Source organism: Streptosporangium sp. H13245 (assembly GCF_055690525.1).
In genome coordinates this window covers 57,317-114,987 of sequence record NZ_JBSZKT010000013.1, presented here as the reverse complement: position 1 = coordinate 114,987, position 57,671 = coordinate 57,317, and the positions used below count along the sequence as shown (strand labels likewise).

General features: G+C 71.1%; 38 protein-coding genes and 1 pseudogene (2 of these 39 running past the window's edge). 19 read left to right on the top strand and 20 right to left on the bottom strand.

Translation table 11 applies throughout. The features are described from left to right. From ACW9TB_RS21020 to ACW9TB_RS21010, 3 genes are all read left to right on the top strand, one after another. A protein-coding gene (locus tag ACW9TB_RS21020) for a VOC family protein (RefSeq protein WP_472749727.1) crosses the window boundary here: on the top strand, positions 1 to 142 show its 3' portion. 302 nt of this gene lie to the left of the window's left edge; 142 of the gene's 444 nt are visible here — the last part of the coding sequence; its start codon lies beyond the left edge, outside the window; its stop codon occupies positions 140 to 142. 6 nt (positions 143 to 148) lie between these two features. Then, the gene (locus ACW9TB_RS21015; RefSeq protein WP_472749726.1) at positions 149 to 1,102 is read left to right on the top strand and encodes a pyridoxamine 5'-phosphate oxidase family protein; all 954 of its coding nucleotides are present in this window, start codon (positions 149 to 151) and stop codon (positions 1,100 to 1,102) included. A gap of 185 nt (positions 1,103 to 1,287) precedes the next feature. Further along, positions 1,288 to 2,424: an SRPBCC family protein gene (locus ACW9TB_RS21010; RefSeq protein WP_472749725.1), complete on the top strand. Its 1,137-nt coding sequence runs from the start codon at positions 1,288 to 1,290 to the stop codon at positions 2,422 to 2,424. Between the two features lie 163 nt (positions 2,425 to 2,587). On the opposite strand, the gene ACW9TB_RS21005 is transcribed toward ACW9TB_RS21010, so the two are convergent. Continuing rightward, a complete protein-coding gene (locus tag ACW9TB_RS21005) occupies positions 2,588 to 2,881 on the bottom strand; it encodes a DUF4287 domain-containing protein (protein ID WP_472749724.1) in 294 nt (97 codons plus the stop codon). 45 nt (positions 2,882 to 2,926) lie between these two features. After that, positions 2,927 to 3,472 carry a dihydrofolate reductase family protein gene (locus ACW9TB_RS21000; protein ID WP_472749723.1) on the bottom strand — a complete coding sequence of 182 codons (546 nt, stop codon included), beginning with the start codon at positions 3,470 to 3,472 and terminating at the stop codon, positions 2,927 to 2,929. 154 nt (positions 3,473 to 3,626) lie between these two features. Between ACW9TB_RS21000 and ACW9TB_RS20995 the strand changes: the two genes are divergently transcribed. Together ACW9TB_RS20995 and ACW9TB_RS20990 are read left to right on the top strand one after the other, a co-directional pair. Then, positions 3,627 to 4,541, top strand: coding sequence for a LysR family transcriptional regulator (locus ACW9TB_RS20995; protein WP_472749722.1), 915 nt, complete (start codon positions 3,627 to 3,629; stop codon positions 4,539 to 4,541). Positions 4,542 to 4,838: 297 nt separating this feature from the next. Continuing rightward, a pseudogene (locus tag ACW9TB_RS20990) lies at positions 4,839 to 5,030 on the top strand (transposase); the annotation flags it as partial. A gap of 97 nt (positions 5,031 to 5,127) precedes the next feature. On the opposite strand, the gene ACW9TB_RS20985 reads toward ACW9TB_RS20990, so the two are convergent. Continuing rightward, positions 5,128 to 6,282: a serine hydrolase domain-containing protein gene (locus ACW9TB_RS20985; protein WP_472749721.1), complete on the bottom strand. Its 1,155-nt coding sequence runs from the start codon at positions 6,280 to 6,282 to the stop codon at positions 5,128 to 5,130. Positions 6,283 to 6,831: 549 nt separating this feature from the next. Continuing rightward, positions 6,832 to 7,302 carry a hypothetical protein gene (locus ACW9TB_RS20980; protein ID WP_472749720.1) on the bottom strand — a complete coding sequence of 157 codons (471 nt, stop codon included), beginning with the start codon at positions 7,300 to 7,302 and terminating at the stop codon, positions 6,832 to 6,834. A gap of 221 nt (positions 7,303 to 7,523) precedes the next feature. On the opposite strand from ACW9TB_RS20980, the gene ACW9TB_RS20975 reads away from it, so the two are divergent. Further along, positions 7,524 to 10,328 (top strand): bifunctional glycosyltransferase/CDP-glycerol:glycerophosphate glycerophosphotransferase, encoded by a 2,805-nt coding sequence (locus ACW9TB_RS20975; protein ID WP_472749719.1) that lies wholly within the window; start codon positions 7,524 to 7,526, stop codon positions 10,326 to 10,328. 35 nt (positions 10,329 to 10,363) lie between these two features. Continuing rightward, positions 10,364 to 11,482 carry a glycosyltransferase gene (locus ACW9TB_RS20970; protein ID WP_472749718.1) on the top strand — a complete coding sequence of 373 codons (1,119 nt, stop codon included), beginning with the start codon at positions 10,364 to 10,366 and terminating at the stop codon, positions 11,480 to 11,482. 96 nt (positions 11,483 to 11,578) lie between these two features. Here the strand turns inward: ACW9TB_RS20970 and ACW9TB_RS20965 are convergent, their stop codons facing one another. From ACW9TB_RS20965 to ACW9TB_RS20950, 4 genes are all read right to left on the bottom strand, one after another. Beyond that, positions 11,579 to 12,622, bottom strand: coding sequence for a sulfotransferase family protein (locus tag ACW9TB_RS20965; RefSeq protein WP_472749717.1), 1,044 nt, complete (start codon positions 12,620 to 12,622; stop codon positions 11,579 to 11,581). 1 nt (position 12,623) lies between these two features. Continuing rightward, positions 12,624 to 13,634, bottom strand: a complete 1,011-nt coding sequence (locus tag ACW9TB_RS20960) for a sulfotransferase family protein (RefSeq protein ID WP_472749716.1) — start codon at positions 13,632 to 13,634, stop codon at positions 12,624 to 12,626. Between the two features lie 25 nt (positions 13,635 to 13,659). After that, the gene (locus ACW9TB_RS20955) at positions 13,660 to 14,664 is read right to left on the bottom strand and encodes a CDP-alcohol phosphatidyltransferase family protein (protein WP_472749715.1); all 1,005 of its coding nucleotides are present in this window, start codon (positions 14,662 to 14,664) and stop codon (positions 13,660 to 13,662) included. 263 nt (positions 14,665 to 14,927) lie between these two features. Further along, the gene (locus tag ACW9TB_RS20950) at positions 14,928 to 18,368 is read right to left on the bottom strand and encodes a bifunctional glycosyltransferase/CDP-glycerol:glycerophosphate glycerophosphotransferase (protein WP_472749714.1); all 3,441 of its coding nucleotides are present in this window, start codon (positions 18,366 to 18,368) and stop codon (positions 14,928 to 14,930) included. Positions 18,369 to 18,869: 501 nt separating this feature from the next. Here ACW9TB_RS20950 and ACW9TB_RS20945 point away from each other — a divergent pair. The 3 genes from ACW9TB_RS20945 (at position 18,870) to ACW9TB_RS20935 (ending at position 24,584) form a co-directional block, all read left to right on the top strand. Beyond that, the gene (locus tag ACW9TB_RS20945) at positions 18,870 to 20,417 is read left to right on the top strand and encodes an NAD(P)/FAD-dependent oxidoreductase (RefSeq protein ID WP_472749713.1); all 1,548 of its coding nucleotides are present in this window, start codon (positions 18,870 to 18,872) and stop codon (positions 20,415 to 20,417) included. 160 nt (positions 20,418 to 20,577) lie between these two features. Beyond that, entirely contained in the window at positions 20,578 to 23,460 is a 2,883-nt protein-coding gene (locus ACW9TB_RS20940; RefSeq protein WP_472749712.1) for a CDP-glycerol glycerophosphotransferase family protein, read from the top strand. Further along, positions 23,457 to 24,584, top strand: coding sequence for a glycosyltransferase (locus ACW9TB_RS20935; RefSeq protein WP_472749711.1), 1,128 nt, complete (start codon positions 23,457 to 23,459; stop codon positions 24,582 to 24,584). Before ACW9TB_RS20940 ends, ACW9TB_RS20935 begins: the two co-directional genes overlap by 4 nt. Positions 24,585 to 24,754: 170 nt before the next feature. Here the strand turns inward: ACW9TB_RS20935 and ACW9TB_RS20930 are convergent, their stop codons facing one another. Continuing rightward, complete coding sequence (locus tag ACW9TB_RS20930) at positions 24,755 to 26,311, bottom strand: hypothetical protein (protein WP_472749710.1); 1,557 nt, start codon at positions 26,309 to 26,311, stop codon at positions 24,755 to 24,757. A gap of 247 nt (positions 26,312 to 26,558) precedes the next feature. On the opposite strand from ACW9TB_RS20930, the gene ACW9TB_RS20925 reads away from it, so the two are divergent. Then, positions 26,559 to 27,413, top strand: coding sequence for a polysaccharide deacetylase family protein (locus ACW9TB_RS20925; RefSeq protein WP_472749709.1), 855 nt, complete (start codon positions 26,559 to 26,561; stop codon positions 27,411 to 27,413). An 8-nt stretch (positions 27,414 to 27,421) separates the two neighbouring features. Here ACW9TB_RS20925 and ACW9TB_RS20920 read toward each other — a convergent pair whose 3' ends face one another. The 3 genes from ACW9TB_RS20920 to ACW9TB_RS20910 all read right to left on the bottom strand — a co-directional run bounded on the left by ACW9TB_RS20920 (position 27,422) and on the right by ACW9TB_RS20910 (position 31,268). Further along, entirely contained in the window at positions 27,422 to 28,636 is a 1,215-nt protein-coding gene (locus tag ACW9TB_RS20920; protein WP_472749708.1) for an acyltransferase family protein, read from the bottom strand. A gap of 90 nt (positions 28,637 to 28,726) precedes the next feature. After that, on the bottom strand, positions 28,727 to 30,298 hold the full coding sequence (gene guaA, locus ACW9TB_RS20915) for a glutamine-hydrolyzing GMP synthase (protein ID WP_472749784.1): 1,572 nt from the start codon (positions 30,296 to 30,298) through the stop codon (positions 28,727 to 28,729). Positions 30,299 to 30,326: 28 nt separating this feature from the next. Beyond that, positions 30,327 to 31,268, bottom strand: coding sequence for an SDR family NAD(P)-dependent oxidoreductase (locus tag ACW9TB_RS20910; protein WP_472749707.1), 942 nt, complete (start codon positions 31,266 to 31,268; stop codon positions 30,327 to 30,329). A gap of 147 nt (positions 31,269 to 31,415) precedes the next feature. On the opposite strand from ACW9TB_RS20910, the gene ACW9TB_RS20905 reads away from it, so the two are divergent. Then, complete coding sequence (locus tag ACW9TB_RS20905) at positions 31,416 to 32,162, top strand: SDR family NAD(P)-dependent oxidoreductase (protein WP_472749706.1); 747 nt, start codon at positions 31,416 to 31,418, stop codon at positions 32,160 to 32,162. A 16-nt stretch (positions 32,163 to 32,178) separates the two neighbouring features. On the opposite strand, the gene ACW9TB_RS20900 is transcribed toward ACW9TB_RS20905, so the two are convergent. Next, positions 32,179 to 33,702 carry a DUF885 family protein gene (locus ACW9TB_RS20900; protein WP_472749705.1) on the bottom strand — a complete coding sequence of 508 codons (1,524 nt, stop codon included), beginning with the start codon at positions 33,700 to 33,702 and terminating at the stop codon, positions 32,179 to 32,181. 666 nt (positions 33,703 to 34,368) lie between these two features. On the opposite strand from ACW9TB_RS20900, the gene lanL reads away from it, so the two are divergent. After that, positions 34,369 to 37,458, top strand: coding sequence for a class IV lanthionine synthetase LanL (lanL, locus tag ACW9TB_RS20895; RefSeq protein WP_472749704.1), 3,090 nt, complete (start codon positions 34,369 to 34,371; stop codon positions 37,456 to 37,458). A gap of 481 nt (positions 37,459 to 37,939) precedes the next feature. Here lanL and ACW9TB_RS20890 read toward each other — a convergent pair whose 3' ends face one another. Beyond that, the gene (locus tag ACW9TB_RS20890) at positions 37,940 to 38,773 is read right to left on the bottom strand and encodes an NAD(P)H-binding protein (protein ID WP_472749703.1); all 834 of its coding nucleotides are present in this window, start codon (positions 38,771 to 38,773) and stop codon (positions 37,940 to 37,942) included. Positions 38,774 to 38,856: 83 nt separating this feature from the next. Between ACW9TB_RS20890 and ACW9TB_RS20885 the strand changes: the two genes are divergently transcribed. Further along, a complete protein-coding gene (locus ACW9TB_RS20885) occupies positions 38,857 to 39,264 on the top strand; it encodes a winged helix-turn-helix transcriptional regulator (protein ID WP_472749702.1) in 408 nt (135 codons plus the stop codon). Between the two features lie 4 nt (positions 39,265 to 39,268). Here ACW9TB_RS20885 and ACW9TB_RS20880 read toward each other — a convergent pair whose 3' ends face one another. From ACW9TB_RS20880 to ACW9TB_RS20870, 3 genes are read right to left on the bottom strand one after another with little or no spacing between them, the layout of a single operon-like run. Then, a complete protein-coding gene (locus ACW9TB_RS20880) occupies positions 39,269 to 40,660 on the bottom strand; it encodes a pyridoxal phosphate-dependent decarboxylase family protein (protein WP_472749701.1) in 1,392 nt (463 codons plus the stop codon). 45 nt (positions 40,661 to 40,705) lie between these two features. After that, positions 40,706 to 42,412, bottom strand: coding sequence for a GMC family oxidoreductase N-terminal domain-containing protein (locus ACW9TB_RS20875; protein WP_472749700.1), 1,707 nt, complete (start codon positions 42,410 to 42,412; stop codon positions 40,706 to 40,708). Between the two features lie 44 nt (positions 42,413 to 42,456). Beyond that, entirely contained in the window at positions 42,457 to 44,037 is a 1,581-nt protein-coding gene (locus ACW9TB_RS20870) for a succinic semialdehyde dehydrogenase (protein WP_472749699.1), read from the bottom strand. Positions 44,038 to 44,126: 89 nt separating this feature from the next. Here ACW9TB_RS20870 and ACW9TB_RS20865 point away from each other — a divergent pair, with 89 nt between their 5' ends. From ACW9TB_RS20865 to ACW9TB_RS20855, 3 genes are all read left to right on the top strand, one after another. Beyond that, entirely contained in the window at positions 44,127 to 46,424 is a 2,298-nt protein-coding gene (locus tag ACW9TB_RS20865) for a beta-propeller domain-containing protein (protein ID WP_472749698.1), read from the top strand. A gap of 413 nt (positions 46,425 to 46,837) precedes the next feature. Further along, the gene (locus tag ACW9TB_RS20860) at positions 46,838 to 48,010 is read left to right on the top strand and encodes a methyltransferase domain-containing protein (protein WP_472749697.1); all 1,173 of its coding nucleotides are present in this window, start codon (positions 46,838 to 46,840) and stop codon (positions 48,008 to 48,010) included. Positions 48,011 to 48,525: 515 nt separating this feature from the next. After that, entirely contained in the window at positions 48,526 to 51,435 is a 2,910-nt protein-coding gene (locus ACW9TB_RS20855; protein WP_472749696.1) for a M36 family metallopeptidase, read from the top strand. Between the two features lie 330 nt (positions 51,436 to 51,765). On the opposite strand, the gene ACW9TB_RS20850 is transcribed toward ACW9TB_RS20855, so the two are convergent. Continuing rightward, a complete protein-coding gene (locus ACW9TB_RS20850; RefSeq protein ID WP_472749695.1) occupies positions 51,766 to 53,508 on the bottom strand; it encodes a glycerol-3-phosphate dehydrogenase/oxidase in 1,743 nt (580 codons plus the stop codon). Between the two features lie 343 nt (positions 53,509 to 53,851). Between ACW9TB_RS20850 and ACW9TB_RS20845 the strand changes: the two genes are divergently transcribed. Next, positions 53,852 to 54,481: a hypothetical protein gene (locus ACW9TB_RS20845; protein WP_472749694.1), complete on the top strand. Its 630-nt coding sequence runs from the start codon at positions 53,852 to 53,854 to the stop codon at positions 54,479 to 54,481. 149 nt (positions 54,482 to 54,630) lie between these two features. Beyond that, complete coding sequence (gene nagA, locus ACW9TB_RS20840; protein ID WP_472749693.1) at positions 54,631 to 55,767, top strand: N-acetylglucosamine-6-phosphate deacetylase; 1,137 nt, start codon at positions 54,631 to 54,633, stop codon at positions 55,765 to 55,767. A 141-nt stretch (positions 55,768 to 55,908) separates the two neighbouring features. Here nagA and ACW9TB_RS20835 read toward each other — a convergent pair whose 3' ends face one another. After that, entirely contained in the window at positions 55,909 to 56,841 is a 933-nt protein-coding gene (locus tag ACW9TB_RS20835; protein WP_472749692.1) for a hypothetical protein, read from the bottom strand. Positions 56,842 to 57,203: 362 nt separating this feature from the next. Beyond that, a protein-coding gene (locus ACW9TB_RS20830) for a GuaB3 family IMP dehydrogenase-related protein (RefSeq protein ID WP_472749691.1) crosses the window boundary here: on the bottom strand, positions 57,204 to 57,671 show its final stretch. The gene runs 651 nt beyond the window's last position; the window shows 468 of its 1,119 coding nt (coding positions 652-1,119); its start codon lies beyond the right edge, outside the window; it ends in the stop codon at positions 57,204 to 57,206.

Sequence of the window (57,671 nt, the reverse complement as noted above, 5' to 3'; positions counted from 1 at the left end):
GGTGGCGCACCGCGAGGGCGCGTCCTCGGGCGGCGTGTTCTTCGAGGACCCGGACGGGATCCGGCTGGAGATCTACGCGCCCACCGGCGCCGAAGGTTCTCCCGCGCCGGTGGCCGCCGCTCCCACCTGCGGCTTCTTCTAAACGATCGTGGAGCACGCGGGAGAGCTCGCGGTTCAGAAAAGGGCCGGGGTACGCGCGGTGGCGCTGGGTTCGGCCAGGACCAGGCCGGAGATCCCGGCGGTGGCAGCCGAGTTCCTGGGGCGACAGCGGATGCTGCTGATCGGGGCGGCGGGGCGGGACGGGCTCCTGTGGGCGTCCGCCCTCACCGGGCCCGAGGGGTTCGCCGAGGCGGTGGACGAGCGGACGGTCGTGATCGACGCGGTGCCGGGCGAGCACGACCCGCTGGCGGGGCTGGACGGCGGTCAGATCGGGATGCTCGCGATCGAGCCGCCGAGCAGGCGCAGGATGCGGGTCAACGGCACGGTCTCACGGGAGGGCGGGCGGCTGATCGTCCGTACCGAGCAGGCGTACGCCAACTGCCCCAAGTACATCCAGGCACGAGAGATCGTCGCGGAAACGGCCGAACCGGCGGAGCCCGCCACCCCCGTCCCCGGCTCTTCCGGACCCATCGAATCCCCCGGATCCGCCATAGCTCCCGGAGTTCCCGAAGCTTCCGGCTCCTCCTCCGCGACGACGTTCGACACCGGCGACCGGGCGTGGATCGAGGGCGCCGACACGTTCTTCGTCGCCACCTCCGCGCCCGGCCTCGGCGCCGACCTGTCACACCGGGGCGGCAACCCCGGGTTCGTCCGGGTGGTGGATGACCGGCGGCTGGTCTGGCCGGAGTACGTCGGCAACTCCATGTACATGACGCTGGGCAATCTGGAGCTGGACGACGGCTGCGGCCTGCTCTTCCTCGACTGGGAGCGCGGCGACGCCCTGCACCTGACCGGGCGCGCCCACGTCGACTGGGATCCGGGAGACGTCCCGGGCGCGCAACGGCTGGTCCGGTTCGAGCTGGACAAGATCGTCCGCGTACGGGGAGCCAGCCCGCTCCGCTGGAGGCTCGCGGAATACTCCCGCCACAACCCGCCGATCTGAGGGCGCCGCGCGGGTGGGCGCATCGTCCCCGCCAACGAGGGCAGTACCAAGGAACGAGCACGAATCTGGAGCGAGGACACGGGCCGCCATGGAAGGCCCGGCCGGGCTCCAGGGCGGCATACTGGCAGTACGCCCCCGTGTAGTCGTAATGTCGCAACAGCGGCCGACCGACAAGGAGCGGAGCGATGGCGATGCGATTCGAGCACGAGTTCACGGTCCCCGTGCCTGTCGAGCAGGCGTGGCCGGTGCTGCTCGACGTCGAGCGGATCGCGCCCTGCCTGCCAGGTGCCGCCGTGGACAAGATCGAGGGTGACTCCTTCACCGGCCGGATGAAGATGAGGATCGGGCCGGTCACGGTGACGTACCAGGGCAGGGTCGCCTTCGAGAAGGTGGACGAGGACACCCGTTCCATGACCATCAGGGCCTCCGGCAAGGAGGCCAGGGGTCCGGGCACGGCCGGTGCCACGGTCGTCGTGCGCCTGCACCCCCGGGGCCGCGACACCCGGGTCACCGTCGACACCTCCTTCAACGTGACCGGCCGTCCGGCCCAGGCCGGACGGGGCGTGATGACCGAGGTCGGCGGGAAGCTGGTCGACAGGTTCGCGGCCAACCTCTCCCGCCTGCTGGGCGAGGGCCCCGGCGTGGAGACGGCTACCGGGACGACCGGTGTGGGCGGCTGGAGCGCGCCCCCGAAGCCGGGATCGGCCGATGACGTTCCGGCGGTCTCGGAGACCTGGGGCCCCGGCCCGGCCCGCCCCGCCGATTCGGGCGCCCCCGCGACCGTGTCCGGTACGGGACCGGGCGGCACAGCGGATGATTCACAGCGTCTCGGCCCGGCGGACCGGGACATCACGGCGTCGGGTACGACCTCTCCCGGCCCCGCGGGTTCGACGACCGCCGACACCGAGGGCCCCGGCGCCACCGGCTCGGCGTTCCCCGGCCCCGCGGGCTCGACGGGTCACGGCGTGGGAACGGGACCGGGCCCGGCGGCGTCCAGCGGCACGGACCCGGGCGTGGCGGCGTCCGGACTGGGCGGTCCCGGCGGTCCGGAGGCACTGGACGGCCCCGGCCTCCCGGGTGCGCCGGGACGTCACCTCAGCGCGGTGCCGACGCCTCCCGGCCTCGCCGTCGGCGAGGAGGCGGAGTCCCGCCAGAGCCACCCGGCGGGCACCTCGCGTACCTCGCTCAGCCCCGACGAGGAGGCCCTGAACCTCCTGGAGGTGGCGGGCCTGCCGCTGCTCAAGCGCATCGCCCCCCTGGTCGCGGCCCTGGCGAGCCTCATCCTGGTCGCCTGGCTGATCCGCCGCGCCCTGCGCCGCTGATCGGCCAACCGGTCGTCAACCGCCCGCCGGTAGGCCGAGCTGGTCCGGATGCACGGCACCGGCGAGTACGGGAGGTCTTCCCCATCGGGCGACGGCGTACCGCGCGGCCAAGGCCGGTTGACACCTTGTGGGTCGTTGTCGAGGAGGCCAGGATGATGTCCGCCTACGCGGACGGCCGGTTCTGCTTTCCGTCGAGCCAGAGAATGTCGGACTCGTCGCGGTGTGAGCCGGTCGTCCCGACGTGTTTGGCGTCGATCTTGGGGCCGTTCTTGATGACGTGCACCAGGGCCATGCCGTGCCCGCGGCCCAGGCCGTAGTCGTCCTTGAGCCACTCAAGGATGGTTCCGGCCTTGGTGGACGGTGCGTCGAAGCCACGCTCGTGCGCGAGCGCGATGAACTCGCGGGGAGTCAGGCCGGTCTTGTCCTCGATGGTGTCCAGATACGCCTGAAAAGACATGTGCTTCTACTTTCTGGTTCGCGTGCTGTCGGGAGTGAGGCGGGATCAGGCCGGTTGGTAGGTCAAGTCCATCACCCCTGTGGTGAAGGTGGCGGATCGGGTGAGCGTGAGCGGGGTTTTCCCGGTGCCCTCGGGGAAGAGCCGCTGCCCGGTGCCGAGCACGATCGGGTGGACCAGCAGCCTCAGCTCGTCCAGCAGCCCGGCTTCCAGCAGTTCGCGGGTCAGGCTGATGCTGCCGGACAGGTTGATGTTCTTGCCTGGCTGCCGCTTGAGGTCCTTCACGGCGGCGGCGACATCGCTGTCGATCACCGTCGAGTTCTGCCAGGCGGGCTCCTTCAGCGTGGTGGAGACGACCAGCTTGCGGATGCCGTTGAGCGCGTCGGCCATCTCCCCGGTCCGCTGCGGCCAGGCCGCGGCGAAGGTCTCGTAGGTCACTCGTCCCATCAGCAAGATGTCGGCCTCGGCGTGCATCGAGCCGACCGCCGCGCCCATCTCCTCGTTCATGTACGGGAAATGCCACCTCTCGGGTGCCTCCACGACACCGTCCAGCGACATGAACAGCCCGGCTACGATCTTGCGTCCATCGGTCATGAGATCACTCCTCATCGGGGTTGCGGCGCCTCCGCCCCGGAGGTTTTCGCTGTTCACCGGGGCGAGGCATGATCAACGATCCCCCGCGAGGCCAGGTGGGATCAACGCGCGATCGCGCTACGATCGGTTAGCTGAACTCACCGATAGGGGCGCGATGCTGGAACGGCACGAGATCGAGGTGTTCCTCACCCTGGCCGAAGAGCTGCATTTCGGGCGCACCGCCGAACGGGTGGGAGTCACCTCCGGACGCGTCAGCCAGACGGTCAAGAAGCTGGAACGCATGATCGGCACCCCGCTGTTCGCCCGCAGCAGCCGCCGGGTCCACCTGACCCCGGTCGGACGGCAGCTCGCCGACGATCTCACCCCGCTGGTGACCGGCATGAACGACGCGGTACGGCGGGCCATCGACACCGGCCGCGGGATCACCGGCGACCTGCACGTCGGTTTCCTGAGCGCCATCGCCGGTCAGCTGCTGTTGAAGGCGATCGGGGTGTTCGCCACCCGCCATCCTGACTGCCAGGTGCACATCCGCGAGACCCAGGGCCACGACGCCGTCGCACGGCTGCACGGCGGCGACATCGACATCCTGATCACCGACCTCCTCATCGCCTCCCAGCCCGAAGTGACGGCCGGTCCCAGCCTGCTGTCCGAGTCGCGGATGCTGGCGGTGGCGGCCGAGCACCCGCTGGCCGGACGGGAGACGGTGTCGATGGAGGTGCTGGCCGACCACCCGGTGATCCAGGTGCCCACCGGCATGCCCGAGGCCTTCCGGCACGACCGCAACCCTTCGCACACGCCGTCGGGCGCACCGATCACGCACGGCCCCCGCGCCGACAGCTTCAGCGAAACCCTCACCCTGGTGGCGGCCGACCGCGGTGTCTTCCCCGTAGGCGAAAACGTCGCCCGCCTCTACCCCCGCCCTGGCATCACCTACCTCCCTATTGACGACGCCCCACCCATCCGCTGGGGACCCATGTGGCTGAAGACCAACACCACCCAACGCATCCGCGAGTTCGTCCACGCGGCTCAAGCCTCCGTCCAGGAAGCCCCCACCCTCCCGGTCCGCTGACCACGAGCACACACAACAGTCGACGGCCGCTCAGCCGTTCGCGGTGCCGCCGCCTCGTCCGGCCACCCGTTCCCGCCTCGTTCCGCATTGCCCCTGTGAGGGGTCGCAAGCGTGGGCGGCGATGACTCCGAGATCGCTGTTCGGTGCTCTCATCGTCTCTCTGGGTTGACAGCTTCACACAACCCCAAAAACAGTGTCGTCAGTGCACAGGTGGGACAACTGGCTACTTTTCTCGGAAATACCTTGGAGTGCCCTCCGCTCAGCGGGGAGAGGTGCTCCTCGCGCACCGCCCGGAGTCCGGCCGGCCCCTGGCAGCGCGGCGGCAACGAGAACACGAACGGCCTGCTGCGCCAGCACTTCCCCAAGGGAACCGACCTGTCGCTCCACAATCGAGAACAGCTCGACGCCGTCGCTGCCGAGCTGAACTCCGGACCGCGAAAGACGCTCGACTGGGATACCCCAGCCGAGCGCCTCGCCATGCTTCTCGCCACCAGAGTACGGCTTGACAAGGGACGCGCAGTCTCCCAGGCCGGCAATTCCAAGATCAGCCCACGGCCGCTTTCTCCGTATCCCGGCCGGTCCCGAGCTATGCGCCGGTGATCAGGCGTCGTTCCAGGTCGATGATCGGCTCGATGCTTTGCAGGTCGTAATTGCTCAGGATGACGGCCGTCCAGTCCATGTCGAGGTAGATGGACCAACTGGTCGATATGCCGCCCGCGCCACCTCCGTGGGTGACGATGCGCTGGTTGTTGTAGGTAGCGGCCACCGGCCCGTATGCCTGGAAGGTCTCCCCGCGAAGGGAGCTGCCGGAGGTGTTCTCCCTCAGCGGCTTGGCGGAGATCTTTCCGTTCACGTACAACTCCGTGTAGGGCCGGGCGGTGAGCTTGCCTCCTTGCAGCGCGACCGCGAAGCGCACGAGGTCCGGGGCGGTGGAGAAGCCGTTGCCACCGCCTGTCCCCATCCACCCCCGGGCGGAGTTGCTGCCCTGGCCGGCGTCGCCGTAGACGGAGCCCTTGTCGAGGTTACGGACGGCGTCGACCCGCGTACCGTCCTTTTGGTACATGTACGGATGGGCGATGCGCTTGTCGGCCAGCCACTGGCGGCGGTCGTAGTAGGCGGAGCCCTTCATGCCTGCCGGGATGAAGACGTTCTGGCGGACGTAGTCCTGGAACGACGTGCCGGAGACCTTCGCCACGAGTTCGCCGAGCAGGGTGTAGCCCATGCTGCTGTAAGCCTTCTTCGTCCCTGGGGCGAACTCCAGCTCGAAGGTCTTCAGATTCGCCCAGAAGTCCGCCATCTGCTCCTCGTAGCTGTTGTGGATCTTCTCCGGCGGCGGCTGCTCGCCGGCGCGCCGGGCGTCGCCCAGGCCACTGGTGTGCGTAAGGAGATGATGCACGGTGATGCGTTCGGCCATCCCCGCCGGTAGGCCGTCCAGATGCTTGCTCACCAGGTCGTAGAACTTGAGCTTGCCCTGCTGGACGAGCTGCACGACAGCGAGCCCGGTGAACGGCTTGGAGGTCGAAGCCAGAGCGTAGATGGTGTCGATCTTGTTCGGGACCTTGCCTTCCTTGTCCGCCCAGCCGTAGGCGCGGGCCAGGACCTGGCGGCCGCGGTGTGCGATCATCACGGTGCCGGAAAACTGATCCTTGTCCGCCAGTTCTCTGATGTGCTGGTCGAAGGCTCCTCCGGGGCGCAGGTCCTTGGGGATCCGGCCAGGGCCTGAAGAGAGGTCGGCGTTCACCTCCGCGGTTCCTCGCGTGGTCAGGAGACCACCGGCCGCCAGCGGGGCCACACCCAGGAACCCGAGGGCGGAACGGCGCGAAGGGTTGTGGTCATGCGAGCGACGCGACAACATCATGGAAATCCTTTCACGAGGGGCGACGTACGAGGGGATACCAGCACGCAGTGCGTTTCCCCGGCGTTTCCGTTGCCCCCGGCGAGACGACCTCGCCCTCGCCGTCCGATCCGGATCCGAGCGGCCCCTTCACCGCGGCTGATCACACGTGGGCAGCGGATCGAACCGCGTCGGGGGCTCCCACGCTTCTCGTCCAGCCCCAATCCACGATCGGGCTCCTACCTGGACATCTGGAGACGGTCCGCGCCTGGGCAGGCGCCCTCGGCTCGTCGGGACGCGGAGGAATGACGCTTCAGGAATCGACATGAAGTCGTCGAGGAGGCCGTGCGCCCGCCGGTGCCGTGAGCGTGGTGGCCCGGCAGGCGCATGCCCGTCAACGTCAAGCCGGCGGGGTTTACCTCGCGAACTCCCGAGCCGCGAGGTGTCGCCGGATTATTACCAGAGGTCGTGCCATCCCGTGCACTTCGTGGATCCGCCGACTATCTTTCCGCAGGCGCGGAAGACCCAGCCGGGGGCGCCGGGGTTGAGCATCTTGGCCGCGCTGGTGTTGGGCGAACCGGTGCTCTGGACGCTGAAGGGACCGCACTGGATGTGGCCGTTCCCTCCGGTGGTGCTCCAGTCCAGCCAGACCTGGTCTCCCGGCCTGGTGGAACCAGTGATCTTGGCGAACGCGTGCCGTCCGGGGGCGCTGCTGACGAGCGTGGTCAGCAGTCCCACCGACCTGCCGCTGCCCAGGTTGACGGAGGTCTGCTGGCCACCGGCCTTGTTGTAGGGGATGTTGACGAAATCGTACGTGGCGCAGTCCTGGATGGTCGCCTGGGCCGGTGCCGCGGTGGCCGTGGCCAGCGTCGCCGCGGTCACGAGGACGGCGGCACATCCCGCCAGGCTCTTCAGTGAGACGCTCATGCCCGTTTTCTCCCTAATCGTTCTCTGTGATCCTCCACACGAGGATCACAGGCGTCCGGGCGGGAGCCGTTTCATCTGAGCGCCAGCTCATTGACCATGCGTGCCAATCGGATACGGGGCCGGGCCGGTGTCGGCGCTCACAGCTTCACACAACCCCAAAAACAGTGTCATCAGTGCACAAGTGGGACAACTGGCTACTTTTCTCGGGAATACCTCGGATCGTGATCAATATCCCGGAGTGCAGCGTTGTGGTCATCACCTACAACGATGCCGCACGGCTGGCCAGGGCCGTGCGGTCCGTGCTTCGGCAGTCCCTGCGCGACATCGAGGTGATCATCGCGGACGACGCGAGCACCGACGACACCGGGAAGGTGGCCCGGGAGCTGCAGCGCGCGGACCCGAGGGTCCGGTACCTGCGCGGGGAGGTCAACAGCGGGGGCTGCGGGGTCCCGCGCAACAGGGGGGTGGCGGCGGCACGGGCGCCGTACGTGATGTTCCTGGACAGTGACGACGAGCTGACCAGGCACGCCTGCAAGAGCATGCTGCTGGAGATCGAGCGGACCGGCGCGGACTTCGTCACCGGGCAGATCGCGCGGCTGTACGAGCAGAGCGGCAAGACCGCGCGCTACTACCCCGCGCTGTTCACCAGGCGCAGGACGGTCGAGGGGATCGCCGGGGAGCCGGAGATGTTCCTCGACTCCTTCAGCACCAACAAGCTCTACCGGGCCGAGCTGCTGCGGCGGGTGCCGTTCCGCGAGGACATGCACTACGAGGACCACGTCTTCAGCACCGCCCTGTACTGCGCGGCGCGGCGGTTCGCCGTGGTCCCCTGGGTGGTCTACCTCTGGCACCGGGCCTCGGCGGAGAGCGAGGCGCGGCTGTCGATCTCGCTGTGCCTAACGGACATGGCCAACGTCCGCTCCAGGATCAGGGCCGCGAGGCTGAGCGACGACATCCTGCGCGAGAACGGCCTCGACGCCCTGGTGCACGAGCGGCAGCGCCGCTTCATCCGCCAGGACCTGCGCGTCTACCTCAACCCGCTGCCCTCGCGCGACCCGGCGTGGATCGAGGAGTTCGTCTCGGTGATCCATCCCTACCTGGCGGAGCTCGACCCGGTGGTGTTCGAGACGGTCGATCCGCTCCTGCGGGTCTGCTGCAGCTTCATCCTCGACGGCAGGCCCGACGAGCTGCTGGTGGCCGCCCGGTCGCTGAACGGGCCGAAGGCCCCGCCGCGCGCCGCCGTACGGGACGGGGGGCGCACCTACTGGGGGACGGTCGCCGACGAGAGGCGGGAGATCACCTCGCTGCGGATGGCCGAGCTTCCCTACAGCGCCTCCCGGCTGCGTCACGAGGCGGTCGTCACCGGCGAGGGCGCGCTGGTCAGGCTGGCGATCACGACGTACGACCCGTTCGGGGTGCTCGCCGCCACGCCCGGCTGGACCGCGTTCCTGCGGTTCAGGAACCACCGGGTACGGCTGGAGCCGCACGCGCCGGAACCGGGGGGCGACGGCGGTTACCTGAGCGAGGTGACGATCGACCTCTCCGCGATCCGCCACGGCCGCCTGGGCTTCGACGGCCGCTACGACCCGGTGATCGAGATCGTCAACCCCGACGGGCGGGTCACCTCCGACCGGTTGCTCGTCGACCCGTCCACCGCGCCGTCCGGCACGACCGTCCTGTGGCACCGGGTCATCGTCAAGGCGGAGGGGAACGCCGCGTTCCTGCGGGTGCTCTGGCGCCGTCAGGGGCTGCTGCGGCAGTTGCCCCGGCTCAAGCGGGCCGGTACGCGTCTGCTGCGGAAGGTGAGCGGGCCCGAGGTGAAGCTCCGCGCCTACAAGGGGCTGATCTCCGTGCTGCCGCCGCGCGGGAACCTGGCCCTGTTCGAGTCCGACGTCGGCACCGGCTACACCGGGAACCCGCGCTACATCTACGAGGAGCTCAGGCGGCGGAACACGCCGCTGAAGGTGGTGTGGTCGGCCGTCGAGACCCGGGGGAGCTTTCCCCCCGGCGTCAGGCTGGTGCGGCGGATGAGCTGGCGCCACATCTGGACCATGGCCAGGGCGGGCTACTGGGTCGACAGCCACGGCATGCCGCTGGCCTACCCGAAGCCGCCCGGCACCCGCTACCTGCAGACCTGGCACGGCCAGGGCATCAAGTCGGTCGGCTTCGACGCGCCCGACCTGCGCGCCGACTTCGACGGGCCGAGGGCGACCTGGCGGGCCGCGGTGGACCGCTGGGACGCGCTGGTCTCGCCCAGCGCCGAGTTCGAGCGGGTCTTCGTGCCCTCCAACGGCTACCGGGGACGGCTGCTGCGACACGGCTCGCCCCGCTGCGACGTGCTCGTGCACGGCGACCGGGAGGCGGCCAGGCGGGCGCGGGAGGAGCTGGAGATCCCGCACTGGTCCAGGGTGCTGCTGTACGCCCCCACCTACCGCGACCGGGCCAAGGGGTCCGGGCAGTCGGTCAGGGCCGACCTGGCCGCGATGGCCGAGGCCCTGTCGGGCGACTGGACGGTGGTCCTGCGGACCCACCCGGTCGAGCGGTTCGAGGTACCCGAGCACCTGCGCCACTTCGTCCGGCAGGCGGGCTCGTACCCCGAGGTCAACGACCTGATCCTGCTCTCGGACGCGCTGCTGACCGACTACTCGTCGCTGATGTGCGACTACGCGGTCACCGGGCGGCCGATGCTGTTCCTGATCGACGACTGGGACGAGTACCGCAGGGTGGAACGCGGGGTCTACCACGACCTGCCCGCGATCGCCCCCGGCCCCTGCCTGACCACGACCGAGGAGCTGATCGAGGTGCTGCGCGATCTCGACGGGTTGACGGCGTCGTTCGCCGCCAGGTACATCGCGTTCCGCAGGACGTGGTGCGCCGACGAGAAGGGGCACGCCTCGGCGAAGGTGGTGGACGCCTTCTTCGAGCCCCTCCACGCCCCGGCCCCCGACCCCGCAGAGGTGTGGGAACGCGCCCTGTCCGAGGCGCGGCACCCGAGCCGCCTGCCGCTGCCGGGACGGCCTCGGTGAACGGCGGGCGTACGGGGGCGGTGGTGTTCGCGTGCATGGACGCCGACACCCTGGGCGGCATCCAGCGGGTCACCCACACCATGGCGCAGGGCCTGGCCGAGCGGGGCCGCGAGGTGCACGTGATCGGGCTGCACCGGGCCGAGCGGCCGTTCCGGTACGTGGAACGGCCGCGCTACACCAGTCACGTGATCCACCGGACTCCCGTGGGAAGGCTCACGCGGCTGGGCAGGCGCCGCGAGCGGCGGGCGCTCGGCGACCTGCTGCGCGGGGTGGGGCCGGGGTTCGCGGTGCTCTCCTCGCCCAGCGTGGTCACCCGGATCGGGGACCTGCTGCCCGAGCGGCTGCTGCCGATCGGGCAGTACCACGGGTCGTACGAGCACGCGCGGGGGTCGTGGCACCTCGGCTCGGTCACCGGCCACTACGGCACCCTGGAGAAGGCGGTGTTCCTCAGCGAGGAGGACGCGTGGCTGTTCTCCGAGCACGCGCTGCTGCCCAACACCTGGTCCATCCCGAACCCGCTGCCCGCCTGGCCGTCGCGGACCGCTGAGCTGACCGCCCGCCGGGTGCTCGGGGTCGGCAGGCTGGAGGGCGTGAAGCGGTTCGACCGGCTGATCTCGGCCTTCGCGGAGGCGTGCGGACGACCGGGTTCCGGGGAGGCCGGTCACCGCGCGGACCTCGCGGAGGCCCGCCGCGAGGCGAGCGAGGGCTGGGAACTGCACCTGGTCGGCGAGGGGGCCGAGCGGGGGCGGCTCCAGTCGCACGCCGCGGAGTGCGAGGTGAGCGACCGGGTGGTGTTCCGCGGCGCGGTGCCCGCGGCCCTGATGGGGGACGAGTACGTGGGCGGGTCGGTGCTCGCGCTGTCCAGCGAGCACGAGGGGCTGCCGCTGGTGGTCGGCGAGGCGGCGTCCTACGGGGTGCCCTCGGTGGCGTTCGACGTGTCGAGCGGGCTCAGGTCGCTCGTACTGGACGGGCGGACCGGGGTGCTGGTGCCCCCGGCCGACGTGACCGCGCTCGCCACCGCGCTGGCCGGGCTGATGGCCTCGGCCGAGGAGCGGCGGCGGCTGGGAGCCGCCGCCCGCGCGCACGTCGAGGCGTTCCGCCCGGACCACGTCCTGGACCGATGGGAGGCCCTGTTCGACCAGGTCACCCGCTGAGCGTCACGGGCTCTCGCTCCCGGCGGACCCTGACGTCCTGCCCGAGCGGGTCACCCGCCGATTCTCATAGGCTCGTCTAGGCTCACCACGAGACGGTCATCCGCTCACCGCGACGGGTTCGTTGCGTGGCATCGGCACTCCCGCCAGCACGATCTGGGCGGAGGTGAGCCGTGCCCCCATCGGGTTCGGCTCGCGGAGCCGGATCAGCCGGTCGAACGCGACCCGCTTGACGCGGGCCAGCTTCCGCTTCGCCGCGGTCCGCTCGTAGGAGACCATCCGCGAGGTCTCGACCTTGGGCGCCCCGGTGAGCTCGTACCCGTACGTCTCCAGCCGGTCCCCGAGCACGCTCTCGCACAGCGAGATCTCGCCGGGGTCGAGCCGGTCGCGCCACGAACCGGTCCGCGCGGTGGTCACCTCGCCGAAGGTGCGCGCGTGCCAGGTCTTGCGGGCGGGTACGGCGATGTCGGCCACCGCGCCCGGGTCGCACATGGCGGGGTCGAAGTCCTCGCCGAGGAACTCGCACAGCCGCCGCAGGTGGGCCTCCGGCTCCGTGGTCAGGTCCTCGTAGCGCAGCTCGTGGTAGCTGCCCTCGGGAAGTTTCGGCGCGCCGTGCCGGGCGAAGTCGATCGCCTCGGCCCAGACGGAGACCGCGCTGTAGACGCTCCCGTTGTACCAGGGCATCTCCTTCAGCGACGCCACGCAGTCGCGGCCGTCCCTGATCAGGTGCACGAACTGGGCGTCGGGGAACAGGCGCAGCAGCACGTCGGTGTACTGGAAGTACGAGGGCCGCTTGTCGCCCCAGCGCGGCTTGCCGTGCCTGGCCGCGTACGCGCGCAGCACGATGCCCAGCGCGGAGCCGAGCGTCGGCGGGCCGCCGACGATCTGGTCCAGCACCTCGTCGCGGTTCAGGTCCAGCTCGTGGAAGCGCGACTGGCGCCGGTCGACCACCCACTCGCCCAGCTCGCGCCGGTGTTCGGCGTCGCCGAGGTCGCCGAACTGGAGCCGCCGCTGGTAGGTGGAGACCATGAACCGGGTCTCCGGGGGGATGGCGACGCGCGGGTGGGCGTGCAGCATCAGCTGCAGCATCGTGGTCCCCGAGCGGGGACAGCCCAGGATGAAGATCGGGCGATCGGGCTTCATGTCAGACCTTCGCAAGCTCGCCGAGTTGCCGGCTGGTGAGCCTCGCGGCCACCGGGCTCGGCTCGCGGAACCGGTTGAGGCGGTCGCGGATCTCCTTGCGCCTGCGCGCCCAGCGCCGCTTGGACGCCGCCTTCTCGCACGCCTCGACGTGGGCCTTGCTCGCCTTGGGGGCGCCGCTCAGCTCGTAGCCGTTGGCGGTGAGCCGGTCGGCGAGCACGGTCTCGCACACCGAGATCTCCCAGGGCTCCAGCCTGGCCTTCCACGACCCCGCCCGCGCGGTCGTGACGTCGCCGTGGGTGTTGCTGTGCCAGACCTTGTGCTGCGGGATCGCCACCCTGGCGACGTGGTACGGCTCGGTCATCGCCGGGTCGTACTTCTCGCCGAGGAAGTCGCAGAGCTTGCTCAGCTCGGTCTCCGGGTAGGCCGTCAGGTCCTCGTAGCGCAGCTCGTAGTAGCTGTCGGCGGGAAGCTTCTTGGCGTGGTGGCGGCCGTAGTCGATCGCCTCGCTCCAGTTGACCGCCGCGTGGAAGACGTCCTTGGTGTACCAGGGCATCTCCTTCAGCGACGCCACGCAGTCGCGGCCGTCCCTGATCAGGTGCACGAACTGGGCGTCGGGGAACAGCCGCGTCAGGAGGTCCACGTGGTGGTAGTAGCTGGGCCGCTTGTCACCCCAGCGGCTCTTGCCGTACTGCTCGGCGTACGAGCGGAAGGTGATGCCCATCGCCGACCCCAGCGTGGGCGGGCCCGCGACGATGTCGTCGATCAGCTTGTCCCCGTCGAGTTTGAGCTCCTTGAACTTGGTGTCCTTGTCGCTCACGATCCACCGGCCGACCCTCCGCCGGTTGCGCTCCTCGCGCAGGTCCCCGAAGGAGAACCTGCGGTAGTAGCCGGGCACCACGAACCGTGTCTCCGGAGGCACCGCGATGCGCGGGTGCGAGTGCAGCATCAGCTGCAACATCGTGGTGCCGGAACGCGGACAACCGATCACGAAGATCGGGCGGTCGGACTGCATGACAACGAACCCCCGTAAAGCTTGGTCAAACAGATACGCGTGGCGCCTTCTCCACGAGCGGCACGACGGGCACCACCCGGGCGAAGAGCCACATTCGGTAGATCAAAACGACCTCGTTCAGCAGAAGCAGCACCCCCGCCGCGACCGCGAGGGGCACCAGGGCGACCGTCCCGATCAGCGGGGCGACCACGAACACCGCGGCGTGGAACTCGATGCCGCTGATCAGGTGGGTCCGCACCCGGTGGCGGGCCAGGAGGCGGGTGAACCTGCGGGGCAGCTTCGGGCGCCTGCCCCCCCGGGGGCCCTGCCGTCCGGCCCGGCCCTCGCCCCGGTTCCCGCGGCCCTCGTCGCGGTTCTCGTCCGGGTCCTCGAACCCGGCGACCCGGATCGGCTCGCGGGGCGTGATGACCTCGACGGGCCTGACGCGCCCCGCGCGCCCCGCGCGCACGGTGTGCCCGGCGGTCATCTCCCCGGGCCTGGGGGGTCCCACGGTCACCACGGACTCGACGGATTCGACGGACTCGACCGGTGCCAGGCGTCCTGGCCGGTTCTCCCTGACCACCTCGCGCACGCGCTTCATCTGCGGCGCGTTCACGTAGCGGAACAGGTCGAGCACGGCGACCCCGGCGCCGAGCAGGATGTAGGAGACGTCCCCCGTCACCGCGTACTGCCCGGACGCCAGCCCCGCGGCGCAGCAGACCACCCTGATCCGGTCGCCCACGTAGTCGAGCCAGAGCCCGAACGCGGTCCCCGTCCCCTTGAGCCGGGCGATCTTCCCGTCCATGCAGTCGACCATGAAGCTCACGTAGAACAGCAGGGCCCCCGCGGCCAGCCGTCCGGACGCGAAGCAGATCGCCGAGCACATTCCGAGGATCAGGGAGAAACGGGTGAGCCCGTTGGGGGTGACGGACGTGTGGTTGGCGACGAGCAGGGTGAGCCTGCACGCCACCGGGTCGACCAGGAAAACGGTCCACCAGGAGTCTTTTCGTTTCCGGGTCGCGTGAACGTCGTCCAACGAATAGGCCCTCATGCGTTCCAGCATGGCCACGCGTCGTCCTCTCTCATCTACGCTCTGTAACTACTAGAAGATCTCCATGCCACTTCTTGACCGACCCGCGCCACAGGGATCGGGTGCTTTGGGGACACGAAAGGCCGAGGAGGGCTTCCTCGGCCTTTCACCGGGCCACCGGCCGCCTCACCGGTGCCGACCTGCGGCTTTTCCCACGTCTGCCCGCCGCTTCCCGTGGCTTCTTACGTCCGCCCGCCGCTTTCCCGCGCGGAGTGGGCGGGCGGCTAGCGGAAGACCCGGTCCACGGCCCTGGCCGCCGCGCCGCCGTCCTCCAGCGGGCAGAACCTGGCGGTGAAGGCGTCGTACAGCTTCCGGTACTTGGCGTGCACCTCGGCCGCGTCCCGTACGGCCTCCACGACCTCCTCGGTCGTCCGCAGCAGCGGCCCGGGGGCCTCGGCCTCGAAGTCGAAGTAGAAGCCGCGCACCTCGTCGCGGTAGCGCTCCAGGTCGTAGGTGAAGAAGAACATCGGCTTGCCGGTCACCGCGAAGTCGAACATCGCCGACGAGTAGTCCGTGATCAGCATGTCCGCGACCAAGTAAAGCTCCTGGATATCCGGATATGTCGAGACATCGAGGAGGAAGTCCGAGTCGAGCCTGGGCAGCCTGTCCGTGACGCTCGGATGCTTGCGGATCATAAGCACGTGGTCCCGGCCCAGCTCCTCGCTCATGTGCTGGAGGTCCAGGCGCAGGTCGAGCCGGTAGCGCCCCTTGCTGTAGAACTTGTCGTCGCGCCACGTCGGGGCGTACAGGACGACCTTCCTGCCCTCGGGCAGGCCGAGCCGCTCCCTGATCTCCCGGGTCCGCTCGGCGGCTCCGGCGCGGCGCAGCAGGTCGTCGCGGGGGGAGCCGATCTCCAGGACCTCCCCGTCGAAGCGCAGGGCGCCGTCCAGGACCGAGGTGCACCAGGGGCTCGGCGAGACCAGGTGGCTCCACCGGGCGACGGCCCTGGCCAGCCGCTCCTGGTGGTCGGACCTGGCGAACGGCACCTTCTCGACGTCGAAGCCGATGCGCTTCAGCGGGGTGCCGCGCCAGGTCTGCAGCACCGTCTGGCCCTCCCTGCGCTCGAACCAGGAGGGCAGGTGGCTGTTGGTGACGATGTACTGGCAGCGGGCCAGCGCGTCGAAGAACTCCCGCCCGTACCTCCGGATCGGCGTCACCCCCTCGGGCAGCTCCACCTGACCGTCCCTGACGATCCACATGAACTCCAGGTCGGCGCCCCGCCGCACGAGCTCCTCGTAGATCGCCCTCGGGCTGTCGGAGAACTGCCTGCCCCCGTAGCTGTCGAAGAGGACGGCGGGCCGCAGCGGCTCCTGGCACCTCGCGGGGTAGAAGTCCTCGCGCAGCAGCCGCTGCTGCTTCGGCCTGCCCGAGGCGCGCAGGTCGTCGCTCACGGTGAAGACGGCCTCGTCCATCAGGTCGGTGTCGAAGACGTACGTACGGGTGGCGGAGACGTGCTCCAGCGGCGCGGACAGCCGGAACTCCATGCGCATGTCACCGGTGCCGGTGCGGATCGCGAAGCCGTGCGCGCCCGCGGGCAGCGGCAGCCATCCGCCGAGCGTGTCGCTCCCCTCGGGCGTCACCGTGGCGCCGCCGCCGACGAGCGGGAAGAGCCGCTCGTTGAGCCGGTTGCGCGAGGTGACGACCAGCGACGCCGGGCCGTCGATCGGGCGCATCGGGGCCCCGGTCACCTTCAGGTGGCCCAGGTCGGTCCACTCCACCCGCTCCACGTAGAACGTCGGCCGCTGCTCGCGCAGCACGAGCCCGCCCGCCTGCGACCGGTCCAGCACCACGTCACGCCCGCGGAGCCGGTAGAGGCCGCGCTCCACGTCGCGCCCGACGAGCAGCGGCCGGGCGTGACCGTCCTCGGGGACGACCTCGAACTGCCATTCGGCCCCGGGGTTGAGCGCGCTCATCTCCAGGCTGGCCGGGTCGAGCCCCGGCCAGCGTTCGGACAGCACCTCGTCGAGGTCGACCACCGCCTCGAAGGCGCCGTCCGACACGGTCATCGGGTAGCGCCGGTCGCGGCCACCCTGCGGCCGGGTCAGCCGCAGCGCCGGAGCGGCGCCGAGGTCGCCGTCACACTTACCGCTGATCCTCAGCCTGCCCTCGGCCACCCGGTGACCGGTGACCCGGCCGCCGGGCCGTTCCACCCGGAGCCTGAACTCCTCGGCGGGCGTCCACTCCGCCCACGCCACGGTTCCCGACTCGCGCTCGGTGAACTCCAGCCGCCGCGCGGCCGGGCTCGGCTGGGCCAGACTGCCCCTCCGTACGAGGCCCCGGGACAGCACGCACAGGTCGATCCGCCAGGACGTCCCCGCGGGGAGCGCGGCCGGGTCGACGGCGACCCGGAACCCGCACCAGTCCTTGCGCCTGCGCGGGCCGGTGTCGACCAGCGACAGGCCCCGCCGGATCGTGACCGGAAGCCGGATCCTGCGGCTGTGTCTCCCGGGGCTCCCGGGGCCCTCGGGGACCAGCCAGGCGAGGACGTGCTGCTGCATCCGCCTGCGGGGACGCAGGTAGCGCAGCGAGACCCGGCCCTCGACGACCAGCCTGTCGTCCTTCCAGTCGAGGCTGTCCACCCGCTGCCGCAGGTCCAGCTCCTCGCGCATCCGGGTGGTCTGCCGCTCGACCTGCACCGGGACGTTGAGGTGGTACCCGCGCAGGCCGCCTCCGACGACGCGGGCGGTCGGCTTGACCGTCCTGTCCCACTCCAGCAGCTGGAGGAGGTCGTCCAGCCGTCGTTCCCGTACGAGAACCCACTTCGCCCGGCGCTGCGCGGGGATGAGCGAGAGGACCTTCGGCCCCGCGCGGTCCAGGTAGGCGTTGGCCAGGTCCAGGAAGCGGCTCCTGAACTCCTCCCCTGCCTGGTCCAGCACCTGGAGGAAGTTCGGCAGGTCGCTGTCGAGGACCATCCGGTCCCACGCCCTCAGGTGCTCGGCCCGCCCGGTGTCGGTGAGGAAGCTCCGCACGGAGTTGACGGCGGCGAACCGGTCCTCGATCCCCTTGACGTGCCCCCGGTTCTGGGTGATCGAGACGCTCTCCCCCTCCCGCTCCCGCCACAGGTAGACCGGGGTGGACAGCACGTCCACCGCCCCGGCCAGGAAGTGGGCGGGCAGGGAGACCGCGATGTCCTCCCACAGGACCCCCTCGGGGAAGCTCAGCCCCTGCTCGTCCCAGAAGGAGCGCCGCCAGAGCTTGTTCGTGACCAGCCGGTCCTTGAGCAGGATCTCGTCGCCGGTCACGTGGGTCCGCCGGGCGGAGTTGGCGAAGATCACCCTGTGCATCGCCGACTGGCGCACCCCCTGCCCGCTGAACCGGAGGACGTTGCCCGTGACGAGATCGGACCCGCTCTCCTCCAGGCTGCACACCATCGTCTCGACGGCCGTCAACGGAAGCATGTCGTCGCTGTCCAAGAAGGCCATGAAATCGCCGGTGGCGTGCCGTATACCGGTGTTGCGCGCGGTGCCCAGGCCCCCGTTCTCCTGCCGGATCAGCCGGAACCGGGCATCGCGCCCGGCGAAGGTCTCGGCGATCTCCGCGCTGGAGTCGGGAGAACCGTCGTCCACCATGACGACCTCGATGTCACTCCAGGTTTGCGCGACCAACGACTCCAGACACGCCTCAAGGTACGGTTCCACGTTGTAAATGGGCACGATGATGCTCACTGGGGCCACGATCGGTCCTCCGGTAGTCGAAAGCTCACAGTCCGGTCCATCGGCGTGAACGCCGGACACGGCACGCAGGTGGAGATCCACTCGTCGTGGACGACGTCACAGGCGCGCGGCGGAAGGTCCAGCGGTCGCCGGAAAGCGGCGGAAGGAGCCCGTGTGCCCGTCGACACAACCTGGCGGCCATGAACGCGACGTAGACGTCACGCCAGCAGCATGGCTCCGTGGCGGGCCTGGCGAGTCCAGAACATGACCGCGATGGAGTGAGCTGACCGAGACTTGACCATCTCCCGCGCATCTTCCACGCATCTTTCGCGGACCTCCGGTCCTGCCCCGGCCTCGCGGCGCGGCAACGCCTTCCCCAAGCCCAGGTCAAGGCTGGGAATGCACACGTCCTAGTAAGACGTAATGACCCTTCGGTCCCCCCTGGCCGTCCGACACGATCGTGTGACCGAGACGGGCGAGATCGCGGCAAACGGCATTCGCGGGGGGAAGCGCATGGAGTCAACAGTGGTCGTGGGAGCGGGGCCCGCCGGGCTCACCGCGGCCTACGAGCTGGCCAGGCGAGGACGCCCGTGCGAGGTCTTCGAAGCCGACCGCGTGGTCGGCGGGATCAGCCGGACCGAGGAACGCGACGGCTGGCGCTTCGACATCGGCGGGCACCGCTTCTTCACGAAGGTGTCGCGGGTGGAGGACTTCTGGAACGAGATCCTCGGCGAGGAGGACTTCCTGCTCCGCCCGAGGATGAGCCGCATCCACTACGGGGGCCGTTTCTTCGACTACCCGCTCAGGGCGTCCAACGCGCTGCTCAACCTCGGGATCCTCGAATCCCTGCGGTGCGTCGGCTCGTACGCCTGGGCCCGGATCAGGCCGCCCGCCGACCAGTCCACCTTCGAGGGCTGGGTCGCGGCCAGGTTCGGCCGGAGGCTCTACGGGATCTTCTTCAAGACCTACACCGAGAAGGTGTGGGGTGTTCCGGCCACGAGCATCCAGGCCGACTGGGCCGCGCAGCGGATCAGGAACCTCTCCCTGGGAAAGGCCATCGCCGACGCGCTCACCCCCGGGAGGAACCGGAAGGAGGTCACGAGCCTCATCGAGGAGTTCCGCTACCCCAAGCTGGGGCCGGGCATGATGTGGGAGGCCTGCGCCGACCGGGTCCGCGAGCGGGGTTCCACCGTGCACCTCGGCACCCGGGTCGAGCGCGTCCGCCGCCACCACGGCCGCCTGGCCGTCACCGTCCGCTCGGACGACGTCCTTCACCCTGACAACCGCGGCGGCGTTCGTTCAGACGGCACCGTGCGCTCAGACGGCGGCGGGTGTGTCACCCGCGAGGTGCACTGCGACAACCTCATCTCCTCGATGCCGCTCAACGCCCTGATCCGCGCGTTCGGGCCGGACGTGCCCGACGTCGTCGCGGAGGCCGCAGCGGGGCTGAAGTACCGCGACTTCCTCACCGTCGCGCTGGTCGTCCCCGAGCGGTTCTCCTTCCCCGACAACTGGATCTACATCCACTCCCCCGAGGTCCGGCTCGGCCGGGTGCAGAACTACGGCTCCTGGTCGCCGTACCTGGTGCAGGCCGGACGGACCTGTCTCGGCCTGGAGTACTTCGTCAACGAGGGCGACGACCTGTGGCGCACGCCGGACGACGAGCTCGTCGCGTTCGGCACCCGGGAGCTGGAGCACCTGGGCCTGGTGACCCCCGGCTCGGTCCGGCAGGGCTACGTGGTGCGGATGCCGAAGGCCTACCCCGTCTACGACGCCGGTTACGCCGGCAACGTCGAGGTGCTCAGGAAGTATCTCGACGTGGAGTGGCCGGAGATCCACCCGGTCGGCCGCAACGGCATGCACCGGTACAACAACCAGGACCACTCCATGCTCACCTCGATGCTGACCGTGGAGAACATCGTCGACGGGGCCCGGCACGACGTCTGGGCGGTCAACGTCGACGCGGAGTACCACGAGGAGCGCGCGGGCCGGAAGAGGACCGCGACGGGCACCGGCCGTGACGCTCCCGTCCTGCTCGCGGACACGCCCGCCTCGGCCTGAGCGGACACGCGAGGCCCCTGAGCCCTCCGAGCCCTCCCGCGAACACGTGAGGACCCCCCGACCAACACCAGCGATCCCATGACGCCTTGCCTGGCCTCCGCCCACCGGCGCGGGCCACCGCGGGTCAAGGCTCTCCTCCCAGCCGCCTTGGAGTTGCGCAATGACAGCACAGCGATACACGGTCCCCGACGTCAGCGTGATCGTCATCACCTACAACGACGCGGCCCGGTTACCCCGGGCCGTGCGCTCCGTTCTCGGCCAGACGCTCAAGAACCTCGAAGTCGTCATCGTGGACGACTGTTCCGGCGACGACACCCCCTCGGTGGCCAAGGCGCTCACCGAGGAGGACGGCCGGGTCCGCTACGTGCGGCTGCCCGCCAACAGCGGCGGCTGCGGCGCGCCGCGCAACGCGGGCATGGACGCCTCCCGCGCGCCCTTCCTGATGTTCCTCGACAGCGACGACGAGCTGCCCCGGCACGCCTGCAAGAGCCTCCTGCTGGAGGCGGAGACGACCGGCGCCGACTTCGTCATGGGCACCGTGGAACGCGTCGACGAGGCGACCGGCGCCGTCACCCTCTGGTACCCCCAGCTGTTCGCGGAACGGCGGGTCGTGGACGGCATCCGCGCGGAGCCCGAGCTTCTCTTCAACTGCCTGGCCACCAACAAGCTGTACCGGCGTACCTTCCTCGACGTCACCGGCATCCGTTTCCCCGAGGACATCCACCACGAGGACATCGTCTGGTCGACGGAGCTGTTCTGCCGCAGCAAGCTGTTCGCCATCGTGCCGTGGCCGGTCTACCGCTGGCTGCTCGCCGCCACGCCCGCCACCAGGTCGATCTCGTCCCGGCGGCACGAGCTGGAGAACGTGCGCCAGCGCGTCACCGCCGCCGTCCTGAGCGACCGCGTGCTGGCGGCCACCCACTCCCTCGACCTCAAGGAGGACAAGGACTTCCGCTTCCTCTCCCACGACCTCCGCCTCTACCTGGGCGACCTGCCCCAGCGCGACCCGGCGTGGATCTCCGAGTTCGCCGACATCGTCATCCCGTACGTGGACACGCTCGAACCCGCCGCGATCGGGCGGCTCACCCGGGCGGAGCGGGTGTGCCTGCAGCTCGTCCGCGAGCGGCGCGGGGCGGAGGCGACGCTCGCGGCCGTCGAGCTGGGCGGCAGGCACTCCGTCCCACCCCGGGCGGTCACGGCGGACGGCGGGCGGGTGTTCTGGGGGACGACGCTCCCGGGGGACGAGCGGGCCCGGAGCGAGCTGGACGTCACCGAACTGCACCTGGCGGAGCAACCGCTGTCCGGCGCGCTGCTCCGGCACGAGCTCGTCGACCTCCAGGCGTCGAGGGACCGGATCCAGCTGCGCCTGCGGACCTACGATCCGGGCCGGGTGCTCGACGGCCGCACGATGACCGCGTGGCTCCGCGTCGGCGGCAGGAAGAGGGCGATCACCTCGATCCCCGTCCTGATGACACCCGTCGTGGTCGACTCGCCGGAGGAGCGGGAGAAACAGGCCCCGAGGGGACTCGAAGGACAGTGGGAGCCGGAGGAGCCGGAGCGGACGAGAATCCCGCGGATGACGGGGGCTCCCCCGGAGGGGACGGGCATCCTGGAGGGGGAGGTGACGATCTCCCTTCCCGACCTGGAGTGGCCGGAGAACGCCGTCAGGCCGCAGGCGGTCATGATCTCGCTCCACGAGGGCGAACGCCGGAACATCAGGCCCCTCCTCGCGGTCCCGGGGCTGTCGTTCACCTCCGTGGGCACGGTCGGCTCGGGCCGCCTGGTCCTTGAGGCGTCCGCCGACATCCCGTTCCGCCTCATGGCGCGCAGGCTCGGTCCCGCGGCCAAACGGCGGCTCCCGAACGTGCCGGAACTCTGGCGGAACCTGCTGTCCGACCTCGCCACCCCCCGCAACCTGGGCCGCTTCTACCGGCTGGTCAGCGCGACGGTGCCGGTGAACCGCCGCCTGGTGCTGTTCGAGTCGGCCGAGGGCACCGGCTACACCGGCAACCCGCGCTACGTCCACGAGGAACTGCAGCGGCGCGCCACCGGCCTGCGGGCGGTCTGGTCCCACGCGGACGCCCCCGAGCGCTTCCCCGAGGACGTCGACCTCGTCCGGCGCGACACCTTCCGCTACGCCTGGACCCTGGCGCGCGCCGGGCACTGGGTGGACAGCCACAACCTCCCCTACTGCTACCGCAAGCGCGGGAGCACCCGCTACCTGCAGACCTGGCACGGTCAGGTGCTCAAGAAGATGGGGCTGGACGAGCCCCGGCACCGGGCGCAGCCGTCCCTGGCCAGGAAGTACGCCGAGGCGGTGGCGCGCTGGGACGCGCTGGTCACCCCGGGCCCCGACTTCCGCCGCGACTTCGCGGAGGCCAGCGGGTTCGGGGGCGAGCTGCTCCACGCCGGGTATCCGCGTACCGACGTGCTGGTGCGGCACATGGAACCGGCGCAGCGCGAGCGGGCGCGGCGGGTCAGGGAGCTCTTCGAGATCCCGGCGGGAAAGCGGGTGATCCTCTACGCGCCCACCTACCGCGACAGCAGGCGCTTCAGCGGCGACTCGATCCGGCTCGACCTGCCCGCCCTCGCCGGAGCGCTGCACCCGGACTGGGTGATCCTCGTCCGCGCCCACCCGTACGACCGTTTCGCGGTGCCCGACCCGCTCGGGTATCTCGTCCGGGACGCCTCGGCGTTTCCCGAGGTCAACGACCTGATGCTTGCCTCGGACGTCCTGGTGACGGACTACTCCTCGATCATGTTCGACTACGCCTGCCTCGGCAGGCCCATCCTCTACTACGTCGACGACTACGAGCGCTACGCCTCCGCCCAGCGGGGGGTCTGCTTCGACCTGGCCGAGGTCGCCCCCGGGCCGCTGCTGCGCGAGCCCGGCGAGCTGGTCGTGGCACTGGACCGGCTCGCCGAGATCACCGAGAGGTACGGGCGGCGCTACGCGGAGTTCCGCGACCGCTGGTGCGGCCTCAACGACGGGCAGGCGAGCGGCAGGGTCGTGGACGCGTTCTTCCCGGAGGTCATGCGATGAGATCGCGCAACGTCTTCTTCCTCAGCACCGACGGCGACTCGATGGGCGGGTCCCAGCGGGTCATCCACACCCTGGCCCAGGGCCTCGGCTCGCGCGGGCACCGGGTGACGCTGGTCAGCATCAACCCCTCCCGGCAGCCGCAGACCTACGTCGCCGACCCCGTCTACCGGCACGCCACGCTGTACGACACGCCCGCCCCCGAACCTGCCGCCCGCTCGCTCCCGTGGCGCAGGGCCAGGCAGAAAAGGACCCCGGAGGAGGTCGCCGCCGCCCGTCAGAGGCTGCTGCGGCTGACGGACCGGATCGGCGACGGCTACATGGTGATCGCCTCACCCTGGGCCGCCCACTGGATCGCCGACCTGCCCATGCCGCACATCGCCAAGATCGGCCAGTACCACCAGTCGTACACCGAGGCGGTGGACTCCCCGAACCTCAGACTGATCAAGAAGCACTACGCGCACCTCGACAAGGCGCTGTTCCTCTGCGACGACTACGCCGCGTCCTTCACGGAACACCGGCTCGCCAACTGCGGGACCATGCTGAACCCGGTCAGCGTCTTCCCCGAGGAGGCGGCCCCGCTGCGCAACCCGCGGATCGTCTCGGCGGGGCGGCTGGTCAGGGTGAAGCGGATCGACCTGCTGATCGACGCCTTCGCCGCCGCGGCCCCGGCCGTCGCCGAGCCGTGGGAGCTGCACATCATCGGCGACGGGCCGCTCCGGGCGGTGCTGGAGGCGCAGGCCGCGCAGACCGGGCTCGGCGACCGGATCGTCTTCCGCGGGCAGGTCGGCGACGTCGAGACCGAGTACCTGGACGCCTCCATCGTCACCCTGAGCAGCGACTTCGAGGGGTGGGGGCTGGTCCTCGCCGAGGGCGCGGCCTGCGGGCTGCCCGCCGTGGCCTGCGACGCGTCGGCGGGGGTGAGGACCCTGGTCGGGCACGGGGACAACGGCATGCTCGCCGAGCCGGGCAACATCGGGAGCTTCGCCGCCGCCCTGGAACGCCTCATGTCCGACGCCGAGCTGCGCGGGAGGATGGGGGCCAGGGGCAGGGAGCGGATGAGGGAGTACCGGCTGCCCCGCGTCCTGGAACGCTGGGAGGCGCTGTTCGACGAACTCGACCGCTGACGGCCGGGCACGCGCGCCAGAACCCGAAGGACCAACAGGACCCGGAGGACCGACAGGACCTCCGGGAACTCCGGGAACTCCGGGAACTGTTAAGCCGAAGGACCGGCGGGAGGTGCGGGAGGTGCGGGAAAAAACCTCGTCCCGCCGCCGGAGCGGCTCCGGGGCCCCGCTCATCGACGGGGCAGCAGTGCCCCCGCCTCCCGCAGGAGCAGCGGGACGAACAGGATCCCGATGAAGATCGGCGACACCATGAACCGGAAGTCCGGCGCGGTGTTGGTGAGGATCACACCGATCTGCTGCCCCGCGACCACCGCCGCCCCCGCGAGCGCCGCCCGGCTTCCCGTACGCCACCACACGAGCGCGGCCGTGGCGTAGACGAGGTAACACCAGAAGGGCGCCCGCCAGAGCAGCCATTCGAGCTGCCTGACCGTGCTCGCGTCCAGCGCGAACGTCCCGGCGGCCAACAGCCCGGCGGAGATCGGCCGCTGCCGCATCGCCGAGGCCGCCGGGGTGCCCTCCCAGCCCTCGGGGAGCCGGGGATCCCCGAGGGAGAAGCGGTAGAGCTCACCGCCGGGTTCGCCCGAGGTCGAGCCGAGTTGCCAGGCGAGCGCGGCGCGGCAGAGCCGGGCGCTCAGGATCGTGCCGGGCGCGCGGACCAGCAGGCCGCGCCAGAGCTCCAGGACCTCGGAGATCCGCTGCTCGGCCCGCGCGTGGCCGAACGCGGGGTCGAAGAAGACGCCCGCCATGGTCTGGCAGGTCGCCCCCCGGCGCCAGACGTCGAGCGGGGCGATCCCCGCCAGGAGTGCCCGCCGCTCGCGGTCGAAGAGCCGGGGCCGCTCCCCGTACGCCACGGCGAGATCGCCGAACACCGTCTGGTAGGCGAACGAGCGGGACGGCGACGCGATGCCCATCGCCGGGTAGCCGACACCCAGCAGGAGCGGGGGAGCCGTCACCGCTCCGGCCGCCAGCGCCGCGACCCACCGGCGAGCCCCCGGGCGTCCGGACAGGAGCGCGACCAGCGGGACGGCGGCGATCAGCGCCACGAGAAAGCCGTTGTTGCGGAAGAGTCCCAGCCCGAGCAGCTCGGCCCCGAGGGCGGCGAACCGCGGGTCCCAGGCCCACCCCCCACCCCCGCGCCCAGCCGCGTCCCGCGTTCCAGCCCGCACATCGGACCGCACATCGGACCGCACATCGGACCGGGCATCGGACCGCGCATCGGACCGGGCGCTGTAACGGGTCGCGAGCCGTACGGCGGTGCCCGCGGCCAGTACGGCGCACACGGTGAACGGCACGTCCTTCCACATCGACACCGTGAAGGCGCCGAGCGGCGGGGAGAGCTCCGCGCACCCCACCGCCACGAGCAGCGGGCGTCCCCGTACCCCCAGCGATCGGATCGCGCCCGCCAGGTGGGCCAGCGCGGCGGCCATCGCGGCCGTCTGCAGGAGGGTGACCGAGGACAGGTCGCCGGTCACCCTCAGGGAGAGCCCGAGCAGGGCGTCGTAGGCGACCGACTGCCCGGCCACCCAGGGGCCCGTCGTGACGTGCGTGACGTAGGTGACGGAGTCGGGGCTCATCAGACCGGGGTGGAAGCCGAGCCACCAGCCGAGCAGTACGAGCTGGGCGGTCGCGTAGCAGGTGAGCGTGAACCACCGGTCGCGGACCGCTGCCCCACCGGCCCTCCTCCGCCCCTTCTCGACCGGTTTCGGGCTCACCGTACTGATCGTCATGCTTTTCCCAGCGTGCTCCGGCAGGGGGCCGTTGCCCATCATCGGGCATGCCCGGGGCGCGTCCGGCCCGTTATACACACCCATGACCTGGGGAAACGTCAAGTTTGTGCTGAGCGAGGAGCCGCCGTCCGATCACCGGCGGAGCGCGCCTTTCACAGGACATCGTGACGCTTCAGCCCCAGAAGGCATCAGGCACCTCGATAGGATGCCCATTCGACCGACGTCGATTTGACCCGGAGCTCCCCTCATGAAGCCTCCTGTCCGAATGCTGCTGGCCACATCCTGTGCGCTGGCCATGATTTCCATCCCGACCACCGCGTGGAGCGCGGACCAGCCCAAAACGACGGCCACGACGGCGGGCAAGGCCAAGCCCGCTCCCAAGGCCACGCCCACCCCGAAGCCCGTGCCCGTGGACTGCGCGAAGGTGAAGTGCATTGCGCTGACCTTCGACGACGGCCCCGGGAAGTACGCGGACAAGCTGCTCGACACCTTCAAGAAGTACAAGTCCAAGGCGACGTTCTTCCTTGAGGGCCAGTACGTGAAGTCCCGCCCCGCGTTCGCCAAGCGGATGGTCACCGAAGGCCATGACATCGGTAACCACAGCTACAGCCACCCGCACCTGCGGGAGCTGTCGGAAGAGAAGATCCGCGAAGAGCTGACCAAGACCCAGGACATCGTCAAGAAGTCCACCGGGAAGTACCCGACGACGATCCGCCCGCCCTACGGCGAGTTCGACGAGCGGGTCACGGCGATCGCCACCGAGATGGGCATGCCGATCGTCCTGTGGAACGGCGGTTCACGGGACTGGGCGACCAAGAACGAGAAGGCCATCTACGACGAGGTGCTCAAGAACGCCAAGCGTGACGGGGTCATCCTCATGCACGACTGGGTGGCGCAGACCGTCACGGTGATGCCGAAGCTGCTGGCCGCGCTGCAGAAGCAGGGCTACCACATGGTGACGGTCTCCTCGATGCGCGGCGCCAAGGACACCAGGGCCGGGGACGTCTACCCCGTCGGCTCCGAGAAGGACAAGGACCTGCCCTCCGAGTCGCCCACCGGCGACCCGGAGGACTACGGCCAGTCCCCCGAGGACGGTTCCTGAGCCGCGCCTCACCGTGAGGATGCGACCTCACTGGCGCTGCTGGAGGACGGCCTCCGGGCCAGCCGCCCGCCCAGCCGCTGCATGGGAAGCTCCACGTAGCGGTGGGTGAGCAGGCTCAGGCCGAGCACCACCAGCACGAACGCTGCCGACAGTGACAGCTGCACCACCAGCCCCGCGTCCCGTACGTCGCCGACAACGGCGTGCATGAGCCGCAGCAGCGGGTGGTGCAGCAGGTAGACCGAGTAACTGACCAGGCCCAGCCAGACGAGGAACCGGGGCAACCGGCGCTCGCGCAGGGCCATCGCCCCCGCGAACGTCACCCCGGCCAGCGCCATGGTCGCGAACCACGGCCCCGGCCGCACCCACCACCAGCCCGCCTGCTCCGCCCAGACCGGCGCCAGCGCCACGAGCACGGTCGCCGCCGCCACGGGCCAGAGCCCGCCCGTGCCCTGCTCCCAGCGGCGGATCGCGGTCCCGGCGAACATCACCGAGAGGATCGCCGCCCCCAGCCACGGCACGAAACCCGAGAAGATCAGCAGCACCAGCGCCATCGCGCCGAGGACGTACGCGGCGGGCTTCCTGAACCGGCCGCCGATCAGGCACGCCAGGCCCGCGAAGAACACCACCCCGGACACGTACGCGGGCCAGGGCCCCGTCAGCAGCGGAGCCGTCAGCAGCAGCCCCGCCACGACCGCGACGACGCCGAAGCCCACCGCGAAGGTCCCGCTCGCGCGGTGCAGCCCGCCGACGAACAGCGCGGTGACGATCAGGTAGAAGACCATCTCGTAGGAGAGCGTCCACATGGTGTCGGCCAGGCCGCCCAGGTGCACCACGTCGAGCAGCATCGTGGCGTGCGCGGACACCGACGACAGGTCCCTGGGCACCTGCTCGCGGACGGGCATCCAGATCGCCATGACCAGGACGGCCGCCGCGACCAGCAGGTAGATCGGGTAGAGGCGGAACACCCGGCTGATCCAGAACGCCCTGACGTCGCCGCGCCTCTCCAGCGAGACCGGGATGATATAGCCGCTGACCAGGAAGAACACCAGGACGCCGTACATCCCGAGATTGAACCAGTACGGTCTCAGGGCGGGCATGAACCATGGCAGCAGGTGCTCCAGCAACACGGCGACCGCGCCGATGCCACGCAACGCGTCGAGCCACGCCAGGCGGGCGACGGGAGCCTTGGGGGAGTCTGCGCCGATGGGGGTGGTGGAGGACACCCGCCCCAACTTACCTCCCGGCACCTCGCGAAACGGCGCCAACCGCCGGGAAGGAGGAGCCCCGCCCCCCGGCCCGGACCTCCGGGGCGGCTACTCCCACTCGATGGTGCCCGGGGGCTTGCTGGTCACGTCGAGCACCACCCGGTTGACCTCGCGGACCTCGTTGGTGATGCGGGTGGAGATGCGGGCGAGCACGTCGTACGGGACGCGCGACCAGTCGGCGGTCATGGCGTCCTCGCTGGAGACCGGGCGCAGGACGACCGGGTGGCCGTAGGTGCGGCCGTCACCCTGGACGCCCACCGAGCGGACGTCGGCGAGCAGGACGACCGGGCACTGCCAGATCTCCCGGTCGAGCCCGGCGCGGGAGAGCTCCTCGCGGGCGATGGCGTCGGCCTCGCGGAGGATCTCCAGGCGCTCGCGGCTGACCGCGCCGACGATGCGGATGCCCAGCCCGGGGCCGGGGAACGGCTGGCGCCAGACCATGGCGGCGGGCAGGCCCAGTTCCTCCCCCGCCCGGCGCACCTCGTCCTTGAACAGCGCGCGGAGCGGCTCCACCAGCGAGAACTGGAGATCGTCGGGGAGGCCGCCGACGTTGTGGTGGGACTTGATGTTGGCGGTGCCGGTGCCGCCGCCGGACTCGACCACGTCCGGGTAAAGGGTGCCCTGGACGAGGAAGTCGACGGGGCCGTCGGCGATGATGGCGCGCTGCTCGTCCTCGAAGACCCTGATGAACTCGCGGCCGATGATCTTGCGCTTCTCCTCGGGGTCGGTGACCCCGTCGAGCGCCTTCAGGAATCGCTCCTGGGCGTCGACCACGCGGAGCTTGACGCCGGTGACGGCCACGAAGTCGCGCTCGACCTGCTCGGCCTCGCCCTTGCGCAGCAGCCCGTGGTCGACGAAGACGCAGGTCAGCCGGTCACCGATGGCCCGCTGGACCATGGCGGCGGCCACCGCGGAGTCGACGCCGCCGGAGAGGCCGCAGATGGCGCGGCCCTCGGGGCCGATCTGGGCGCGGATCGCCTCGACCGCGTCCTCGACGATGTTGAGCATCGTCCAGGAGGGGCGGCAGCCCGCCGCGTCGAGGAAGTGCCTCAGCACGGCCTGGCCGTGGTCGGAGTGCAGGACCTCGGGGTGGAACTGGACACCGTACAGGCCCAGCTCGGGGTGCTCGAAGGCGGCGACGGGCGTCTGGGCGGTCGCGGCGGTGACGGTGAAGCCTTCGGGGGCGGCGGAGACGCTGTCGCCGTGGGACATCCAGACCGACTGCGCGGTCGGCAGTCCCGCGAAGAGCACGCCCTGGTGGGCGACGTCGAGGTGGGTGCCGCCGTACTCGGCGGTGCCGGTCCTGGCCACCTCCCCGCCGAGCTCCTGGGCCATGATCTGGAAGCCGTAGCAGATGCCGAAGGTCGGCACGCCGGTCTTGAACAGGCCGGCGGGGGCGGCGGGGGCGCCCTCGGCGTACACCGACGAGGGGCCGCCGGACAGGATGATCGCCTTGGGCTTCTTGGCCATCATCTCCTCGACCGGCATCGTCGAGGGGACGATCTCGGAGTAGACGTGGCATTCACGCACCCTTCGCGCGATCAGCTGCGCGTACTGCGCGCCGAAGTCGACGACCAGGACCGTGTCGAACTCAGACACCAAGACCCCCAAAAGGAACAGAGCGGTGGTCCCAGTCTATCGGCGCCCGTCAGCGCGCCTGCTCGTAGCCGGGAAACGAGGGCAGGGCCCCCGAGATCAGGGCCTCGGTCTGCTCGCGCAGGGCCTCCGCGTAGCCGGGGTGGGTGAGGACCAGGAACCGCTCCTCGCGGATGGCGGCCACCGCGGCGATCGCCACCTCGGCCGGGTCGACGCCCCCCTCCACCAGGCCGTCGATGATCGCGGTGGAGATCTCCTCGTCCTCGGAACGCTCGGCGCCCACGAGGTTCTCCGGCCGGTGGCGGCCGGAGCGGTTGAGGCCGGTGCGTACCCCGCCGGGGCACAGCGTGGTCACGCGGAGCTTGGAACCGGCCGTCGCGAGATCCTGGGCGAGGGACTGCGAGGCGGCGAACGCGGCGTACTTCGAGACCGAGTAAGGGCCGAAGTAGGGGATGGCGAACAGGCCCGCGGCCGAGACAGTGTTGAGGATGTGGCCCTCGGTGTCCTGTTCGATCATGCGGGGCACGAAGGCCCGGACACCGTGGAGCATGCCCCACAGGTTCACCCCGAGCAGCCAGGCGAAGTCCTCGGGCTCCCGCGTCCACATCCGGCCACCCTGGAAGACCCCGGCGTTGTTGCACAGCAGGTGGACCGCGCCCAGCTCGCCGAACGTACGGTCGGCGAGGTGCTCCACGGCCACGGGGTCGGAGACGTCGGTGATCTCGGTGAGGACCTTTCCCCTGACGCCCCCGGGGTCCCCGGGGACCCCAGGGCTTCCGGGGCTTCCGGGGCTTCCGGGGCTTCCGGGGCTTCCGGGGATCTTGCCTTCCGCCGCGCTCTTCTCCACCAGTGAGGCGGTCTCCGCGAGATCTCCCGGGTCGACGTCGGCGAGCATGAGGGACATCCCCTCCGCGGCCAGGCCCAGCGCGAGCGCCCTCCCGATCCCGCCGCCCGCCCCCGTGACGACCGCGACCTTGCCCGACAGTTCACGCATGGCGCTCCCTCCAGCCTGATGGTTCACGCATCGTGGTACCTCCGGACCGGCGGTTCACACCTCGCGCGGGTCCGGTTCGTGCCGTACCTGGCGACCGATCGGGCTCAAAGCTAACGTGAAGCCCATCACCAGTCGAGGAGGCAACCGATGGCCGGTACCGGAGTCGTCGTCACCGGCGGGGCGTCGGGGATCGGCAGGGCCTGCGCGCTGGCGCTCGCCGAGGCGGGGCGCCCGGTCGCGATCTGGGACCTGGACGAGGCGGGTGCCAAGGAGACCGCCTCGTCCGCCGCCGCGAACGGCGTCGCCGCGGTCGCCGTCCCCGTCGACGTCACCGACTCCTCCGCCTTCCCCGCCGCGATCGCCACCAGCCGCGACGCCCTCACCACGATCGGCGGCCTCGTCCACGCGGCCGGGATCGCGGCCCCCATGGCCATCGGCGACCTGACCGAGACCTCCTGGGACGCGGTGCTCAACGTCAACCTGCGCGCCCACGCCCTGCTGGTCAAGGCCCTGCTGGAGGACCTGCGCCGCCAGGAGGGCTCCGCGGTCGTCGGCGTCTCCTCGATCGAGGGCCTGGTCGGGCAGGCCTTCATCCCCGCCTACTGCTCGTCCAAGGCGGGCATGCTCGGCCTGACCCGCTCCATGGCCCACGAGCTGGCGCCGATCAGGGTCAACGCCGTCTGCCCCGGCTACGTCGACACCCCCATGCTCGCCACCGCCACCGGCGGCGACCCGCGCTATCTGGACTCCTTCACCCGCAGGTCGCTCTTCCACCGCCTCGGCCGCCCCAACGAGGTCGCGGCGGCCGTACGGTTCCTGCTGAGCGACGAGGCGTCCTTCATCACCGGCACCCACCTGGTCGTCGACGGCGGCGCCACGGCCGTCGACCGCTAGCCTCCGGGACCGCCGGTCACGTACCGGTAAGGGCGTGGCCGAGCAGGCCGAGGGGCGGGGAGCCGAGGTCGAGCATGGCGGTGTGGAAGCGGTTGAGGCCGAAGCCGGGACCCCACTCGGCCCTGGCGCGGTCGCGGAGGTCGAGGATCTCCAGCTTGCCCCAGGTGTAGCGGCCGTAGGTGGGGTCGAAGGTGGCCCGCGCCGCCTCCGCGAGGGCGGCGGGACCGGCGATGTGGGTGTCGGCGGCGAAGCGGCGGGCGCCCTCCTCGACGGTCATCGCGCCGGAGTGCACGCCGATCGCGCAGGCCAGCCGGGTCACCCTGATGAGCGCCTCCAGCCACACGCCGATCTCGAAGCGCGGGTCGCCGGGGGCGAAGCCCTCCTCGACGCAGAGTTCCTCCGCGTAGTGCGCCCAGCCCTCCGCGAAGGCCAGTGACATCAGCGTCCGCCGTACGTCGGAGCGGGCGTGGCGCAGGGCGCGGCCGTGGGAGAAGTGGCCGGGGGCGACCTCGTGCACGTTGATCGCGGGAAGCGTGGTCTCGCTGAAGACCTCCAGCCACTCCTCGATGTCGCGCTCGGGCCACGAGGGGTCGGGCGGGGTGACGTGGTACCAGGAGGGGCCGTCGGGCTCGCCGGGCGCCGACCAGCTCATCATCGCCATGGCCCACCGGCGCGACTCGGGCGCGATGCCGACCAGGCACTCCCCGTCGTGGTAGGGCACCAGGTCCTTCTCCCTGGTGAAGGCGATCGCCCTCTCGGTGCCGATCCTGGCCGCCTCGATCACGCCCTCGGGGCCGGGGTGCTGCCTGACGAGCTCGCGTGCGACCTCCAGCGGCGGCCGTCCGGCGAATCCCAGCGCGGCGCAGGACTCCGCCAGCCGGGCCATCAGGCGGTCGCGCTCGGCGTCGGCGCGCTCGGCGAGCCGTCCCAGGTCGACCGGGAGGCCGTCACCGGCCCCCATGAGCCTGGCGAGCCCCCCGGCACCGAGGGCGGCGTCCGGGTCGCCGGTGTGCGCGGCCTTCTCGACGTGCTCCACCAGCCGGGCGTGGGCCCTGAACGCCGCCTCGCGCACGCTCTCCTCGGCGTCCCCCGGCACCCCGGAGGCCAGGCCGCGCACCGCGCCGAGCAGGGCGGTCGCGACGGGGGCGCTGAGCAGGTCGAGCGAGGCGACCGCGTTGTCCACCGCCTCGGGCCAGCGGGCCAGGTGCGCGAGCTTGGCGGCGTTCCGCTCGGCCTCGGGGGCGTACTCACGGTCGTAGGTGGCCAGGTCGAGGTTGCCCAGGTGCTCCAGGGGGCTGCGGCGGTGCAGTTCCAGCTCGCCGAGCTGCACCCGCGTGGCCTCCTCGAAGATCTGCAGGTGCGCCGCGTCGTACGGGTCGCCGGGCAGCGGCCCCCGGCCCAGCGCGGCGAGCCCGGAGCGCACCCCCTCCGGCGACAGGTCCTGGATCAGGCCGTCGTACTCGTGCCGCCCGGCCATTTCCCGGACGCCGGAGACGGTGAGGTCGCACACCGCGCGGAGGCGGCCGTCGAGTTCGGTCATGAACGCGACGCTATATCAGGACGGGTCCCCCGAACCCGGGAACGACACCCGGGCGTCCGGGAACGGCGTTCGCGCGTGGAGCCATGTCTGGGGCGCCTCCAGGGTGCGTCCGGGGTGCGTCCGGGGTGCGTCCGGGGAGCCCGCTCGATTCGCCGTGGGCGTCCACGGTAGACACCGTCACGGCGGACCGGAATTAACATATGGGAATACGAAATAATTGCATTAAATGCCCGGCGGATCGCCCTCGCCGGACAAGAAGTGCGTACTTTTACATGGCGCACCGCATATCCGCCATGTTTGTGTATTGACCAGCGCCGGAAGGCGAGAAAAACGCGGCGGATCCGCCGATCTCACATATGCGCGACCACCACGACGCGGTCCCGGTGACACGGGGCGGCGACCGTGGTCCACTGCGTGACCTGCGCCATCGCCGCACCTCCGGGCGTGGACGCGTCCCGCGACGGGGTGGGCGCCGGTGCCACTCCCGAGCGTGAACGCCTCGCGCGTCCCACTCGTTTGGCGTGGATTTCCCGTGTGACGTCGAACCATGACAGCCGAACCATGACATCGAACCGTGACAGCCAAGCCATGACAGTCGAACCGCGACAGCCGATCCGCGACAGCCGATCCGTGACAGCCGATCCGTGACAGCTGAAGGATGACCCCGTGAAAAGCCCGCCGGGCGACAGTGCCCTCCTGCGTGACATCGCGATCGCCGAGCTCGGCCGGGTCCCGGCCCGGGACTGGTCGGTCACCGACGGGGAGTTCTGGTGCCTGGTCGTTCCCGGCGGATACGTGATGCCCGCGCAGGGCTGGAAGCTTCACGTCTCCGCGACGATGCTCTCCGCTCCGATCGTGCTCTCCCGGGTCGTACGAGTGCTGGCCGCCGAGGGATGCGCCTTCAAGTTCCCCGCGCGGCTGGGCGACTACTGGGAGCTTCTCTCCCCGCACTGCGCCCGCGCCCAGGCGGGGAAGTTCGTCACCGCCTACCCGGCGGGCAGCGCCGAGGCGGCCCGGCTGGCGCCGCTGCTCGACGAGGCCACCCGGGGGCTTCCCGGTCCGGCGATCCTGTCGGACCAGCCGTACCGGCCCGGCGGGATCGTCCACTACCGCTACGGCGCCTTCGGCGGACACCGGGTGCTCGGCAACGACGGCTTCTACGAGATCCGGCTCCGCACGCCGGAGGGGACGGCGATCCATGACGAGCGGCTGCCGCGGTTCTCCCCGCCCTCCTTCGCCACCTCACCCTTCACCGCCACCGCGCCCGGCGCCTCCGTGAGGCCGGAGCGGCGCGCCGTGATGCTGAACGACCGTTTCGTGGTCCGCGAGGCGGTGCGACACGCCAACAGGGGCGGCGTGTACATCGCGGAGGACACCGAGAGCGGCACCGAGGTCGTGATCAAGGAGGGACGCCCGCACGCCTCGTCCGACCTCGGGGGCCGGGACGCCCGCGACCGGCTGGCGGCGGAAAGGTCCCGGCTGGAGGCCCTCGCGTCCAGCGGGGTCGTCCCGGCCGTGGTCGACTTCTTCGAACAGGGCGGGCACGCGTTCCTCGTCGAGGAACTCGTACCGGGGACGACGCTGCGGCGCTGGTCCGAGGGGAACGCCGGACCTCTCGGACACGACGGCTTCGGGAACGCCGCCGCCGAGGTACGGCCGATCCTGCGGCACCTCGTCGACGCGCTGCGGGCCGTCCACGACCTCGGCCACGTCTTCCGCGACCTCTCTCCGGACAACGTGATGCTCCTGCCCGGCGGTGACCTCCGGCTCATCGACCTGGAGTACGCGACGGTGCCGGGCGAGATCGTCATGATCGGCGGAACCCCCGGCTACCTGGCCCCGGAGCTGGTGCCGCACACCGGCGAACTCCGGCCCGCCCCGGGAGAGACGGCCGACCTGTTCGGTCTCGGCGGGCTGGCGTACTTCCTCGCGACCGGTACCGGGCTGGAACTCCCCGAGGACGGTACGACGGGCCCGGCCCGTGGCCCGCGCCTCCTCGGCCACGTCGCCGAGGTGTCCGCGGCCAACCCCACCCTCACCGTCCTCCGCCCGCTGGTGGAGGGACTGGTCACCGAGCCGGAGGCCCGCTGGTCCCTGAACCACTGCGCGGACTTTCTGGACACGCTCGACCCGGCGGCCTCCATCTCCGCTCCTGTGGGGGTGGGGGCGGACAGGGTACGACGGACGGGTGTCCCGGCGGCGGACGGGGCGCGACAGGAGGACCTCCCGCTGGCGGACGAGGCACGCCGGGTGGACGCTCTGATGACGGACCCGACACGACCGGCGGACCTCCCGGTGACAGGCCGGGCAGAACCGGCGGACGCCCTGATGACAGGCCGGGCACGGCGGGCGGATCTCCTGGTGGCGGACGGGCTGGCGTGGCTGGTGGAGACCATGGACGCCCGGGAGGACAGCCCGTCGCCGTGGCCCAACTCGGTCGGCGGGGCCGGTGGGGCCGAGGCGGACCCGTGCTCGGTGAACGGGGGCGTGCCGGGCATCCTGGCCGTCCTGACACTCGCCTCCCGCACAGCCCTCACAGACAACGCCGTCTCAAACAACGCCTTCGCAAGTGACGACCTCACAGACAGCGTCCTCACAAACAACGGCTTCACAGAAAGCGCCCTCACAGGCGACGCCGTCACGGGCAGAATCGCGAGCGCGGGCGCGGGAGGCGCGGCGGTCGCCGCGGCCGGGTGGCTCCGGCGGCGTCTCTCCGACGAGGACGTCTGGCCCCCCGGCCTGTACTTCGGGCGCTCGGGAGCCGTCTGGGCCCTCCACGACGCCGCGGAGGCCACGGGCGACGACGAGACGAGGACGTTCGCGTTGCGGGCGGCGGCCCGGCTCCCGGTGGACCACCCGAGCCCCGACGTGACGCACGGGCTGGCCGGGTCCGGCATGACGGTGCTGCGCCTCGCCCTGCGCTCGGGCGACCCCGTCCTCCGGAGGCGGGCCGTGGAGGCGTTCGAGAACCTGCACGGCGCGCGGTCCTACCGGATGGGGCACCCCCGGTGGCCGACGCCGGAGTCGTTCGACTCCGGTCTCGCGGGCGCCGACCACCTCGGCTTCGCGCACGGGATCGCCGGGGTCGGTACGGCGCTGCTCTACGCCGCCGTCGCCCTCGGCCGCCCGGAGTGGATGGCGACCGTACGCGAGGTCGCCCACGCCCTGTACGAGCACGCCGACGTCGACGGCGACACGGCCTGGTGGCCGACCCTCGCGGGGGATCCGCGGACGGTCCTGCCGCGCCGTCCGCACTGGTGCAGCGGCTCGTCGGGCATCGGCTCCTTCCTCGTCCGGTACTGGTGTGCCACCGGTGACCCGGACGCCCTGCGGCTCGCCGGTCAGGCGGCGGTCGCGGTGCACCGGACCCGCTGGCAGTCGGGGGCGGTGCCGTGCCACGGCCTGCCCGGCGACGGTGAGTTCCTCCTCGACATGGCCGGGTTCACGGCCGACGACCGGTATCTGCGCTGGGCCGGGGACCTGGCCGGATGCCTGGAGGCCAGGGCCGTGACCCGCTCCGGCAGGCTGCTCGTGCCCGATCCCCTCTCGAAGGTCGTCCCGACGTTCCTCGGCGGCACGGCCGGGATCGTCGCCTTCCTCGTCCGTCTGCGCCACCGGCACGCGAGGCCGTGGATGCTCGACGACGTCGTGGGAGACGCCTGGCGTCCTCCCGTACCAGGCTCGCCGCCCGCTCCGGGGCGGCGGAAGGAGAAGCGGTCCGCGCCCGGCGCGGCCACGAGATCGGTAAGGAGGTGACATCGATGTCGTTCGACGTTCAGGACCTTCAGGGTCTGGAGGAGCGCGAGCCGGCCTCCAGCGAGGCGGGCCGCCTCACGAACTGCCGGATCCACATGTTCTGCACCGACAACTGATGACACGGGCCCCCTGCCCTCTCCGCGGCCGAGCAGGGGGCCCTCGTCCGACGTCATCGGCCCTACTCGCGAGCCGATGCCGCCCGGCCCTACTCACAGGCCGACGCCACCCGGCCCTGCTCACGAATCAATGCCACCCGGCCCTGCTCACGGATCAGCGCCGCCCAGCCCTGCTCACGCACCGATGCCACCCGGCCCTGCTAGCGGATCAGCACCGCCCAGCCCTGCTCACGCACCGATGCCACCCGGCCCTGCTAGCGGATCAGCACCGCCCGGCCCTGCTCACGCGCCGGTGCCACCCGCCCCTACTCGCGGATCGGGTACCGCCCGGCCCTGCTCGCGGGGCGGATCAGTGCCGTACAGCCCTACTCGCGGGCTCCCCCGGCGATGACCTCCAGGGCGGACCGGGGAGCGCGGCCGAGCAGGCTTCGCAGGTCACCGCCCGTCCCGTCCATGAACCCGTTCGCGATCGAGGAGTAGGTGCTCACCAGCATCGGGACCTGGAAGGGCATCAGGCCGAGGGCGGTGAACGCCTCGCGGGCCCCGGCGAGGGTGCCGGGCTCGTACGAGACGGCGTCCCCCGTGGCCCCGGTGAGGGCCTCGGCCAGCTCCGCGCCGCCGACCGCCCTCTCCCCGACCAGCTCGTAGGTCCGGCCCGCGTGCGCGGAGGCGTCGGCCGTGACCAGGGCGGCCACGTCGGCCAGGTCCTCGCGGGCCACCGCGGCCAGCCGCCCGGAGCCCAGCGGCGCGGTGATCCTGCCGTCCGCGACGGGCGCGAGCGTCGCCAGCAGCTCGGCGTAGAGGCCGTTGCGCAGGATCGTCCAGCTCGCGACCCCCTCGCGGAGCCTGCGCTCGGTCCAGCGGTGGGCGAGCGCGTAGGCCAGGTGGTCCCCGGCGGCGCTGAGGCTGGTGTAGACGATGTGCGAGACCCCCGCCTTCTCCGCCGCCTCGATCGCCGCGCCGTGCCTGGCGATCACCACGTCGTCCTCGCCGTAGCCCGCGGAGATCAGCAGCAACGTGTCCACCCCGGCGAAGCCCTCGGCCAGCGAGGCGGGATACTCGAAGTCGATCAGCCGGGCCGGTGTCCCCGCGGGGACCGCCTCCGGGGCGCGGCTGCCGACCACCACGTCGTCCCGCCCGGCCAGCCGCGCGGCGACGAGCCGCCCCAGTGCGCCCGTCGCCCCCGTCATCAGAATCATGGAATCTCCCCGCGTGAGTGGTTCTCTTCGGTAACTGGGTCCATCATCGACAAGCAGGACACATGACATAAGGAGGCACTTCGATGTCAGTCGGGCACACGGCGGTAACCACGGAGCCGGTCGTCTCCTGCGGGGGCGAGGACTGCGGCATCCGCGAGGTCCTCGACCGGATCGGCGACAAGTGGTCGGTGCTGGTGGTCGTGGAGCTGGCCCAGGGGGTACGCCGGTTCCGCGAGCTCCAGCGGGCCGTACCCGGCATCTCACAGCGGATGCTCACCCTGACCGTACGCCGCCTGGAGCGCGACGGCCTGATCTCCAGGACCGTCCACGCCGTCGTGCCGCCGCAGGTCGACTACGAGCTGACCCCGACCGGGCACAGCCTCACCCATCTGGTGAGGGCCCTCGCCGACTGGTCGGCCGAGCACCGCGACGGCATCGCCGAGTCACGCCGCCGCTGGGACGCCACCCACCCCGGCTCCGGGATCCACTGAGGGTTCACCGGGGACCGGCTGTGGCCTCCGGTTCGGTGATCCGGTCGAGCAGCGCCTCCAGCGTCTTGTCGTCCGTGGCGGGGGCCATGACGGAGACCCGCAGGTGGCGGACCCCGCCGACCTCCGCCGAGGTCAGGTGGAAGGCGCCGTCGTCCATCAGCCGCTCGCGGATGCCCACCTGGTCGCCGGTGCCGTACCGGAAGCAGACGATGTTGCTCTCCGGCTCGTACGGGCACTCGAAGCCCGGCCGCTCGCGGGCCAGTTCCCAGAAGCGGTGCGCGGTGGCGTACTGGCGCGCGACGTACTCGCCCAGGCCCCGCTCCCCCCGCCAGGCCAGGTTGAGGAAGACCTTCAGGCCCAGCTCGGCCTTGCTGCACTCCACGGTCCTGCCGATGAGGTCGAGGCCCTGCTCCCCGTAGAACAGGTAGCTGGCCCGCTGCCGGAAGGCCGCGTCCAGGTCGCCCTCGCGCCGGGTCAGGACCGCCGCGGCCAGGCTGGAGGTACGCAGCATCTTGTGCGCGTCCCAGACCAGCGAGTCGGCGAGCCCGACCCCGTCGAGCAGGTGGCGGTGCCCGTCGGAGAGCAGCGCGGAGGCGCCGTGGGCGCCGTCCACGTGGAACCAGACGCCGTTGGCGGCGCAGAACTCCCCGATCCCGCGCAGGTCGTCGTAGAGGCCGGTCCCGGTCGCGCAGGCGTTCGCCACCAGGGCCATCGGCCGCCGTCCCGCCCGGCGCACCCGTTCCAGGGCCTCGGGCAGGCGGGCGACGTCGATCCTGCCGAGCCCGTCCACGTCCAGCGGCACGACCGCGCGCTCCCCCAGCCCGAGGATCGCGGCGGCGCGGGCGAGCGAGTAGTGGGCCGACGCGGGGGCAAGCAGGGCGAGGTCGCCGGGGACGCCCTCGGCCCACGCCTCCGGGGCCACCGACGCCCGCGCGGCCAGCAGCGCGGTGAGGTTGGCGAGCGAGCCGCCGTGGGTGAGGACCCCGCCGCCCGCCTCGCCGAAACCGGCCTTGCCGAGCATCCAGCGCAGGACCTCGAACTCGACCGTCGCCGCCGAGGCGCCCATCTCGTAGATCGCCATCGGGTTGTTGTGCGCGCCGTGCACGAAGTCGGCGAGTGCCGAGGGGAAGTCGGGCGCGGCGACCTGGTGTCCCAGCTGGGCGGGGTGGTGCAGCCGGGTGCCCTCGTCGAGGTAGGCGCGCAGGAACTCCGCGTACCCCTCCGGCGTCATCCCGCCCTCGCGGATCCACCGGGCGAGCCCGAGCCGCTCGGCCAGCTCGCGCGGGGGTGTGCGGCGGATGACGGGCCGCGCTCCCCGCTGGCTCTCGTCCACGTAGGCGGCCAGCTCGTCGACGGTCACGCCCGCCGCGCGCACGAATTCTTCGACATTCCACATCACACCGGGATCCTGCCAGGCATGTCGCCCGGCACGGACGGGAGGTCAGGTGATGCCGACGATGGGCAGGCGCAGGGCTCCGGGCGCGGCGGCCGGGACGGCGGGGTTCTTGGGGGCGACGGGCGACAGGCGGGCGTACGGGGAGCCCTGGGCGGGACGGGTGTCGGGTTCGCCCCGGTTGGGCCAGAGCGCCATGGCGCGCTCGGCCTGGGCGGTGATGGTGAGGGAGGGGTTGACGCCCGGGTTGGCGGAGACCGCGGAGCCGTCGACGACGTGCAGTCCCTCGTACCCGTGGACGCGGTGGTAGGGGTCGATCACCCCGGTGTCGCGACCGGCGCCGATGACGCAGCCGCCCAGGAAGTGGGCGGTGGCCGGGATGTCGAACAGGTCGAGCCAGGAGCCCGCGGGGACGCCGCCGACCTCCTCGGCCGCGTACCGGACGAACTCGTGACCGGCGGGCAGCCAGGTGGGGTTGGGCTCGCCGTGGCCCCGCTCCGAGCGCAGCCTCCGGCCGAAGAGGCCCCTGCGCGCGGACAGGGTGATCGAGTTGTCCTTGGCCTGCATGACCAGCGCGATGATGCCGCGCTCCGACCACCGGCGGTGGTTGAACAGCCTCGCCACCCGGTGGGGCCCGCGCAGGGTCTCACCGAGGAACCTCAGCCAGCGCGGGGCGCCGCCACCACCACCGCTGTCGCCGTCGACGAGCAGGGTGCGGAGCATGCCCATCGCGTTGGAACCGTCTCCGTAGCGGACCGGTTCGATGTGCGTGTGGGCGTCGGGGTGGATCGAGGAGGTGATCGCCACCCCCCGGTTGAGCTTCTCCCCCTCGGCCGACAGGCGCTCGAACCCGAGCAGCGCCTCGGAGTTGGTCCTGGTGAGGGTGCCCAGGCGGTCGGAGAGCCGGGGCAGCGTCCCGGCGGCCTTGAGCCGGTGCAGCAGGCGCTGGGTGCCGTACGTCCCCGCCGCGAGGACCACGTGCTCGGCGGTGAGCGCGCGGCGGCGCCAGGGCGCGCCCGTCCGGTGCGCCTCGACCCGGTAGCCGCCGTCCACCGGGACGACCGAGGTGACCGTGGTCTCGGGGAGGACCCTGGCCCCAGCCCGCTCCGCCAGGTGGAGGTAGTTCTTGACCAGCGTGTTCTTGGCCCCGTGGCGGCAGCCCGTCATGCACTCGCCGCACTCGGTGCAGCCCCTGCGGCGCGGCCCCGCGCCCCCGAAGTAGGGGTCGTCCACCTCGACGCCCGGGGTGCCGAAGAAGACCCCGACCGGCGCCAGGTGGAAGGTGTCGCCCACCCCCATCCGCTCGGCGACCGCGCGCACCACCCTGTCGGCCGGGGTGACGGTCGGGTTGGGCGTCACGCCCAGCATGCGCGAGGCCTGGTCGTAGTACGGGGCCAGCTCGGCTTTCCAGTCGGTGATGGACGACCACTGGGCGTCCAGGAAGAACGCGTCCGGCGGCTCGTAGAGGGTGTTGGCGTAGACCAGGGAGCCCCCGCCGACCCCGGCGCCCGCCAGGACCATCACGCCGGTGCCCTTCCGGCCCCGGAGCACGTGGATGCGCTGGATGCCCTTGAGGCCCAGCGCCGGGGCCCACAGGAAGTCGCGGACCCGCCAGGAGGTCCTGGGGAGCGTGCTCTCGTCGAAGCGGCGCCCGGCCTCCAGCACGGCGACCCGGTAGCCCTTCTCCGTCAGACGCAGCGCCGAGACGCTCCCGCCGAACCCCGACCCGATCACCAGCACGTCGTAGTCGAACACGGCGGCTCCCTTCGAGCGACGACCCCCCGGCGGCCCCGGGGCCCTCACTTCAGGTGGAATGTCTTCATGGCCTTGAAGGCGATCGCGAGGGTGTCGGCGTACTTCTCGTACGCCATGCCGAGGATCGGTTCGAAGCCCAGCCAGGGCGCCTGGCTGGAGACGGTCTGTCCCTCGGTGTACTTCAGCAGCCCCTCGGTCCCGTGGCGGCGGCCGAGGCCCGAGGACTTCATGCCGCCCATGGGCGCGTCGTAGGAGGCGTAGGCCGAGCCGTACCCCTCGTTGATGTTGACCGTGCCCGCCCTGATCCGGGAGGCCAGCGCCCGCCCGCGCGGCACGTCGCGGGTCCAGATGGAGGCGTTGAGCCCGTACGAGGTGTCGTTGGCCCTCTCGACCGCCTCGTCGTCGTCGCCGAAGCGGTAGACCGCGACGACGGGTCCGAAGGTCTCTGAGCGGCACATGTCCATGCTCTCGTCGACGCCGGACAGGACGGTGGGCTCGTAGAACAGCGGGCCGAGGTCGGGGCGGGCCTTCCCCCCGGCGAGGATCCGGGCGCCCTTCGCGACGGCGTCGTCCACGTGGGCGCCGACCGCCTCCAGCTGCCTCGGGGAGGAGAGCGAGCCCATCTGTACGTTCCAGTCGAGACCGGCACCGAGCCTCATGTTCCCGACCTGCCGGACGAACCGCTCCAGGAACGCGTCGTACACGGAGTCGTGGACGTAGAGCCGCTCGACGGACAGGCACAGCTGCCCGGCGTTGGTGAAGCAGGCGCGCAGCGCGCCCTGGGTCGCCGCGTCCAGGTCGGCGTCGTCGAGCACGAGCATCGGGTTCTTGCCCCCGAGCTCCAGGGAGCAGCCGATCAGCCGTTTGGCCGCCTCCTCGGCGATCTTCCGTCCGGCCCGGGTGGAGCCGGTGAACGCCATGTAGTCGGCGTCGTCGAGCAGCACCTCGCCCACCTCCGAGGGTTCGCCGAGGACGACCTGCCAGATCTCGCGGGGCATCCCGAGGGAGACCAGCAGGTCGATCGTCCACAGCGTGGACAGCGCGGTCTGGGTGTCGGGCTTGTGGACCACGGCGTTCCCCGCGAGCAGCGCGGGGACGGCGTCGGTGACGCCGAGCGAGAGCGGGTAGTTCCACGGCGAGACCAGGGCGACCGTTCCCCGGGGCTGGCGCGTCTCGACCGTCCTGGTGGCGACGGGCAGGATCCCGGCCCGCCTTCTGGGCTCCAGCAGGCCGGGGGCCCGCCGCGCGTAGTAGAGGGTGCAGCCCGCGACGTCGAGGACCTCCTCGAAGGCGTGCCTGCGGGCCTTGCCGGTCTCCCACTGGACCACGTCGAGGATCTCCTCGCGGCGGTCGAGGATGGCGTCGTGCAGGCGCAGGAAGGGTTCGGCGCGCTCCCGCGCGGGCCTGGCCGCCCACGCCTCCCGCGCCTCCCGCGCCACGGCGTGGGCGGCGCGGACGTCGTCGGCGGTGGAGACGGGGATCTCGGCGAGGACCTCGCCGGTGAACGGCGCCGTGATCTCCCGCGTCCTACCGCCGGAGGCCACGTGCCGTACGACGCGTTCGATCATGCGGGGGTCGAGGACCCGTGTCATCTCGGCCCGTGTCATTTCAGGGGGAACGGCCATGTTCGCAGCGTAATCGTGGGAGGCATGCCATGACTACCGGTGAGTAGCGAGGTGTTGAACCGCACGCCCTTCCGATCCGTCGTAGGGGCATGAGGACATCGATTCGTACGGCGGGCGCGGTCACCCTCGCCGCCGCGCTGCTCGCCACGGCGTGCACTTCGACGGAGAGGAAGATCGCGACAAGCCGTACGTCACCGGTCGACCTGGGCAACGTCAAGCTGGTCTCCTACAGCGGCTGTGACGACATGCTGACCGGGCTGCGCGCCGCGACGGCGAAGAACGTCGGCCCCTGGGGCCTCGGCGGCCCCGTGATCATGTACGCGGAGGCGCGGTCCGACGTCGCCGCCAAGAGCACGGCCGGGGCGCCCGAGCACTCCACCACGAACACGCACGAGGCCGGAGTCGACGAGCCCGACCTGGTGAAGACCGACGGCAACCGGGTCATCACCGTGAACCGCGGCGTGCTGCGGGTGGTGGACGCCGCGACCAGGAAGGTCACCGGCACGCTGAAACTCGTGGACGCCGAGCAGGTGTGGGCCCCGGCCAACCTGCTGGTCAGCGGCGACCGGGCGCTGGTGCTGTTCTCCGGCGGCGGGATCATCCCGTACGGCGCGGTGTCCAAGCGCGCGGCGAGCCCGGGGCCGCGCTACGTCCTCGTCGACCTGTCGGGGAAGCCCAAGGTGATCGGCTCGCTCACTCCCGACGGCTCCCACGTGGACGCCAGAATGGTCGGCTCGACCGTGCGGATCGTGGTCCGCAGCCAGCCTCGGATCGAGTTCCCCGACGCCGGGCCCGACCTGTCGGACAACGAGCGCACCCGGCGCAACACGGAGATCGTCGCCAAGGCGCCGATCGAGGCGTGGCTGCCGAAGTACGAGCTGACGACCGCGGACGGCGTGACCTCGGACCGTACGGTCGACTGCGCGCAGGTCAGCCACCCCGCGGAGTACACCGGGACGTCGATGTTGACCGTGCACAGCCTCGACCTGTCCCAGGCGCTCGCCGAGACGGCCCCGATCAGCGTCGCGGCCGACGGCGACACCGTCTACGGGACGGGCTCAAGCCTGTACGTGGCGAGCAACCCGCGCTGGTGGTGGCCCCGGCCGATCGACTCGATGATCGTCGACGACACCCCGGCGACACCGCCCGCCACCCCGGTGACGCCCTCGCCCTCCGGGACCGTGACCGTCACCCCCGTCCCCGAGACGTCCCCGCTCGCTCCCGGAACCTTGACGGCGACCCCGGCCGCCCCCAGAACCTCGACGACGACCCCGCTCGTCACCCCGGCGTCCTTCTCGGACGCCGACCCGGCCCCGAGCCTGCTCCCCGAGCCGCCCGCCTCACCGGTCCCCGACCCCACGGCGACCGTCACCGCGACCCCGACCGTCACCGCGACCCCGACCACCGAAGTGACCTCGACGGCCGAGGCGACGCCGACCACTGCGGTGACCCCGACCGCCGAAGTGACGCCGACCGCCGAAGTGATCCCCGAGCAGCCGCCGGAGGAGACCGAGGTCCACCGGTTCGACATCACCGCGGCCGGGGCACCCCGCTACGTCGCCTCGGGCAAGGTCTCCGGCAGGCTGCTCAATCAGTACTCCCTGTCGGAGTACGAGGGGCACTTGCGGGTCGCCACCACCTCGACCGCCGCTCAGGACACCTCGACCGCTCCCCCGACCGCCCCGCCGGACACCTCCAGCGCCGTCTACGTGCTCGACGCCGACACCCTGGTCAAGACCGGCGAGGTCGGCGGGCTCGGACAGGGCGAGCGGATCTACTCGGTCCGCTTCATCGGCCCCGTCGGCTACGTGGTGACGTTCAAGCAGGTGGACCCGCTCTACACGCTCGACCTGCGCGACCCGGCGGCGCCGAGGAAGACGGGCGAGCTGAAGATCACCGGCTACTCGGCGTACCTGCACCCGGCGGGCGACGGGCGGCTGATCGGCGTGGGCCAGGAGGCGAGCGAGCAGGGCCGCACGCTCGGCACCCAGGTGTCGCTGTTCGACGTCGGCGACCCGGCCAGCCCGCGCCGCCTGTCGCAGATGTTCCAGAAGGACTCAGGCTCCGAGGCCGAGTGGGACCCGCACGCCTTCCTGTACTGGGCGAAGACGGGCATGGCGGTCCTCCCGCTGAGCACCTGGACGGGTACCGAGCAGACCAACGGCACCGCCCTGGTCCTCAGAATCGACGACTCCGCGGTCACCAGGACCGGCACGGTCGTCCACCCCAAGCCCAAGCCGGTGAAGAACACCCGCGTCGCCCCGTACGACCCGGCCATCCGCCGCTCGGTCGTCATCGGCGACAGCCTGTGGACGGTCTCCGACGTCGGCCTCAAGGTCAGCGACATGAAAACCCTCTCCGACCAGGCCTGGATCCCCTTCTCCTGACCCGCCGCGTTCGTCCCCTCACCCGGAAAGCCCCGCCCACGAACACCGGCGGGGCCCAACCGTCCAACACGGCACCCCAGGGCCGGTGCCAGGAATGGCTCCGGCCCGAAGCACACGTCCTCCCAGGTGAGGGGCGAGAGCCCACAAGGTAGACGGCGGCGTGTGGCCGTGCGTCATGGCGCGGTGAAGGCAGGCGGGCAGCGTCCTAAGGCGCCGCTCGCCGACATCGTGGACAGTCTCGCCTGGCGCCGTCTCGTCTCGACGATCCCCGGCCCCTGGGTCGAAGAGTGCCATCCCGAAAAAACCTCGTGCCGCCCCACCGAGCGGGACGGGAACGACTGCCCTCTGACGGAGAAGCCCACCTGTAACCCAAGCTTCTGCGGCCCGGACTCCTCGCCCGGTAAGAGATAAGCATGGACTGGCAACCTCAAGCCGAACGGCTCGCGACCGCCGTCACCCCTCGTGGGTCACAGTGGCGCGGGCCGGTCAGTCGTACTCCTCGCCACCTGTTCGTTCCGCGCTGGTGGGACACCCCTGCCGGAACCTACGGCCGCACCTGGGAGCTGCACGACGGCCAAGCCGCCCCTGAAGCGTGGGCGGCGGCGGCCTACCGCGACCAGACGCTGGTCACCCAGGTCGCCGGGATCCACGCCGACCACGCCCACCCCGGCGACACGGTCAGCGGACGCCCCACCTCGTCGTCGACGCTGCCCAGCCTGGTGGTGCAGATGCTTCAGCACGCCGACGTCTACGACGGTGCGGACGTGCTGGACGTCGCCACGGGCTCCGGCTACAGCGCCGCCTTGCTGTCGTACCGGCTCGGCGACGACCGGGTGACGAGTATCGACGTCGACCCGTACCTCGTCGAGGCCGCCGCTGACCGGCTCGGTGGCATCGGCGCGCACCCGATGGTGCTCACCGTCGACGCGACCGGTCCGATCCCAGGGAAGTACGACCGGATCGTGTCGATGGTGTCGGTGCGGCCGATCCCGCCGGGCTGGCTCACCGCGCTACGGCCCGGCGGCCGGCTTGTCACGGTCCTCGCCAACACGTGCCTGATCGTCACCGCGGACAAGACCGACGACGGCGGCGCGGAGGGCCGGATCGCGTGGGATCGGGCGATGTTCATGCCCACCCGATCCGCAGGCGGCTACCCGCCGGGGGCGCGCGGCCTGTTCGACAAGGTCTGGGACGCCGAAGGGGAGGAGGTCACCCAGGGCCGGTACCCCGTGCTGGACGTGGATTACAACTGGTCGTTGCCGTCCATGCTGGAGGTCCTCTGCCCGGGGATCGAGCACCACTACGAGCAGGGCGACGAAGGTTGGCACACGGCTCGTATGGTCCACGCCGACGGGTCGTGGGCCAGGGCCGCCGCGCGAGGAGAAGCCCCTCCCACCGTCCACCAAGGCGGCCCGCAACGGCTGTGGGACGTACTGGAGGGAGTGCGCACCTACTGGCTCCGGCACGGTGAGCTGCCACTGCACGGCGCCTGGGTGAACATCACTCCGGACGGCACCATCCATCTCCGGCGCGGCCGGTGGAGAGCGACCGTCGGCCCGGCCCCTGGGCCGAGAAGCGTGGAGTGACACCAGGGGTGAATCTGGCGAGGTAGACGAGCGCCTCCACATTCGTCGACGCGGGCCGACCTGCCACGGTCCGGAGGAGCGGCTGGTCGGCGCTCGTGGGGAGCGAGGGGCGGCCTGTCCTCTTCAGGTCGCGGGTTCTTGGCGACGGCCTTCGCACGGCTGTGGTGTGGGTGGCCTCGGCGACGGTCTCGTCAGCGCGTTTTTCGAGGTCGATGTGTTCTTCCTGGTTCTCAGAATCGACGATTCCGGGGTCACCGGGACCGGCACGGTCGTCCATCCCTGGTGAAGAACGTTCGCTTCGTCCCCTACGACCCGGGCACCTGACCACGGGATTCGCCTCCCCGGCCCCGCCGCCGGGGGTGCGGTCGTTTACGCGCTTCGGAAGGCCCTATAACACCGACATATGCACCTTTACAAGATCTTGTCATGACACTTGAATCGGTGTTACCTCTTGCGCAACACACGTGATCTGCGTGTGGCATGGCCGGCGACGGCCATCTTTCGCAGGAGGATCGGTGTCGACCAAACCCTGGTCACGCGTTACCGTCATCGCCGCCGCCACCGCGGCGCTCGTCATTCCCCTGCCGGGGGTCGCCCAGGGCGAACCCGGCGGGCAGCCCCCCAAGGTCCACGACTTCCAGGCCGAGCACGGCGCCAAGCCCGACCTGGACAACCGGCGCGGCAGCGTCGCTCCCCCGACCTCCCTCTCCAGGTCGGCGGCGGCGAGCACCGCGACGATCCGGTGGAACGCTCTCGGCACCCCGGCCGTCATCTCCGGGTCCGCCCCCCTCGCCGAGGGCCTGGACGCCGACCCCGAGCGGGCCGCGCGGGCCTACCTCAAGGCGAACGAGAATCTCTTCGGGCTCTCCGGCGAAGCCGTGGACGCGCTGGAGAAGGTCGCCGCCAACCCCATCGGTGACGGGTACGCCGTACTGCTCAGGCAGAAGTTCGGCGACCTGCCCGCGGGCGTGGACGGGCAGGTCGTGGTCGGTGTGAAGGGCGGCAAGGTCCTCCACGTCACCTCGACCCTCTCCCGCTCCTCCGAGGCGCCTCCCGCCGCCAGGCTCACCGAGCAGCAGGCGCTGGAGATCGCGGCCAGGGACGGCGGGATCGACCTGGCCACGGCCAGCGTCAAGAAGGTCACCGCCACGGCGGTGCCCGCGCCCGAGGGGACGCACAACGCGTTCCAGATCACCCTGATCGGCGGCGGCGAGGGCGAGCCCGCCGCGTACACGACACACGTGGACGCGGTGAGCGGCGAGATCCTGACCCGCGAGAACCTGGTGGATCACCACAGCGCGCCGGACGACCCCAGGTGGAAGGCGTTCACCGCCAACCCCCCGGCCGACTACTCCAACACCGACACCCGCGCGACGTGGTGCGCCAAGACCGGTCCCGGCTGCGACGTGGTCGGGGCCGACCCGGCCACCGGCAAGGCGTGGGACGTCGACCACGCCACGGACGCCCCGACGAACACGAGCGTCAGCAACGCCACCAAGACCGTCGAGAACCGCGCCAGCGGCGACGCGTTCTCCGTCGGCACCCGCAGCAACGTGGCCACGCCGAACCGCGAGTACGTCTACCCGTGGACCAACAAGTGGTACACGGCCAAGTGTGACCCGGCCTCCCTGGACCAGCCCGGTGAGGCCGACCTCGAAGCGGCCATGTCCAACCTGCACGTCATGCACAACCGCATGCACGACTGGTCCTACCGGCTCGGCTTCACCGAGACCGCCTGGAACATGCAGAACGACAACGGCGAGCGCGGCGGCCTCGGCGGCGACCCCGAGCAGGGCAACGCCCAGGCGGGCGCCCGGGTGCTCAGCGTGCGCGACAACGCCAACCAGATCACCGGTCCCGACGGTGTCGCCCCCATCACCAACATGTACATGTGGCAGCCGATCGCGGGCTCGTTCTACTCGCCCTGCGTGGACGGCGATTACGACATGTCGGTGATCGGGCACGAGTACACCCACGCGATCTCCGGCCGCATGATCGGCGGCCCGAACGCCGGGTGGAGCGGCGCCCAGGCCGGGGCGATGAACGAGAGCACCTCCGACCTGTTCGCGATGGAGTACCTCTCCGAGTACGGCTTCCGCCCCGCGGGCGACACCCCGTACGTCACCGGCGGCTACGTCACCGGCGACAAGAAGGCGGGCATCCGAAACTACGACATGTCCGACTCCCCGCTGAACTACAGCGACATCGCGTACGACATCGTCGGCCAGCAGGTGCACGCCGACGGTGAGATCTGGTCGGCGACCCAGTACGACGTGCGCAAGGGCTTCGTGCAGAAGTACGGCCAGGGCACCCCGGCCAAGCAGAAGGCGTGCGCCGACGGCGGGACCCCGGTCGGGGAGTGCCCCGGCAACCGCCGCTGGGCGCAGGTCTCCTTCGACGCGCTGCTGCTGATGGCCACCGGCGCGGTCAGCTACGTCGACCACCGCGACGCGCTGCTCGCGGCCGACGCCATCCGCTTCGGCGGCGCGAACCAGGCCATCATGTGGCGCGCGTTCGCCGAGCACGGCCTCGGCCAGGGCGCGGCGAGCGTCGGGAGCAACGACCCCGACCCGACGCCGAGCTTCGTCGACCCGTCGGGCAAGAACGGGAAGATCCAGCTCAAGCCGCTCCTCGACGCCAAGGACGCCGCGCTGCGGCTGTACGTCGGCGACTACGAGGGCCGCGTGGTGCCGGTGGCCGACACCGACCCGGCGACCCCGCTCGGCGACACCGTCGAGATGACCCCCGGGATCTACGACTTCGTGGTCGCGGGCAACGGGTTCGGGCACACCCGGGTGAAGTTCGCGGTGCTGCCGGGCCTGAAGCTGCCGCTGCCGCTCGCGATTCCGAAGAACCTCGCCTCGGCGGCGCTGGGCGCCACCGCGACCGGTGACGGCGTCAACCAGGCCAAGCTGATCGACGAGACCGAGGCGACGAACTGGGCCTCGCTCACCGCACCGGTGAAGGGCAAGTCCGTCACCGTGGACCTGGCCGGGACCAAGCCGGAGAAGATCCGCCGCGTGCAGGTCAGCGCCATGCTCAGGCCCCCCGCCACCGGTGACCCCGACCCGGGCACCCAGAACCGCTTCAGCGCCCTGCGCGCCTTCGAGGTCCTGGCCTGCGACGCCACCAAGAAGGACTGCTCCTCGCCCGCGTCCTTCTCGGTCGTCTACACCAGCCCGTCCAACGCCTTCGAGACGCGCAGGCCGCGTCCTCGCGGCGCCGACCTGGTCATCGAGTCCTTCAAGATCCCCACGACCACCGCGACCCACCTGACCCTGCGGGCCGTCTCCACCCAGTGCACCGGCAACCCGGTCTACGCCGGTGAGCAGGACGCCGACCCCAACTCCGCCACCGACTGCGCCACGGCCAGCGTCACCAGGGACCACCTGCGCGCGGCCGAGTTCCAGGCCTTCACCCGCTAGTCCTTCCGGAGTCTCCCGCCGGTCCCTCCCGGGGGCCGGCGGGCCCTCCGAAACACCCGCCGGTTCCTCCGGAGTCCCCCACCGGTCCCACCTGAGAGGCCGGTAGCCCTCCGGACACCCGCCAGACCCTCCGGGGTCCCGTCAGTCCCTCCGGAGGAGTCCCCGGGTCCCGAGTTTCCCGGGACCCGGGGACCTTCTGGTTCCGAGGGGTTCCGGGGGTTCCGGAGAGTTCCAGGGGGTCTGGAGAGTTCCGGGGGTTCCGGAGAGTTCCAAGAGGTCCGGAGAGTTCCGGGGGTTCCCGGTTCCCCGGGGGCTTTCCGGTTCCGAGGGTCAGACCGGGTTCGTCTCGGGACTGGCCACCGGCACGATCTCCGGGGCGCCGAGGCGGATGGCGTCGGCCTCCTGGTCGGTGTCCTGCTCCTGGGAGAGGCGCTCGGACTCGACGCGCTTGGTGTAGTACTCCACCTCGCGCTTGACCTGCTCGGCGTCCCAGCCCAGCGGTTCGGCGAGCAGCTGGGCCGCCTCCTCGACCACGGCCAGACCCCGGTGGAAGGTCTCGATCGAGATGTGCGTACGCCGGGTCAGCACGTCGTTGACGTGCCGGGCGCCCTCGTGGGTGGCCGCGTAGACCACCTCCGCCCGGAGGTAGTCGTCGGCCCCCGTCAGCGGCTTGGCCAGCGACGGGTCCCGCTCGATCAGCGCCAGGACCTCGTCGATCATCGACCCGTACCGCTGGAGCAGGTGCTCGATCCTGGCCACGTGCAGCCCGGAGGACTGGGCCAGCCGCTGCCGGGAGTTCCAGAGCGCCTGGTAGCCCTCGGCCCCGGCCAGCGGGATGCGGTCGGTGCAGGAGACCGGGACCCGCTGGTCCAGGCCGTGTGCCACGGCGTCGACCGCATCCTTCGCCATAACACGATATGTCGTGTATTTTCCTCCGGCCACCATGACCAGCCCCGGCACGGGGTGGGCCACCACGTGCTCGCGGGAGAGCTTGGACGTCTCCTCCGACTCCCCCGACAGCAGCGGGCGCAGCCCCGCGTAGACGCCCTCGACGTCCTCGCGGGTGAGCGGGACCGAGAGCACCTCGTTCACGTGGTCGAGGACGTAGTCGATGTCCGACCGCGACGCCGCCGGGTGGGCCCGGTCCAGCTCCCAGCGGGTGTCGGTGGTGCCGATGATCCAGTGACGGCCCCAGGGGATGACGAACAGCACCGACTTCTCGGTACGCAGGATGATCCCGGTGAGGGAGTGGATCCGGTCGCGCGGCACCACCAGGTGGATGCCCTTGGAGGCGCGTACGTGGATCTGCCCGCGCCCGCCGACCAGCTCCTGGATGTCGTCGGTCCACACGCCGGTGGCGTTGACCACCTGGCGGGCCCGTACGTCCACCTCCCTGCCGGTCTCCAGGTCGCACACCCTGACCCCGGTCACCCGCTCCCCCTCGCGCAGGAAGCCCACCACCTGCGTCCGCGAAGCGACGTTGGCCCCGTACGTGGCCGCCGTCCGCAGCATGGTCATGACGTAGCGCGCGTCGTCGACCTGGGCGTCCCAGTACTGCACCGCGCCGGAGAAGGCCGTCCTGCGCAGCGCGGGCGCGAGTCGCAGCGCCCTCTTGCGCGACAGGTGCCGGTGGCCGGGTACGCCCCGGGAGAGCCCGGTGGAGAAGCCCATCGTGTCGTACATCACCAGGCCCGCGCCGACGTAGGGCCGCTCCCAGCCGAGATGCGTCAGCGGGAACAGGAACGGCACCGGCCTGACCAGGTGCGGGGCGATCCGCTGCAGCAGCAGGGCCCGTTCCTGGAGCGCCTCCCTGACCAGCTCGAAGTTGAGCTGTTCCAGGTAGCGCAGACCACCGTGGATGAGCTTGGACGACCTGGACGAGGTGCCCGAGGCGAAGTCTCGCGCCTCCAGCAGCCCGACCGACAACCCCCGGGTCGCCGCGTCCAGCGCGACTCCCGCTCCGACGACCCCGCCTCCGATCACCACCACGTCGAGTTCCTCGGCGCTCATCTGCGCCAGTGCGGCGGATCGCTCGGCAGGACCGAGCCGTCCGGTGCCCATTCGCGCCGTCATTGTGCAACCCCCTGGGGTGCGGCTTGTCGCCTTACGTGAGGTATCTACCCATCTACCCTAGGCACCATTACCGACCGGTAGGGAACGGCCGTGGTGATTAACGCCCTACCCCCGTGAACAGCGAGAAGACAAAGAAAAACCAAAGGGAGGACAACGTCACGGGAACACCTCTCCGAGACCGGTGAACCCCGGGCCGGACACCCGCCAATCGATCACCCAGAACGAGGAAAGTGAGCCCAGCTCCAAGCCACCCCGCCGGGCATGACCCCACCCTCACCTTCGACGAACAAGCGCCCCCTACTCCTGATTTGTGATCAAATCATGCGTTGTGCTTAGACAAGCGATGGCGATGACGTTGGTGGCCGGGTCGGTACTGGCAGGAACCGGTGCGGCCCACGCGAGCACCCCCGAGATCCCCAGGGGGTTCCTGCTGACCGAGGCGAAGGCGAGGAAAGGAGTCGATCCGGCGTTCAAGGACGAGGAGTCGTGGACGATCAGCGACAGTCCGTCCCGCAGGCTCGAACTCGACCCCTGCCGTACCACGGGGAAACCCCGCGACGGCCGGGTCGCGATGCGTACCATCACCCACTCGACCAGCGCCCCCTCCTTCAGCGGCGAACAGCTCGTGCTGTACGGGAACACCAGGTCGGCCAAGGCCGCCTTCGCCAGGCTGCGGGCGGACCTGAAGCGGTGCCCGCGTTCGACGTACTGGTACTTCGGCGAACCGCTGCGGGTGAAGGACGAGGCCATGTCCGTCACGGGCTACTTCCACAGGAAGAGAAAGATCGACAAGTCCATGTCCCCTGTGATGTGGGGGGTGGCGCGGCGGGGCAGCGCCCTGTTCCTCTACGTCAACGACGGCGTGGACGGTGTGACGTACGGCATGGACGAGCGAGCACGGAGGAAGCTGCTCGCGGACCAGGCGCAGAAGATGGCGAGGAAGGTGTGTGCCCTGCCCAAGGTGTGCCGGTAGGCCGCGCGCCGGAACGGTAGTCGTTCGGATGCCCTTCAACCCCCGACGCCGGAGGAGCCCGCGCGCGTCCCGGTCCTGAGCGAACCCGCGTCCCCTGCCCCGGGAGTGCCGGGAACCGGTTTTCCCGGGGACCCGCGAGGATGGGGAGCATGAGCATCACACTCGCCGACGCCCGCGTCGTGACCCCCGAAGGTGTCCACGAAGGCTGGCTCACCATCGAAGACGGCCGCATCACCCACGTGGGCCAGGGCTCGGCCCCCGGCGCCGGGCTCGGTCTCGGCGGCCGGTACGTCGTGCCCGGCTTCGTCGACATCCACAACCACGGCGGGGCGGGCGGCTCCTTCCCCACCGGCGACCCGGACCAGGCGAGCCGGGCCGTCGACCTGCACGCCCGCCACGGCACCACCACGCTCATGGCCAGCCTGGTCACCGCGTCCACGGACGACCTGGCCAGGGCCGCCGCGTCCCTCGCCGACCTGTGCGAGGACGGCCTGCTGGCCGGGATCCACTTCGAGGGCCCCTACATCTCCGCCGCCCGGTGCGGCGCGCACAACCCGGCCCTGCTGCGCGACCCCTCCCCCGAGGAGCTCTCCGCGCTGCTCAAGGCCGGGCGCGGCCACGTACGAATGATCACCATCGCCGCCGAGCTGCCCGGCGCACTGGAGACCGTACGGGAGGCGGTGGCCAACGGCGTGATCGCCGCCCTCGGCCACAGCGACGCCACCTACGAGCAGACGATCTCCGGCATCGAGGCGGGCGGCAGCGTCGCGACCCACCTCTACAACGCGATGCCGCCGCTGCACCACCGCGACCCCGGGCCGATCGCCGCGCTGCTCCAGGACGAGCGCGTCACGGTCGAACTGATCAACGACGGCGTGCACCTGCACCCGGCCATGACGCGCCTCGCCTTCGAGGTCGCGGGCCCCGGCAGGACCGCGCTGATCACCGACGCCATGGCGGCGGCGGGCATGGGCGACGGCGTCTACGGGCTCGGCCCGATGACGGTGAACGTCGCGAACGGGGAGGCCAGGCTGGCCGAGAGCGGCACCATCGCGGGCAGCACCCTGACCATGGACGTCGCGTTCCGCCGCGCCGTACGCGAGGTGGGCCTGTCACTGGCCGAGGCGTCCGAGATCGCCTCCCTGACCCCGGCGAGGGTTCTCGGTCTCGCCGACCGCCTGGGATCCGTCTCGGTCGGCAAGCGGGCCGACCTGGTGGTGCTCACCGACGACCTGGAGGTCTCCGGCGTCATGCGCGGGGGCACCTGGATCACCGAGCCCCGCTGACCCCCGGGCGAGGTGGGCCGCTCCGGGCAGGACGACCAGCCGGGAACGGGCGCCTGGATCACCGCCTTCCGGCCGGGCCCCGGTGCCTTCCGAGCCGGTGTCCCGTCGCCCGGCTGGAAAGCCGGGCCGGGCGCGAACGGGTCAGGACCAGTCCCAGCGGATGCCGACCAGGCCGGGTTCCAGCGACCCGGCCACCAGGTGCGCGGCATTGTGGGCGTTGAGGGAGAGCGCGCCGAGGTCCTGCTCCCGCCTGCCGGGGCCTCGGCGGGCGAACCGCCGGACGCGCACCGGGAGGGCCTCCGGCGCGAAGCTCACCCGGAGCACGTACTGCCCGGCCGGATACCGGAAGCCCCGCTCGTACTCGACGGTCTCCACGCCGCTCGGGTCGGCCAGCTCGTAGCGGATGATCTGCGTCTCACCGGCCCGCAGCACCCGGTCGAACAGCAGTTCCGCCACGACCAGGGCGGTCGGCCCGTCGCGGCGGACCCGGCCGACCCGGCAGTCCTCCAGGGCCCGTACGCGCACACGCTCCACGTCACACCCCAGGTCACCCCGGTAGACCATGATGTAGCGGTCGGTGGTCTCCTCGTGCGCCCGCACCACCTGGAGCGTCTCGCGCCGCACGGTGCTGCGGTCCGGGCCGATCAGCAGCGTCTCGTACATCCCGGCGATGTGCAGGCGCCGGTCGTCGGCCACCCCGTCCAGGTCGTGGATCATCGCCGACAGCGTGTGGGAGGACTCCATGATCGCGGAGTATGACAGGGCGCCCACCGGTCGTTTCCTCGCGTCCCGCCCGCGCGGCCGGGGCGGGCCGAGAAGGGCCATGAGAGAGCGCGGCGGCAGGACGAGGATCTCCTCCAGGGCGCGGACCGCGCGCAGCGACTCGGGGCGCTCAGGGCGGCGCAGGCCCTGCTGCCAGTAGCTCAGGCTCGTCGTCCCGACCCGGAGACCGCGTTCCCCGAGGTTCTGACGGAGCCCGCTCAGGGTCATCCCACGAGCCTCCACGGCGGCGCGCAGCGCGGCGTGGAAGGGCCCTTCCTTGAGGGCGACCCGGAGTTCTTGATCATTTGGCACGTATGAATGCTCACAGATTTCTTTCCGCGCGTCATTTAGGTTTTTTCCGGCATTTCGGTCATTACCGGCGCGGGAGACACAGTGAACACCTAACCCGGCAGGCCGGGCGCTCGTACACGAGACCTCGGCCAACCGGGTGCGAGACACGTCCGACCTCGCGAAAGCCCGCTCCCACGGAAGACCGGCCCCACGGAAGTACGCCCTCGGCAGAGCCCGGCCTCACAGGAGAACAAACCGGCAGAAGCTCCCGTCACAGCCCCGCCCTGCAGAGAACCCACGGAGACCCCGCAGAAACCCGACGGAGAACCGCCCCCGAGGGAGGCCGGGTCGCGGGAGATCCGGCCGTGCCCCGCGAGACGACGTCAGCCGATCTGGGGGGCGACGACGACCTCGACCCGCTGGAACTCCTTGAGGTCGGAGTATCCGGCGGTGGCCATCGTGCGCCTGAGCGCGCCCATCAGGTTCATCGAGCCGTCGGCCACCGAGGAGGGGCCGTGCAGGATCTGCTCCAGCGTGCCGACCGTGCCGAACTCGACCCGCTTGCCCCGGGGCAGCTCGGGGTGCTGCGCCTCGGACCCCCAGTGGAAGCCCCGGCCGGGCGCCTCGACGGCCCTCGCCAGCGGCGAGCCGACCATGACCGCGTCCGCGCCCACGGCGATCGCCTTGGCGATGTCGCCGGAGGTGCCCATGCCGCCGTCGGCGATGACGTGGACGTACCGGCCACCGGACTCGTCCATGTAGTCGCGGCGGGCGGCGGCCACGTCGGAGATCGCGGTGGCCATCGGCACCACCACGCCCAGCACCGTGCGGGTGGTGTGCGAGGCGCCGCC

What these genes read in the sequence shown, in the direction of transcription:
- ACW9TB_RS20885 (WP_472749702.1), top strand. Translation starts at nt 38,857, where the DNA reads ATGTCAGTCGGGCACACGGCGGTAACCACGGAGCCGGTCGTCTCCTGC.
- ACW9TB_RS20900 (WP_472749705.1), bottom strand. Translation starts at nt 33,702, where the DNA reads ATGACCGAACTCGACGGCCGCCTCCGCGCGGTGTGCGACCTCACCGTC.
- ACW9TB_RS20925 (WP_472749709.1), top strand. Translation starts at nt 26,559, where the DNA reads ATGAAGCCTCCTGTCCGAATGCTGCTGGCCACATCCTGTGCGCTGGCC.
- ACW9TB_RS21000 (WP_472749723.1), bottom strand. Translation starts at nt 3,472, where the DNA reads ATGACCGATGGACGCAAGATCGTAGCCGGGCTGTTCATGTCGCTGGAC.
- ACW9TB_RS20940 (WP_472749712.1), top strand. Translation starts at nt 20,578, where the DNA reads ATGACAGCACAGCGATACACGGTCCCCGACGTCAGCGTGATCGTCATC.
- ACW9TB_RS20980 (WP_472749720.1), bottom strand. Translation starts at nt 7,302, where the DNA reads ATGAGCGTCTCACTGAAGAGCCTGGCGGGATGTGCCGCCGTCCTCGTG.
- ACW9TB_RS20960 (WP_472749716.1), bottom strand. Translation starts at nt 13,634, where the DNA reads ATGCAGTCCGACCGCCCGATCTTCGTGATCGGTTGTCCGCGTTCCGGC.
- ACW9TB_RS20905 (WP_472749706.1), top strand. Translation starts at nt 31,416, where the DNA reads ATGGCCGGTACCGGAGTCGTCGTCACCGGCGGGGCGTCGGGGATCGGC.
- ACW9TB_RS20970 (WP_472749718.1), top strand. Translation starts at nt 10,364, where the DNA reads ATGGACGCCGACACCCTGGGCGGCATCCAGCGGGTCACCCACACCATG.
- ACW9TB_RS20930 (WP_472749710.1), bottom strand. Translation starts at nt 26,311, where the DNA reads ATGACGATCAGTACGGTGAGCCCGAAACCGGTCGAGAAGGGGCGGAGG.
- ACW9TB_RS20935 (WP_472749711.1), top strand. Translation starts at nt 23,457, where the DNA reads ATGAGATCGCGCAACGTCTTCTTCCTCAGCACCGACGGCGACTCGATG.
- ACW9TB_RS20870 (WP_472749699.1), bottom strand. Translation starts at nt 44,037, where the DNA reads ATGGCCGTTCCCCCTGAAATGACACGGGCCGAGATGACACGGGTCCTC.
- nagA (WP_472749693.1), top strand. Translation starts at nt 54,631, where the DNA reads ATGAGCATCACACTCGCCGACGCCCGCGTCGTGACCCCCGAAGGTGTC.
- ACW9TB_RS20860 (WP_472749697.1), top strand. Translation starts at nt 46,838, where the DNA reads ATGGACTGGCAACCTCAAGCCGAACGGCTCGCGACCGCCGTCACCCCT.
- ACW9TB_RS20965 (WP_472749717.1), bottom strand. Translation starts at nt 12,622, where the DNA reads ATGAAGCCCGATCGCCCGATCTTCATCCTGGGCTGTCCCCGCTCGGGG.
- ACW9TB_RS20865 (WP_472749698.1), top strand. Translation starts at nt 44,127, where the DNA reads ATGAGGACATCGATTCGTACGGCGGGCGCGGTCACCCTCGCCGCCGCG.
- ACW9TB_RS20945 (WP_472749713.1), top strand. Translation starts at nt 18,870, where the DNA reads ATGGAGTCAACAGTGGTCGTGGGAGCGGGGCCCGCCGGGCTCACCGCG.
- ACW9TB_RS21010 (WP_472749725.1), top strand. Translation starts at nt 1,288, where the DNA reads ATGGCGATGCGATTCGAGCACGAGTTCACGGTCCCCGTGCCTGTCGAG.
- ACW9TB_RS21005 (WP_472749724.1), bottom strand. Translation starts at nt 2,881, where the DNA reads ATGTCTTTTCAGGCGTATCTGGACACCATCGAGGACAAGACCGGCCTG.
- ACW9TB_RS20850 (WP_472749695.1), bottom strand. Translation starts at nt 53,508, where the DNA reads ATGACGGCGCGAATGGGCACCGGACGGCTCGGTCCTGCCGAGCGATCC.
- ACW9TB_RS20890 (WP_472749703.1), bottom strand. Translation starts at nt 38,773, where the DNA reads ATGATTCTGATGACGGGGGCGACGGGCGCACTGGGGCGGCTCGTCGCC.
- ACW9TB_RS20955 (WP_472749715.1), bottom strand. Translation starts at nt 14,664, where the DNA reads ATGAGGGCCTATTCGTTGGACGACGTTCACGCGACCCGGAAACGAAAA.
- ACW9TB_RS20845 (WP_472749694.1), top strand. Translation starts at nt 53,852, where the DNA reads ATGGCGATGACGTTGGTGGCCGGGTCGGTACTGGCAGGAACCGGTGCG.
- ACW9TB_RS20995 (WP_472749722.1), top strand. Translation starts at nt 3,627, where the DNA reads ATGCTGGAACGGCACGAGATCGAGGTGTTCCTCACCCTGGCCGAAGAG.
- ACW9TB_RS20910 (WP_472749707.1), bottom strand. Translation starts at nt 31,268, where the DNA reads ATGCGTGAACTGTCGGGCAAGGTCGCGGTCGTCACGGGGGCGGGCGGC.
- ACW9TB_RS20880 (WP_472749701.1), bottom strand. Translation starts at nt 40,660, where the DNA reads ATGTGGAATGTCGAAGAATTCGTGCGCGCGGCGGGCGTGACCGTCGAC.